Here is a 57,671-nt window from a genome sequence, read left to right as displayed (position 1 = left end):
CATCGTGCTGGTGTTGGCCGGCCTGGCCTGGTTCGCGATTGCCAGGATGGCCAAGACGGCGCCCAGCAAGGTTGCCGTCGTGATCGCTTCTCTGGCGACGTTCGTCACCGCGATCGCGGCCATGATCAACGCCTTCGGGCGATGACACCCCGATGAGAGAACGCCGGTCCGCGGGTCCGTCGTTCGGGAAGCTGACGCTCAATCCCCTGTTCGCGTACCTACGCGCGTTGCAGTTCCCGCCACGGGAGTTCCTCGTGGCGGGTAGTGCTCCGCTGATGGTCCACGGGTTCAGGGAGAGCATCGCGGACCTGGACGTCGTGGCACGCGGATCGGCGTGGGTGACCGCCCAGGGGTTGGGCGACGCGCAACCGGCCCCCTACCAGGGATGCCGGTCCGTCAAGCTCTTCGACGGCGCGGTGGAGGTCCTGGATCGTTGGTTTCCCGAGCAGTACTCGCTGGACGAGGTCTTCGCGCGTGCGGAGAACATCGACGGCTTCAACTTCATGACCGTCGCGGAGACACTCACGTGGAAACGCCAACTGCGACGGCCCAAGGACCTCGCCGACGTGGACCTCGCACTCGCCAAGCGGCCGCACAGCCCCGGTCCGGGGATCAAAGCACAGCACCTGGCGGCGTGAACCACTTCCGCAAGGCTCGCCCGAACACCACCACCGACTCGCGACCGGCTCAGAACAGCCGGAACTCGTCGGGCTCGATGCCGCGCAGCGCGTCGTAGTCCAGCACCAGGCACCGGATTCCCCGGTCCTCCGCCAGCGTGCGCGCCTGCGGCTTGATCTGCTGCGCCGCGAACACCCCCCGCACCGGCGCCAGCAGCGGGTCGCGGTTGAGCAGCTCCAGGTACCTGGTCAGCTGCTCCACCCCGTCGATCTCGCCGCGCCGCTTGATCTCCACCGCCACCGACCCGCCGGACGCGTCGCGGCACATCAGGTCGACCGGGCCGATCGGGGTCGGGAACTCGCGGCGGACCAGGGTCCAGCCCTCGCCGAGGGTCGTCACGTGCTCCGCGAGCAGCTTCTGGAGGTCGGCCTCGACGCCGTCCTTGACCAGGCCCGGCTCGGGGCCCAGCTCGTGCTTGGAGTCGTGCAGCACCTCGGCCAGGGTGATGACCAGCTTCTCCCCCGCCTTGTTCTGCACCACCCACAGGTCCGGTTCCTCGATGAGCCAGCACGGCGGGCTCATCCAGTTCAGCGGCTTGTACGCCCGGTCGTCGGAGTGGATCGACACCGAGCCGTCCGCCTTGATCAGCAGCAGCCTCTGCGCCACGGGCAGGTGGGCGGTGAGGCGTCCGACGTAGTCGACCTGGCAGCGAGCGATGACGAGGCGCACGGCCGACAGGCTACGGGGTGCGAGCGCCGGACCACCGGCAGGTACCGTCGGCCGACGTGTCCCCACCGCACCGGCTCCTGCGCACCAAGCCCGTCGACCGGATGACCGAGGAGGGCGCGGGCACCCCGCTGAGCCGCGGCCTCGGGCTGGTGCCGCTGATCTCGCTGAGCGTCGGCGCCACGCTGGGCACCGGCATCTTCGTCGTGCTCGGCCAGGCCGCGCCGGAGGCCGGTCCCGCGGTCGCGGTGTCGTTCGCCGTGGCGGCGCTGGCCGCGCTGTTCTCCGCGCTGTCCTACTCCGAGCTGGCGGGCGCGGTGCCGGTGTCCGGGTCCGCCTACTCCTACACCTACGCCACGCTGGGCGAGCTGGTCGCGTGGGTCTGCGGCTGGTGCCTGCTGCTGGAGTACGGCGTGTCGGTGGCCGCGGTCGCGGTGGGGTGGAGCGGGTACCTCGACGCGTTCCTGGACGCCACGCTCGGCGTGCGGCTGCCGGACGCGCTGACCGGCGGCGTGGTGGACCTGCCCGCGGCGGTGGTGGTGCTGCTGGCCACGGTCGTGCTGCTGGGCGGGGTGCGGCAGAGCGGCGCGGTCACCACCGTCACCACCGCGCTCAAGGTGGCGGTGCTGGTGTTCTTCGTGGTGGTCGCGGTGTTCGGGTTCCGGGCCGAGAACCTGGCGCCGTTCGCGCCGGCCGGGGTCGCGGGCATCACGGGCGCCGCGTCGCTGGTGTTCTTCTCCTTCATCGGCTTCGACGCCGCCTCCACGGCCGGCGAGGAGGCGCGGAACCCGCAGCGGGACCTGCCGCGCGCCATCGTCGTCTCGCTGGCCCTGGTCACCGTGGTCTACGTGCTGGTGGCGCTGACCGCCGTGGGCGCGGTCGGGGTGGACGTGCTGGCCGGCTCGGACGCCTCGCTGGCCGTGGTGCTCCAGCAGGTCACCGGTTCGGGCTGGCCCGCGACCGTGCTGGCGGCGGGCGCGGTGGTGGCGATCGCCTCGGTGGTGCTGACCGTCCTCTACGGACAGACGCGGGTGCTGGTCGCCATGTCCCGCGACGGGTTGGTGCCGCCGCTGTTCGCCCGGGTGGGCGCGCGGCGCGTGCCGACGGCCAACACGCTGGTGGTCGGCTCGGTGGTGGCGGTGCTGGCCGCGCTGGTGCCGCTGGGGCAGCTGGCGGAGGCCACGAGCATCGGCACGCTGGTGGCGTTCGGCCTGGTCAACATCGGGGTGGTGGTGCTGCGGCGCACCCGGCCGGACCTGCCGCGCTCCTTCCGCGTCCCGTGGGTGCCGGTGGTGCCGCTGCTGGGGCTGGGCATGTGCGCGCTGCTGGTGACGGGTCTGTCGTCGGCCACCTGGTTGGCCTTCGGCGTGTGGTCGGCGGTGGGCCTGGTGGTGTACTTCGCCTACGGTCGGCACCGGTCGAAGTTGGCACAGGGAGAGTGATCGTGGAGACCCTCGGCACCCGCGAGGTGTACGCGAACCCGTGGATGGTGGTCCGGGAGGACGCCGTCGAGCGGGCGGACGGGACCACCGGCATCTACGGCGTGGTGGACAAGCCGCACTACGCGCTGGTGATACCCATGGACGGCGAGCGGCTGCGCCTGGTCGAGCAGTACCGCTACCCGCTGGGCATGAGGCGGTGGGAGTTCCCGCAGGGCACCGCGCCGGAACTGGCCGACGCGGACCCGGCGGCGCTGGCCGAGCGCGAGCTGCGCGAGGAGACCGGGCTGCGCGCCGGACGGATGGTCGAGCTGGGCCTGCTGGACGTCGCGCCGGGCCTGTCGAGCCAGCGCGGGCGGGTGTTCCTGGCCACCGAGCTGGTCGAGGGCTTCCACGAGCGGGAGCACGAGGAGCAGGACATGCGCTCGGCGTGGTTCCCGCGCGCGGAGTTCGAGGCGATGATCACCCGCGGCGAGATCACCGACGCCCAGTCGATCGCCGCCTACACCCTGCTCCTGCTGCACGAGCACGCGCAGCCGTGAGGGCGGGGGGCGAGGGGCCGGCGACACCGTTCCACCGGCGGGTCCACGCCTGACGCAACCGTGTGCGGCGGGCGGCCCGGGACCGCCCGCCGTGCCCGGGGCCCGCGGTCAGTCCGTCCACACCGCCGGGCGCTTCTCCAGGAACGCGGCCATGCCCTCCCTGGCCGCGTCGGTCTGCGACGCCGCCGCCATCACCTCCAGCGCGATCGCGTAAGCGTCGGCTTCGGGCCGGTCGAGCTGGGCGTAGATGGTCTGCTTGCCCAGCGCCTTGCCCGCCCGGCTGCCGCGCGTGGCCCGGCCCAGCAGGTCGGCCACCGCCTCGTCCAGCTCGGCCGCCGGCACCACGCGGTTCACCAGGCCCCACCGCTCGGCGGTCCGCGCGTCCACCGCGTCACCGGTCAGCGCCAGCTCCATCAGCCGCTTGCGGCCGATCGACCGCGCCACCGGCACGGCCGGCGTGTGGCAGAACCAGCCGCCCTTGCCGCCGGGCAGCGCGAACGCCGCCTCCTCCGCCGCGACCGCCAGGTCGCACGAGGCGACCAGCTGGCAGCCCGCCGCGGTGGCCAGGCCGTGCACGCGGGCGATCACCACCTGCGGCACGGACTCGATGGCGCGCATCAGGTCCGTGCAGAGGGTCAGCAGCTCGCGCACGCCCTCCAGGTCGCGCGCCGCCACGTCGGCGAAGTCGTGCCCGGCGCAGAACACCGGCCCCTCGCCCGCGAGCACGACACCCACCGCGTCCGAGGCGGCGATCTCGCGGAACGCGGTCAGCAGCTCGGCCAGGTGCTCGCCGGACAGCGAGTTGCGCCGCTCGGCGCGGTCCATGGTGATGCGCACGACGTCGTCGGTGCGCTCGACGCGGAGGTGCTGGTGCTCGGCCATGGGTGGACCGTATCCGGCGGGGCAACACCGGCGACGCCGGTCCTACAGGCCCCGCGCCCCGCGCACCACCGACACGATCTCGTCCATGATCTGCGTCAGCTCGTAGTCCTTGGGCGTGAACACCCGCGCCACCCCGCGCTCGCGCAGCTCCTCCGCGTCGTCGGGCGGCACGATCCCGCCGACCACCACCGGCACGTCGCCCGCGCCCGCCTCGCGCAGGCCGTCGACCACGGCGGGCACGACCTCCAGGTGCGAGCCGGACAGGACGGACAGGCCCACCACGTGCACGTCCTCCTGCACCGCGGCCGCCACGATCTGGGCCGGGGTCAGCCGGATGCCCTGGTAGACCACCTCGAAGCCGACGTCGCGCGCCCGCACGGCGACCTGCTCGGCGCCGTTGGAGTGACCGTCCAGGCCGGGCTTGCCGACGAGGATGCGCAGGCGCTCGCCCAGCTCCTCGCCGGTGGCCCGGACCCGCTCGCGGACCCGCCCGATCCCGTCCCCCGCCTCACCGGGGGCCGAGGCGGCGGACACGCCCGTGGGCGCCCGGTACTCGCCGAACACCTCGCGCAGCGCGGACGCCCACTCGCCGGTGGTGACGCCGGCCCGCGCGCACGCCAGCGTGGGCTCCACGAGGTTCCGGTCCGTCTTGGCCGCCGCCCGCAGCTCGTCGAGCGTGGACCGGACCAGCTCGTCGTCCCGCCCGGCGCGCCACGCGCGCACCGCCTCGACCGCCCGCGCCTCCACGGCCGGGTCGATCTGCTCGATCGCGTTCGCGCCCTCGGCCTGCAACGGCGACGGCTCGGTGGTGGCGAACCTGTTCACGCCCACCACGACGTCCTCACCGGACTCGACCCGGCGGCGCCGCTCGGCCAGCGAGGACACCAGCGCGGACTTCATGTACCCGGACTCGACCGCCGCGACCGCGCCGCCCATCGCCCGCACCCGGTCGATCTCGGCCCGCGCGCCCGAGACCAGCTCGTCGACCTTCGCCTCCACCACGTGCGAGCCCGCGAACAGGTCCCCGTACTCCAGCAGGTCCGTCTCGTAGGCCAGCACCTGCTGCATCCGCAGCGCCCACTGCTGGTCCCACGGCCGGGGCAGGCCCAGGGCCTCGTTCCACGCGGGCAGCTGGATGGCGCGGGCGCGGGCGTCGCGCGACAGCGTCACGGCCAGCGTCTCCAGCACGATCCGCTGCACGTTGTTCTCCGGCTGCGCCTCGGTCAGGCCCAGCGAGTTGACCTGCACGCCGTAGCGGAAGCGGCGGTGCCTGGGGTCGGTGATGCCGTACCGGTCGCGGGTGATCTCGTCCCAGAGCCGGACGAACGCCCGCATCTTGCACATCTCCTCGACGAACCGCACGCCGGCGTTGACGAAGAACGACATGCGCGCGACCACCTCGCCGCGCCGCTCCTCGGGCACCTGCCCGGAGTCGAACACCGAGTCCAGCACCGAGATCGCGGTGGACAGGGAGTAGGCGATCTCCTGCACGGGCGTCGCGCCCGCCTCCTGGAGGTGGTAGGAGCAGATGTTGATCGGGTTCCACCTCGGCACGTTCGCCACGGTCCACGCGACCACGTCGGTGATCAGGCGCAGGCTCGGCCCCGGCGGGAACACGTACGTGCCCCGGGACAGGTACTCCTTGATGATGTCGTTCTGCGTGGTGCCGGCGAGGGCCGCTCGGTCCGCGCCCTGCTCCTCGGCCACGACGGTGTACAGCGCGAGCAGCCACATGGCGGTCGCGTTGATGGTCATGGAGGTGTTGGCCCCGGCCAGCGGGATCCGGTCGAACAGCTGCCGCATGTCGCCGACGTGGCTGATCGGCACGCCGACCTTGCCGACCTCGCCGCGCGCCAACTCGTCGTCGGGGTCGTAGCCGGTCTGGGTGGGCAGGTCGAAGGCCACCGACAGGCCGGTCTGCCCCTTGTCCAGGTTGCGGCGGTACAGCGCGTTGGAGGCGGCGGCGCTGGAGTGGCCCGCGTAGGTCCGCATCACCCAGGGGCGGTCGCGTTCGCGGTCTGCCGGGTACGGCACCAGCCACCTCCTGCGTCGTCGTTGCCCGTAGCGTACTGACGGGTAACTCACGCACGGCGTGCCGTTGCTCACTGAATCGAAGTCGGAGGACCATGGCGGACGTGACCGCGCTCACGCTGACCCTGCTGCCGCTGTTCGTGCTGGCCGTGCTCGCCCTGGTGCTCTACTGGGCGTTCGGCAACGACCGCCGCGGGGTGCCCGACCACACCGGGAGCGACTTCGGGCTGCTGGTCGAGGTGGCCGCGGCGCCCACGGCGGAGGCGGCGGACGTGCTGACCGCGCGGCTGCGCCGGGCCGGGATCAAGGTGACCGCGGTCCGGCGCGGCGGGGTCCACCTGCTGCTGGTGTTCCCCGCCGACGCGCCGGACGCCAAACTCCTGCTGACGACCTGACGACCTGACGCGGCCGCCGGGCCGGCCGGGCCGTTCAGGCGCCGACCCGCTCCACCGTCGCGCCGAGCTTGCGCAGGTTCTCCACGAAGCCCGGGTAGCCGCGCTCGATGTGGAAGATCTCGTACACCTCGGTCCCGCCGTCCGCGCACAGCCCCGCGAGCACCAGCCCCGCGCCCGCGCGGATGTCCGAGGCCCACACGGGCGCGCTGGACAGCCGCTCCACGCCCCGCACCACCGCGTGGTGGCCGTCGGTGCGCGCGTCCGCGCCCAGCCGCACCATCTCCTCGATGAACCGGAACCGCGCCTCGAACAGGTTCTCGGTGATCATCGACGTGCCCTCGGACACGGTGGACAGCGCGATCGCGAACGGCTGGAGGTCGGTGGCGAACCCCGGGTAGGGCAGCGTCACGAAGTCCACCGACCGGGGCCGGTCGTGCTGCACCACGCGGAACGCGCGGTCGCCGTCCAGGGTCACCTCGGCGCCCGCCGTGCGCAGCTTCTCCAGCACCAGGTCGAGGTGGTGCGGGTCCACGCCGCGCACGGTGATGTCGCCGCGGGTCATGACGGCGGCGAACGCCCAGGTCGCGCCGACGATGCGGTCACCGATCACCCGGTGCTCGGTCGGCCGCAGCGACTCCACCCCGTGCACGGTCAGCGTGGACGTGCCCGCGCCCTCGATCCTGGCGCCCATCTGCTGGAGCATCACGCAGATGTCCACGATCTCCGGCTCGCGGGCGGCGTTGTCGATGACCGTGGTGCCGTTGGCCAGCACCGCCGCCATCAGGATGTTCTCGGTGGCGCCGACGCTGGGGAAGTCGAGCCAGATCTGCGCGCCGTGCAGGTTCTCCGCCTCGGCCACCACGCAGCCGTGCTCGATCTCGCTGTGCGCGCCGAGCTTGCGCAGGCCGTTCTGGTGCATGTCCAGCGGGCGCGAGCCGATCGCGTCGCCGCCCGGCAGCGCCACCACGGCCCGCCGGCAGCGGCCCACCAGCGGGCCCAGCACGCAGACCGACGCGCGCAGCTTGCCCATCGCCTCGGAGTCGGCCCGGTGGTTGAGCTCCGCCGGCGTCGTGATGGTGGCGACGTCGCCGGACAGGACGACCTCGCAGCCCAGGCTGCGCAGGACGTCCGCCATCAGCGGGACGTCCAGGATCTCCGGGCAGTTGGTGATCGTGGTGGTGCCCTCCGCCAGCAGCGCCGCCGCCATCAGCTTCAGCACGCTGTTCTTGGCGCCCACGACGTCGACCTCGCCGACCAGGCGCGCACCGCCCTGGACCCGGAAGTGCTCGCTCACGTAAGGAACTCCTCGCTCGTCGTGCCGCAATCCTACGGAGGTACTTGATCGAGCCCGTTCGCGGTGGCGGGTTCGGGCTCGCGCACGTGTCTAGAGTGCAACCATGGCCGTGCACCTGACGAAGATCTACACCCGCGTCGGCGACGACGGGACCACCGGGCTGGGCGACTTCTCCCGGGTGCCCAAGACCTCGCCGCGCATCGCCGCCTACGCGGACGTCGACGAGACCGGGGCCGTCCTGGGCGTCGCGCTGGCCCTGGGGAACCTCGCCCCCGACGTCACCGAGGTGGTGCGGCGGGTGCAGAACGACCTGTTCGACGTGGGCGCGGACCTGTCCACGCCGATCACGCCCGACCCGGAGCACCCGCCCCTGCGGGTCACCCAGGGCTACGTGGACCGGCTGGAGTCCTGGTGCGACGAGTTCAACGCCCGGCTGGGCAAGCTGGACTCGTTCATCCTCTCCGGCGGCACGCCCGGCGCCGCCCTGCTGCACCAGGCCCGCACCGTGTCCCGGCGCGCCGAGCGCGCCACGTGGACGCTGCTGGAGGCCGAGCCGGAGACCACGAGCCCGCTCACGGCCAAGTACCTGAACCGGCTGTCGGACCTGCTGTTCATCCTGGCGCGGGTGGCGAACCCGGACGGCGACGTGCTCTGGCGGCCGGGCGGCGGCGCCTGACCCCACGCGGGGCACCCGGTGGTCGGGCCGCGGCGCCCGGCCCCGGGAGGGGTCAGGAGGCCCAGGGGATCGAGCGGCCCGGGGGCGCGGACTCCAGCCAGGACAGGAACCCGGTCAGCGCGTCCGGGCCCATCGCGATCTCGACCTCGCCCCGGGAGCCGCTGCACCGCAGCACCACCGCGCCCGCCGGCATGGCGTACGCCTCGGCGGGCGTGGGCTCGCGCCGGTCGTCGATCTCGAAGCCCTCGCGCGAGATCAGCACGTCCGGGCCGGAGCGCAGGCTCAGCGCGCGGAACCAGGTGAACTCGTCACCCCGGTAGTGGCCGACACCCAGGTGCCAACCCCGGCCGGAGGACTCCAGCCGGGACCTGAGCGCCACGTGCACGCCACCGGCGCGCAGAACGCGGACGCGGCGCCACACGACGTACGCGAGCACCACCACCGCGGCGAACAGGACCACCCCGACGACTTCGGCGATCCCCACGGCGTTCGTCCGCTCGTCCGCGTCAGGCCGTGTGCCCCGCGGCGCGGAGCCGCGCGTTCGCCCTGGCCTTCTCCGCGTCATCGCCGCTGGAGACGTTCGCCCGGGCCCGCTCGACGTCGATCTCGCCGGACAGCTCGGCGGTCTCGGCGAGGATGCTCACGCCCTCGCCGGTCACCGAGAGGAAGCCACCGTGGACGGCGGCCGTGACGACCTCGCCGTCGGTGGTGCGGACGCGGACCACGCCGCCCTCGACGAGCTGGCCCAGCACGGGCTCGTGGCCCGGCAGGATGCCGATCTCGCCCTCGAGCGTCTGGGCGACCACGGACGTGGCCGTGCCCGTCCACAGGCGGCGTTCCACGGCGACCAACTGGACGGTCATCTCGGCCACGCGCATCTCCCTCGTCGACTGGAGTCGAGGAGCAGTCTAAACGGTGGCCACCGGGCAGTGCCGCACCAGGCCGCACCACGCGCGCTCTACGTGAGGTACCACCCTCCCGGTGGTCGCTCCAACAGCGGTGATCCCGACCGCGACCTGCGGACCTGGTGCCCCACCGGCCCGGCGGGTTGCCCGAGCGGCGGGCGGGAGGTGAGACAGGTCACGGGCACCCGGTGAGGCCCTCCCCCGCCGGTGGGACACTGCACCGGGTGACGACGCCGAAGTCCGTGCTGGAGCGGGCGTTCGCGCTGCTGGCGGTGTTCACCGCGGACCGGTCGGCGATGACGCTGTCGGAGCTCAGCCGCCGCTCCGGGCTGCCCCTGAGCACCACCCACCGGCTGGTGGCCGCGCTGGTGGAGCTGCGCGCCCTGACCCGCGACGCGAGGGGCCGCTACTCGGTCGGCCTGCGGCTGCTGGAGCTGGGCGCGCTGTCGCCGAGCAGCCTGGACCTGCGCGACCGGGCGCTGCCGTTCCTGGAGGACCTGTACGAGGTGACGCGGCACAACGTGCAGCTGGCCGTGCGGGACGGGCTGGACGTGGTCTACGTCGAGCGGATCTCGGCGCGGGACGCGGTGAACGTGGTGACGCGGGTGGGCAGCCGGATGCCGCTGCACTGCACGGGCGTCGGGCTGGTGCTGCTGGCCGCCGCGCCCGCGCGGGTGCAGGAGGAGGTGCTGGCGGGGCCGCTGCGGCGGTTCACGCCCAGGACGGTGGTGCGGCCGCGGGACCTGCGGGCGGCGCTGGCGCGGGTGCGCCGCGACGGTTACGCGATCAGCGACCGGCAGATCGAGATGATCACCTGCTCGGTGGCCGCGCCGGTGCGCGACGCGAGCGGGGAGGTGGTGGCGGCGGTGTCCGTCGTGGTGCCAGCGAGCACGAGCCGGGACACCGTGGTGCCGGCGGTGCGGGCGTGCGGGCTGACGATCTCGCGCGTGCTGGGGTGGGGCGTGGAGCCCTGACGCCCAGGGCCCGGCACACGTCGGCCCCGGCACGGGTCGGCCCTGGCACGCGTGGAGCCCGGCACGCGCGGAGCCCTGAGACGCCGGGCCGGCACCCGTCCGCCCCCGCACCCGTCGAGCCCCGCAACGCGTCAACCCCGAAAAGCCCGGGAGGGCCGCTCCCCAGCGGGGAACGGCCCTCCCGGGGCACGGCTCACTTGCCGGCGAGCTTCTTCGCGTTGGCCTCGACGTCGTCGAGCCCGCCGCAGGAGAAGAACGCCTGCTCCGGGTAGTGGTCGAACTCGCCCTTGCAGACGCGGTCGAACGCCTCGATCGTGTCCTTGATCGGCACGAACGAGCCCGGCTGGCCGGTGAACTTCTCGGCCACGATGAAGTTCTGGCCCAGGAAGCGCTCCAGGCGACGGGCCCGACCGACGAGGACCTTGTCCTCCTCGGAGAGCTCGTCCATGCCCAGGATCGCGATGATGTCCTGGAGCTCCTTGTACTTCTGGAGGATGCGCTTGACCTCCTGCGCCACCCGGTAGTGCTCCTCGCCGACGATGGTCGGCTCCAGGATCCGGGAGGACGAGGACAGCGGGTCCACCGCCGGGTAGATGCCCTTCTGGGAGATCGGACGGGAGAGCTCCGTCGTCGCGTCCAGGTGGGCGAAGGTGGTGGCGGGCGCCGGGTCGGTGTAGTCGTCCGCGGGCACGTAGATCGCCTGGAGCGAGGTGATCGACTTGCCCCGGGTCGAGGTGATCCGCTCCTGGAGCTCGCCCATCTCGTCCGCCAGCGTCGGCTGGTAGCCCACGGCGGACGGCATCCGGCCCAGCAGGGTCGACACCTCGGAGCCCGCCTGGGTGAAGCGGAAGATGTTGTCGATGAACAGCAGCACGTCCTGGTTCTGGACGTCGCGGAAGTACTCGGCCATGGTCAGCGCCGAGAGCGCGACGCGCATGCGCGTGCCGGGCGGCTCGTCCATCTGACCGAACACCAGGGCGGTGTCGCCGAGCACGCCCATCTCCTCCATCTCCAGGAGGAGGTCCGTGCCCTCACGGGTGCGCTCGCCGACGCCGGCGAACACCGACGTGCCGGAGAACTCGCGGGCGATACGGGTGATCATCTCCTGGATGAGCACCGTCTTGCCCACGCCCGCGCCGCCGAACAGGCCGATCTTGCCGCCCTTGACGTACGGGGTCAGCAGGTCGATGACCTTGATGCCCGTTTCCAGGATCTCGGTCTTGCCCTCAAGCTGGTCGAAGGCCGGCGCCTTGCGGTGGATGCCCCACTGCTCGCCGTCGCGGCCCAGGCCCGGCTGGTCGAGGCAGTCGCCCAGGGCGTTGAACACGTGCCCCTTGACGACGTCGCCGACCGGCACGCTGATCGCGGCGCCGGTGTCGCTCACGGCCGCGCCGCGCACCAGGCCGTCGGTGGGCTGCATGGAGATGCAGCGGACCAGGTTGTCACCCAGGTGCTGGGCGACCTCCAGGGTCAGCGTCTTGGCCACCGCTTCGTAGGTGATCTCGGAGTGCAGGGCGTTGAACAGCTCCGGCACCGCGCCGCGCGGGAACTCCACGTCGACGACGGCACCGATGACCCGGACCACACGGCCGGTGCGGGTGGTGGTGGGAGTAGCAATTGCGGTCATGTCACTCGTCACTTCCTGCGCCACCGGTAAGCGCGGAGGCGCCACCGACGATCTCGCTGATCTCCTGGGTGATCTGGGCCTGACGGGCCGCGTTCGCCTGGCGGCTGAGCGTGCGGACCAGCTCGGTGGCGTTGTCCGTCGCCGCCTTCATCGCGGTCCGCCGCGCCGCCGACTCCGAGGCCGCCGCGTCCAGCAGCGCCGAGAAGAGCCGGGTCTTGACGTACTTCGGCAGCATCGCGCCCAGCAACGTCTCGGCACTCGGCTCGAACGAGTACACCGACTGGAGCTTCTGCGGCTCCGGGTCGTAGTCGACGACCATCGGCGCGATGCGCTTGGCCACCGGCTGCTGGCTCAGCATGGACTTGAACTCGGTGTAGACCACGTGCAGCTCGTCCACGCCCAGGACGCCGTCGGGCCCCGGGTCGCCGCCCTCGTCGTCGCTGCCCGCGACGAACGCCTCGACCAGCGCGTCACCGGCCTCGGAGGCGTTGACGTACTGCGGGAGCTGGGAGAACCCGGTCCAGTCGCCCGCGATCTCCCGCCGGCGGAACCGGTAGTAGCCCACGCCCTTGCGGCCGACGACGTAGAGCACGGGCTCCTTGCCCTCGGACCGCAGCAGCGAGAACAGCTCCTCGGCCGCCTTGAGCACGTTGGCGTTGTAGCCGCCGCACATGCCCTTGTCGCTGGTGATGACCAGCACGCCGGCCCGCTTGGGGTTCTTGCGCTCGGTCAGCAGCGGGTGGTCGAGGTTCGACGACGCCGTGGCCAGGGAGGAGAGCACACCCGTGATCTCCTGCGCGTAGGGCCGCGACGCCTCGACCCGTCCCTGGGCCTTGGCCAACCGCGACGTGGCGATGAGCTCGTACGCCTTGGTGATCTTCTTGGTCGAGTTGACCGTTCGGATCCGCTGGCGCAGCTCTCGGATCTGTGCCGCCATGCCTACGTCACTTCTCGGTCGGAGCCGGTCGGTTGACCTTCACCGACTCCTGCCCGACCTTGTCGGCGTCCATGGCGGTGGCCGGCGCGTCGTTGACCGCCGGGGTGCCGCCGGACGGGGTGAACTGCTGCTTGAACGACTCGACCGCGTTGACGATGCCCTTCTCGGCGTCGTCCGAGAGCACCTTGGACTCGCGGATGCCGGAGAGGATGGCCTCGTGGTTGCGGCGCACGTGCTCCAGGAACTCCGCCTCGAACCGGCGGATGTCGCCGACCGGGACCGAGTCGAGGTGGCCCTTGGTGCCGAGGTAGATCGAGACGACCTGCTCCTCGACCGGGACCGGCGCGTACTGGCCCTGCTTGAGCAGCTCGACCAGGCGGGCGCCGCGGTCCAGCTGGGCGCGCGAGGCGGCGTCCAGGTCGGACGCGAAGGCGGAGAACGCCTCCAGCTCGCGGAACTGCGACAGGTCGAGGCGCAGCGAGCCGGAGACCGTCTTCATCGCCTTGATCTGCGCGGCGCCACCCACGCGGGACACCGAGATGCCCACGTTGACGGCCGGGCGCACACCGGCGTTGAACAGGTCCGACTCCAGGAAGCACTGGCCGTCGGTGATCGAGATGACGTTGGTCGGGATGTACGCCGACACGTCGTTGGCCTTGGTCTCGATGATCGGCAGACCGGTCATCGAGCCGCCGCCCATGTCGTCGGACAGCTTCGCGCAGCGCTCCAGCAGGCGCGAGTGCAAGTAGAAGACGTCGCCCGGGTACGCCTCGCGGCCCGGCGGGCGGCGCAGCAGCAGCGAGATGGCGCGGTACGCCTCCGCCTGCTTGGTCAGGTCGTCGAAGATGATCAGGACGTGCTTGCCCTGGTACATCCAGTGCTGGCCGATGGCGGAACCGGTGTACGGGGCCAGCCACTTGAAGCCCGCGGAGTCCGACGCCGGGGCCGCGACGATGGTGGTGTACTCCAGCGCGCCCGCCTCCTCCAGCGCGGTCTTGACGCCCGCGATGGTGGAGCCCTTCTGGCCGATGGCGACGTAGACGCAGCGGACCTGCTGCTGCGGGTCGCCGCTCTGCCACGCCTTCTTCTGGTTGATGATCGTGTCGATGCAGACCGCGGTCTTGCCGGTCTTGCGGTCGCCGATCACCAGCTGGCGCTGGCCGCGGCCGATGGGGGTCATCGAGTCGATGGCCTTGATGCCGGTCTGCATCGGCTCGCCCACCGGCTGGCGCTGGAGCACCGAGGCGGCCTGGAGCTCCAGGGCGCGGTTGTCGTCGGCGACGATGTCGCCGAGACCGTCGATCGGCTGACCGAGCGGGTTCACCACGCGACCCAGGAAGCCGTCGCCGACCGGCACGGAGAGCACCTGGCCGGTCCGCTTGACCTCCTGGCCCTCCTCGATCTTGTCGAAGTCACCCAGGATGACGGCGCCGATCTCGCGCACTTCCAGGTTCAGGGCGACACCGAGCACGCCGCCGGGGAACTCCAGCAGCTCGTTAATCATGGTGCCGGGCAGACCCTCGACGATGGCGATGCCGTCGTAGGTCTCCGCGACGACGCCGACCTCTTCCCGGCTGACTTCCGGGGAGTAGGTCGAGACGTACTTCTCGATCGCACTGCGGATCTCGTCCGACGAGATCGTCAGCTCCGCCATGTCGTTCCTGCTCTCACTTCGTTCTGGGAAAGGGGCTTGTGGGCCGCGGTTCCGGTCGGTCAGCCGGCGAGGTCGCGGCGCAGTGCCGCGAGCCGACCCGCCACGCTGCCGTCGATGACCTCGTCACCGATCTTGATCAGCAGGCCGCCGCGCAGGGCGGGGTCGACCTCCACGTGGAGGGCGATGGGTCGGGAGTAGATCCGGGTCAGCGTGGCTTCGAGGCGGTCACGCTGCGTCGCGTCCAGGTCAACAGCAGAACGGACGTGGGCGACGGATCGTTCCCGGCGCTTGGCCGCGAGCGCCGCGAGGTCGACCAGACCGGCGACGATGCCGCGCCCCCGGGGCTCCCGGACGAGCTGGTCCACCAGGGACCGGGTGGTGGCGTCGACCTTGCCCGCGATGAGCCCGTCGACCAGCGCCACCTTGGCCGCCGGCTCGGCCGCCGGGTCCGACAGCGCCAGCTCCAGCTCGTGGTTGCCCGCGATGATGCGGCCGAACCGGAACAGCTCGTCCTCGACCGCGTCGAGCCGGCCGTCGCGCTCCGCCCGCACCAGCAGCGTGGTGCGGGCCAGGGACTCGACGCCGTCCACCAGCTCCCGCGGGCTGGACCAGCGGCTGGTCACGACCGTGGCCAGCACCTGGAGGGTCGGGTCGGTGACCTTCGCCCCGAGCAGGCCGCGGAGCAGCTGCTCGCGCCCCGCGGGCTCGGCGGCGTTGTCGGCCAGCGCGCGGCGCAGCGCGGGCTGGCCGGACAGCAGGCCGACGACCGCGAACAGCTCGTCGCCCAGCTCGCCCAGGGCCGCGCTGTTCTTCGTGGCGTCGACGACCTCCAGCAGCCGCAGTTCGGCGGCGGCCAGGGCGTCTCGGCTAGCGGCGTGCAGCGTCATCGGCGTTCCCTCACTTGACGGCCGGGGCCGACGTGCCGTCGAGGTCGGCCAGGAAGCGGTCGACGGTGCCCCGACGGCGCACCTCGTCCTCCAGCGACTCGCCGACCACGCGGTCCGCGAGGTCGATGGCCAGCCTGCCCAGCTCGCCGCGCAGCTCCGCGACGATCTGCGCCCGCTGCGTCTCCAGCTGGGTCTGCCCCTGCGCGACGATCCGCGCCGATTCCTCCTGGGCCTTGACCCGCAGCTCGCTGATGATCTGCTCGCCCTCGATGCGGGCGTCGTCGCGGATGCGGGCCGCCTCGGCACGCGCCTCGGCCAGCTGAGCCCGGTAGTCCGCCAGCAGCTTCTGCGCCTCGACCTGCGCCTGCTCGGCCTTCTCGATGCCACCCTCGATCTTGGCGGCACGCTCCGCGTACAACGCCTCGAATCGCGGTGCCACGAACTTCTTCATGACGAAGAGCAGCAGCAGGAACGCGACCAGCCCGAGGATGATCTCGGACGTGTGCGGGATGACGGGGTTGATCTCGTCTCCCGCGGCCAGGATGAGGGTAGTCATCTAGGACCTCTTCTCCTCTGTAGCGGTGAGCGGAGGATCAGCCGGCGGCGAGGAAGTAGACGACGAAGCCGAGCAGCGCGAGGACCTCGACGATGGCGAAGGTGGTCCACGCCAGGCCCAGCAGCACACCGCGGGCCTCGGGCTGGCGGGCGGTGCCGCTGATGACCGAGGAGAAGATCAGGCCCACGCCGATGCCCGGACCGATTGCCGCGAGGCCGTAGCCGATCGCCGCGAGGCCGGCGTTGGTGACACCACTGGTGGCGGCTTCCTGGGCAAGAACGATAGCGCTCACTTGTGCTGTTCCCTTTCACTTCGGTCCGCGGAACACCCGCGGATCGGAGGCTTTGAGTGGTTTCTCAGTGCTCTTCGGCCAGCGCCGCGCCGATGTAGTTGGCGGACAGCAGCGCGAAGATGTACGCCTGGAGGACCATGATCAGCGCTTCCAGGAAGGTCAGCGCGATGGCGAAGGCGAAGGCGATCGGCGCGACCACCACGGTGACGCCGCCGGCGAAGAGGAGGTACTCACCCGCCAAGGTGAACACCAACAGGAGCAGGTGACCCGCGAACATGGCCGCGAACACTCGGATCGCGAGCGTGAGCGGGTTCAGGACGAACTTCTGGAAGAACTCGATCGGGATCAGCAGGATGAGCACGTACCACGGCGCGCCGGGCGGCATGGTCTGGTGCTTCAAGTAGCCGAGGAAACCGTGGCGGCGGAACCCGACGAAGTGGTAGACCGGGTAGACGACCAGGAGGGAGACGGCCAGCGGGAACCCGATGTGCGACATCGTGGGGAACTGGATCAGCGGAACGAGGCCGAAGAGGTTGTTCACCAGGATGAAGCTGAAGATCGTGAGGATCAGCGGCACGAAGGGCATGAAGTCCTTGGCGCCGATCTGCTCACGGGCGATCGAGTTGCGACCGAGGTCGTAGGCCGATTCCCCGAGGAACTGGAACTTGCCCGGGACGAGCTTGAGGTTGCGCGTGGCGGCGAGGAAGAACGCGCCGATGATCACGACCGACAGCACCAGCAGCACCATGGGCTTGGTGACGTCGCCGAAGATCGCCGGCGGGAAGAAGTCCTTCGTGCCGGGAGCGACGAACTCATCGCCCGCGGCCAGCACCGTCATGGTCACTGTGTTCCTTCCGGTTCTCCCGGCCGGCGTTCACTCCGCCGGGGGAATCGTCACGATCGGGACTTAACGTACCTTACGGACCGCAAGCGCCCGCGAGAGGCACCCCTCCTACCTGGGTGTCCCGTCTGCGCGCACCGTATACCAGCCGGTAGCTCAGGTGTTGCCGGGGGTGGGCACCACCATCTGACTGCGACTGCGCTTGGAAGCGCGCACCTCCATGAAGGTGGCCACCACGATGGTCGCGACCATGGTGAGCGCCAGCGCGTCGTCGTGCAGCACCGGGAACCGGCGCACGAGCAGCATGACCACCACCAGCAGGACCAGCTTGCCGAGGAAGCCGGCGAACGCGGCGATCATGATGAACTGGAGCGGCAGCGCGGCGGTCTTGCGCATCACGAGCAGCGTCGCGACCGACGACAGGCAGGCGAGCGCGCCGCCGATGAGGGAGCTGACCAGGCCGGGGACCCCCGCCAGCACGGTCCACACCACCGCCGCGACGGCGATCGTCCCGAGCGCCGCCCACAGGGCTCCGCGGAACATCTCGCCCGCGAGGCGCTGCACGACCTTCTCATGCGTCCACTCCGTGGTGGTCGCAGTGTCGTCCTGGCTCATGTCACCCCTTCCCACCGGTCGGGACCGAGTGTAAAAGGCGGGTGATCCTCACCCCACGATCGGGGGTCAGGAACGGCGCACTTCCCGAAGTCTGGGCACCAGCGAGACCAGCAGCGCGAGGAGCAGGGCGATCGCCAGGCACCAGACCACGACCACCACGTCGAACAGGGTGAGCGCCACCGCGCCGAACGCCAGCACGCCCGCCCACAGGTAGATCAGCAGCACGGCGCGGCGCTGGGAGTGGCCGATCTCCAGCAGCCGGTGGTGCAGGTGCATCTTGTCCGCCGAGAACGGGCTCTCGCCGCGCCGGGTGCGCCGCACGATGGCCATCAGCAGGTCCAGCATCGGCACGAACATCACCGCGGCGACCACGACCAGCGGCGAGAGCAGGCCGAGCACGTCGGTGGCGCGCACCGACTCGTAGTTGATCTTGCCCGAGGCCGAGATGGTGGCCGCCGACAGCATCAGGCCGATCAGCATCGACCCGGAGTCGCCCATGAAGATGCGCGCCGGGTTGAAGTTGTGCGGCAGGAAGCCCAGGCACGCGCCGGCGAGCGTGGCGGCGATCAGCGCGGGCGGGTACGCGCCCACATCGCCGCCGTTGTTGCCCAGCAGGCCGATGGAGAACACGCAGGTGGCGGCGGCGGCGATGAGGCCGATGCCGGCCGCCAGCCCGTCAAGGCCGTCCACGAAGTTCATCGCGTTGATCATGGTCACGGCCAGCAGCACGCTCAGGATGGCGCCCTGGTTCTGGTCCAGCGACAGCAGCGAGCCGGTGCCCTCGCCGTCGTCGCCCCACGGCACCCAGAACAGCAGCCACTGGAGCCCGAAGAGCACCAGGATGCCCGCCGAGGTGACCTGGCCGGCGAGTTTGGTCAGGGAGTCGAGCTCGAACCGGTCGTCGAGCACGCCCACCAGGACGATCACGCCACCGCCCACGATGACCGCGTACGGGTCGTTGGAGAAGTCGAAGGCCGACCGCAGCACCGGAAGCTGGTGCGCCAGCAACATGCCGCCGAGCACGCCGCCGTACATGGCCAGCCCGCCCATCCGGGGCATGGGCTTGACGTGCACGTCGCGCGTCCGGGGATGGGCGACCGCGCCGATCCGGTACGCCAGCGCGCGGACCAGCCCCACGAGCAGGAAGGTCACGACGGCGGCGGTCAACGCGACGAGCAGGTACTCCCGGACGGGGAGGACGTTGGACACGGCAGGCAACTGGCCCACGGCAAACTAGCCCCTCGGGGACTGGGTGTCGGGCGGAGTGGGCACCACGCTACTCCGGTCGGGAAGATCCACTAGCGGGCGACCTCGACTTCCGCGCCCAGCACCTCGGACACCTCGGCCAGCGGGACCGCGCCCTCGCGCAGCACCACCGGGTCGGGGCCGGTCAGGTCGACGATGGTGGAGGCGACGTTCTCGGTCGCCGGGCCGCCGTCGAGGTAGACCCCGACGTCCTCGCCGAGCTGGTCCCACGCCTCCTGCGCGGTGCCCGCGGGCGGGAAGCCGGACTTGTTGGCGCTGGACACGGCCATCGGGCCGACGTCGCGCAGCAGCTCCAGGGCCACCGGGTGCAGCGGCATCCGCAGCATCACCGTGCCGCGGGTGTGCCCGAGGTCCCAGGACAGCGAGGGCGCGTGCTGGAGGACCAGCGACAGGCCGCCGGGCCAGAACGCCTCGATCAGCGCGCGGGCCTGCCGGGGCACGCTCAGCACCAGGCCGTCGACGGTGGTCCACGAACCGACCAGGACCGGCACCGGCATGTCCGGGCCCCGTCCCTTGGCCTCCAGCAGGTAGCGGACGGCGGTCGCGTCGAACGCGTCGCAGCCGATGCCGTACACGGTGTCGGTGGGGAGGACCACGAGGCGCCCGGAGCGCACCGCGCCCGCGGCGGCGGAGAGACCCGCGGCGCGGTCGTCCTGGACGCTGCAGTCGTAGATCGTGCTCACCCGGACGATCCAAGCACAGCGCGGGGAAGCGCTGCGGCGGAGGTCACGGACCGGGCCGCCGGAGCGGCCGGCGGGCGTCCGCGGCCCACCGCCGCCTGCGGTGCGCCAGCACCCACCCGAACACGAGCGCGGCGCCCACGCCGACGCCGCCCGCGGTCACCGCGGGGTCGCCGACCGCGGCGCCCACGAAGGGCAGCACCAGCACCGCCAGCGCCACGACCGCCGCGCCGAGGACGGAGTCCGGGGCGACCCAGCGCCACCGCTCGGCGCGCTCCAGCCGGTCGAGCAGGTCCGCGGCGAACGCGGCCAGGTCGGGGTGCGGGCGCAGGTCCAGGACCTCCCGCGCGAGCACGCGGCAGGCGTCGAGCTGCCCGCGGTCGGTGATCACCAGCGCGCCGTCCTCGGCCACGTCGCGCACCTCGGTGCTGCGGGCGGCCAGGGCGATGGCCAGGTGGTCGCGCAGCACCGGCGTCGGGCCGGTCCGGCCCAGCTCGCGGCGCACCCGCTCCACCGCCGTCGCCGCCCGGCCCGGCACGAACGCGTCGGCGAGCGCGGCCCGGGAGCGGGCGGCGGCGTCGTCGGCGGGGTCGGTGGGGCGCGCGGCGAGCGCGGCGAGGCGTTCGCGCAGCTCCTCGCGCTCACCGGGCACCCGTTCGCCGGGCGCCCGTTCGATCGGGCCGTTGACGGGCACCGCCGACCCTCCGGTTTACTGCTGCGGACTGGGACCACCAGGTTATCCGCAGGGGGAGGACCACCATGGCGAGGCGTTCCGGAGGCGCCCGCGCCGGCCGCCTCGGCGCGCTCCCGCTGGCCTTCGCGATCACCGCCGCGTACGTCGTGGTGGGCGGCGCCGCCGGCGTGCTGGCCCTGCGCGCGGGCACGTCCGCGTCCGGGCCGCCGGTGGCAGCCCCGGCGAGCACGACGCCGCGGTTACCGGTCATCACCACGCCCTCCGCCGCTTCCCCGTCGTCCGAGGCCGCGCCGTCGTCCGAGCCCGCGCCGTCGTCCGGGCCCACCGCGAGCACCACCCCCGCGCCGCCGCCGGGCTTCCGGCGCGTGGAGGCCCCCGGCGGCCTGGTCACGGTCGTGCCGTCGGACTGGGCGGTCGCGCCGGGCACGGTGCCCACGACCCTGGTCGCCACCGACCCGGGCGGGCGGCGGGAGGCCCGGTTCGGCGGCGCGCCGGTCACCGACCCCGGTCGGACGCTGCTGGAGCGCATCACCGCGGCGGCCGCGGAGCGGGGGCGGGAACCCGGCCACGAGCGGCTGGCGCTGGCGGAGACCTCGATCCGGGGTTTCCCGGCCGTGCGGTGGGAGTTCGCGGAGCCCGCCGGGCGGACCGCGGTCGCGTACTGGGAGACCGGCGGGGTCGAGTACGTGGTCTACGCGTCCGGGCCGCCCGAGTCGTGGCCGGACACGCAGGCGCTGCTGACCGCGATGGTCGACGCGGCCCGTCCCTGACGCGCATTCCCCCCGAACGCACCACCGCCGGGCCGCAATCGTGCGGACGGGTTCGCCGCTGTCGGGTCGATCATGGTGGGTACCGAGGGGTGAGGTGGTGCGCGGGGCCGGGACCCGGCCCCGCGCACCGAGGGGGCAAGGCGCTGGGCAACTCCGGCGACGACGACGCCGTCGCGCTGCGCGGGTTCGGCGGGGAGTGCGGCGCGGAGGACAACACGACGCGGCTGGTCGACTTCGGCAAGGGCAACCGCGACGAGATCGGGAACGCGGTGCGCGCGGCGTCGCCGTCCGGGCGGGCGACGCTGCTGCGCGGGGTGGTGGAGGCCATCGCCGACTTCTCGGAGCCGTTCTCGCAGGACGCCAAGCAGGTCAACCGCATCGTCGTGGTGACCCGCAACGGCGTGGACGCCTGCGACGACGACCGGGGCTTCGTCGAGGAGGAGGTGCGGGACCGGGTCGCCGCCCCCGGGCTGGCGATCGAGTTCCGGTTCGTGGGCTACCAGCTCGACGACGACCACCGGGACAACCTGGCGAGGCCGGCCACCGGCGCGGACGCCCCGGAGCCGCTGCTGCCCGACTCCCCCGACGAGCTGCGCGCCGCGCTGGAGTGGGTGACCAACGTCGAGCCGGTCCTGCGGTCCGCGCCAGGTCATCGACGTCTTCGACCCCACCGTGGCCGACCTGAACGGGGCGGTCCGGGCGATCGTGGAGGGCCGCCTGGACGTCGCCGACCGCACGATCGACGACGTCGTCCCGATCACCGCGGACGCCGAGTTCGAGAACCTGCGCAGCCGGGCGCGAACACCCGCCGCGGTGGACCTGCACGCGAAGACCGTCCAGCTGCGCGACCGGCAGGGGCGCGTGATCGAGGCGGCGTGGCAACTGCTCGACGCGGCGCGGTCCGGCACACCCTTCGGCGAGCGCTTCGAGGCGTTCCAGCGGGCGGCGGAGGACTACAACGCCCAGGTGGACGCGGTCAACGAGGTCCTCGCCGCGCCGCGCGCCACGAGCCCGGGGGTGACGCGGAAGCTGGTCGTCCTCGACCTGGGCGAGCCGGGCGCCGAGCCCGCCGTGGCGCTGGCGCTGCCCGAACGGCGGGTGGCGGACCCGGAGTTCGACTTCGTGGTCCTCCCGCCCAAGGCGGTGGCCGGCGGCGAGGGGGTCGTGCTCGTCGCCTCACCGGACCAGCCGTCGTTCTACGGCGGCCCGGACCTCCTCTACCTGGTCGACCTCGACGGACCGGTGCGCGACCTGGGGGTGACCGGCCAACATCGGCCTCGGCACCGGCACCGCCGTCCTCGCGCCCGACGGCCGGACCGTCGCGTACGCGGGGACCTGGCACAGCGGGGCCTGCCAGGAGGCGACGTCCGTGATCGAGGTGGACGCCGCGACCGGCACGCCCCGGACCAGCCCCGTGGGCGAGCTGCCCGAGGGCGGCGGCTCGATCACCCGGGACCTCTGGTACGACCGCGGGGGCAGGCTGAACGCGGTCTACGCCGACTGGGCGTGCACGGCGTCCGGCGGCAACTCGACCCCGGTCCGGCCCGCGAGCCACTGGCGGTTGGAGGGCGGCCGGTGGGTGCTGGTGGACCCGGGTCCCTGCTGGCCTCGCGCCCGGTCGGGGACGACGCGCGCGTGGTGGTCGCCGGGCTCGACGAGTACCTGCGGGTCGGGACGCTCTACGTGGAGACCGGCGGCCGGCGGACCGAGGTGGCCGCCGGGGTGACCGCGATCGCGGTGGCGGACTGAGCCCGGACCTCACACCCGGCGGGCGGTGGCGAAGCGGGGCCGGCCGGCCAGGTCGACGTGGTCGGCCACGTCGGTGAGCACGCGCCGGGCGGCGAGCAGCGCGGGCACGGACCCGCCCTGCGTGTCGTCGTGCTCGATCACCACGTGCCCGCCCGGCCGCAGCAGGCGCGCGGCGGCGGTGACCACGTGCCGGATCACGGCCAGCCCGTCCGGGCCGCCGAACACGGCCTGGTGCGGGTCGTGCTCGGCCACCTCGGGCGGCACCTCGGTGCTCTCCGGCACGTAGGGCGGGTTGCACAGCACCAGGTCCACCCGGCCGTTGAGGTCGGCCAGCAGGCCGGGGTCGGTGACGTCGCCCGAGTGCAGGGTGATCGGGGTGTCGCCGGCGTCGGCGCGGGTGTCGGCGTTGCGGCGCGCCCAGGCCAGCGCGGTGACGTCGCGCTCGACCGCGTGCACGCGGGCCGCCGGCAGGTGGTGCGCCGCGGCCAGCGCCAGCGCGCCGGAACCGGTGCACAGGTCGACCACGAGCGGGTCCTCGCCCTCCAGCGCGGCCAGCGCCCAGGCGAGCAGCAGCTCGGTCTCCGGGCGCGGGATGAACACGCCGGGACCGACGTCGAGGTCGACGCCGCCGAGGTGGGCCCAGCCGGTGATGTGCTGGAGCGGGATGCGCTCCACCCGCCGCAGCACGACCTTGTGCAGGGCGTCCACCACCGGCGGGTCGACCAGCGGGATCAGCGGCAGCCGCGAGCGCTCGACGCCGAGCACGTGCGCGGCGAGCAGCTCGGCGTCGGCCCGGGGGCTGTCGACACCCGCGGCGGCCAGCATGCGCTCGGCTTCGAGGATGGCCAGTCGCAGCGGGTGTCGGGTCATGCGCGCAAGGGTAGGGCTCTCAGAAGTTGATCATGTGTCCGGCCAGGCCGTGCACGGCCTCCTTGACGGCCTCGCTGAGCGTGGGGTGCGCGTGCACGTTGCGGGCGACCTCGTGCACGGTCAGGTCCCACTGCTGCGCCAGGGTCAGCTCGGGCAGCAGCTCGGTCACGTCCGGGCCGATCATGTGCCCGCCCAGCAGCTCGCCGTACTTGGCGTCGCTGATGAGCTTGACGAAACCGGTGGAGTCGCCCAGGCCGTGCGCCTTGCCGTTGGCGGTGAAGGGGAACTTCGCCACCTGGACGTCGAAGCCCTTCTCGCGGGCCTGCGCCTCGGTGTAGCCGAACGAGGCGATCTGCGGCTGGCAGTAGGTCGCCCGCGGGATCATCACGAAGTCCAGCTCCGCGGTCTCCGCGCCGGCGATGGTCTCGGCGGCGATGATGCCCATGGCCTCGGCGGTGTGGGCGAGCATCAGCTTCGCCGTCACGTCCCCGATCGCGTAGATGTTCGACACGTTCGTGCGTCCCCGGCCGTCCACCGCGATGGCGCCGCGCTCGGTCAGCTCGACCCCGGTGTGCTCCAGGCCGTAGCCCTCGACGCGCGGCTGGAAGCCGATGGCCTGCATGACCTTGTCGGCCTCCAGGACCTCCTCCCGACCGTCCTTGGACACGGTCACGCGCACCTTGTCGCCGCTGTCGTCGATGGACTCGACCCGGGTGGAGGTGCGCACCTCGATGCCCAGCCGCTTGTAGCGCTTGGCCAGCTCGGTGGAGACCTCGACGTCCTCCAGCGGCACCACTCGGTCGAGGAACTCCACGATCGTGACCTTGACGCCGTAGTTGTGGAGCACGTAGGCGAACTCCACGCCGATGGCGCCGGCGCCGGCGATGACGATGCTGCCGGGCAGCTCCCTGGTCAGGATCTGCTCCTCGTAGGTCACCACCCGGTCGGACAGCTCCGTGCCCGGCAGGAGGCGGGTGGTCGCGCCGGCGGCGATGATCGCGTGATCGAACGTGACCGTGTCGTCACCCACCCGGACGGTGTTCGCGTCGACGAAGGTCGCCCACCCGTTGATCTCGGTGATGCCGTTCTTCTTCATCAGGAAGTGCACGCCCTTGACGCGCCCGTCCGCGACCTTGCGGCTGCGGTCGAACGCCGCGCCGAAGTCGAACTTCACCGAGCCGTCGACCTGGATACCGTAGGTCTTCTGCTCGTGGGTGAAGATGTGGGCCAGCTCGGCGTTGCGCAGGAGGGCCTTCGACGGGATGCAGCCCACGTTGAGGCAGACCCCGCCCCAGTAACGCTCCTCGATGACAGCGGTCTTCAGGCCCAGCTGGGCCGCGCGGATCGCGGCGACGTACCCGCCTGGCCCCGCACCGAGGACCACGACGTCGAAGTGTGCGCTCATGGCCCCAACACTAGGCGCGGAGCTGGTCCGACAAGAACTCGACGGTGCGCCGCCACGCGTCGGCGCGGGCCGCGGCCGTGGCGGCGGGCGTGCCACCGGTGAGGAACCGCACACCGGGGCCGGGCACCACCACGTCCGCGGTCGACCGGTGCGGCGGGCCCGCGATCAGGTGCCCCGCGCCGGGGTACACCACGTGCTCGTACCGGAACGGGTGGGAGTGGGCCTTGAGCCGCCGGTGGGCGACCTCGCCCAGCTCCGCGCTCGGCCACGACCGGTCGTCACCGGCGGAGAGGAGCAGCACACCGCCGTTGATCCGCTCGACGGGGATCTCGGTGTCCTCGGGGACGCCGTCGGTGAGGTCGAACGCGAGCCCCAGCGGCACCGGTTCGCCGTCGACCACCGCCGCCCGCAGCTCCGCCGGGACCGAGTACGGCAGGTACGGCAGCGGGCGGCCGGCGAGCGTCCAGGACGCGGCCTCGTGCACCAGCTTCTGGAGCAACCGGTGGCCGGGCCCGACGCACTGCGTCACCACCCCGCTGCCCACCACGCTCACCACGGCCTTGACCTGCGGGAACGTCGCACCGAGCAGCAGCGCCAGCTCACCGCCGCACGACCCGCCGACCAGGCCGACGCGGTCGCCCAGCAGGTCCAGGGCCGGGGCGAAGTGCTCCAGGGGGATCTCGACCAGGTCCGCGGGCACGCCCTCGACGCCGAAGTAGGCCAGGGCCAGCGCGGTGAACCCGTGCCCGGCGAGCAGGGCGGCGTCCAGCTCGTGCAGACCGCCCCCGGAGCCGCCGAGCACCACCACGCCGGGGTGCGGGCCCTCGTCGCCGGGCTCGAACAGCACGCCGACCAGGCCGTCCTCGCGCACCTCGGTGCGCTTGACGCCCGTCGGCACGGTGAGGCGCTCGACCTCCACCCGGCCCACGCCGTCGACCTCCACGACCGCGGTGCCGGGGGGTTCCGCGCCGGTCGGCGCCATCGACCAGAACAACCCCATCGGGTCCACGCCGGAGTAGTCGCCGGAGACCGGGGCATGCCGGGTGAGGTCGACCACACCGCGCTCGTCGGCCCGGAACACCGCCTCGGCGGCGCGGTCGCCCTCGCGGGCCCGCACGGTCACGACCCGGTCCGGTTCGAGGCCCTCCACGCGCACGTCCAGCGCGGTGTCGAGCGGGGCGCCGATCGGGTCCACCAGGATCTCGGCCATCGCGCGCCCCTCTCGTCGGTCACCCGCCGGCGAGCCGCTCCGCCCGGTCGGCCGCCGCGAGGGCGTCGAGCACCGCGTCGAGGTCGCCGTCCAGCACCTGGTCCAGGTTATGGGCTTTGTACCCCACCCGGTGGTCGGAGATGCGCGATTCCGGGAAGTTGTAGGTGCGGACCCGCTCGGAGCGGTCCACGGTGCGGATCTGCGAGCGGCGGGCGTCCGACGCCTCCTGCTGCTGCTTCTCCTCGGCCAGCGCGGTCAACCGGGCCCGGAGCACCTGCATGGCGCGGGCCTTGTTCTGGAGCTGGCTGCGCTCGTTCTGGCAGGACACCACGATGCCGGTCGGCAGGTGCGTGATGCGCACGGCCGAGTCCGTGGTGTTGACGCTCTGGCCGCCCTTGCCCGACGAGCGGAAGACGTCGACGCGCAGGTCGTTCTCGTCGACCTCGACCTCCACGTCCTCGGTCTCGGGGAAGATCAGGACGCCCGCGGCGGAGGTGTGGATGCGCCCCTGCGACTCGGTGACGGGCACGCGCTGCACGCGGTGCACGCCGCCCTCCCACTTCAGCCGGGCCCAGACGCCGTCCGGGTCGTCGCCGCGGCTCTTGATGGCGACCGTGACGTCCTTGAAGCCGCCCAGGTCGGAGTCGGTGCCGTCGAGGACCTCGGTCTTCCAGCCGTGGCGCTCGGCGTACCGGACGTACATGCGCAGCAGGTCGCCCGCGAACAGGGCCGACTCCTCGCCGCCCTCGCCGGACTTGATCTCCATGACCACGTCGGCGCCGTCGTGCGGGTCGCGCGGGAGCAGCAGCTCGGTGAGGCGGCCCTCCAGGGCGGGGATGCTGCCGGCCAGCTGCTCGGCCTCCGCCGCGAACGTCGGGTCCTCGGCCGCGAACTCCCGGGCCGTCTCCAGGTCGGACCGCACCCGCTCCAGCTCGCGGGCGGTTCGCACGATCGGGGTCAGCTCGGCGTAGCGCTTGCCGAGCCTGCGCGCCCCCGCCTGGTCGGCGTGCACCGAGGGATCGGCGAGCATGACCTCCAGCTCGGCGTGCTCGGCCAGCAGGGCGTCCAGCGTCACGGTCGGTGCTCCGGTGTCTCGGGGGTGTCTCTCGGGGTGTCTCTCAGGGCCGTCTCCCGAGGGGGAAGACGACAGCGGTGTCCGGAGACGACAACGGCGCCCACCCGCGTGCCGGGGTGGACGCCGTTCTGGCAGCTACTTGGCGCGCTTGCCGTATCGGGCCTCGAAGCGCGCGACCCGACCACCGGTGTCGAGGATCTTCTGCTTGCCCGTGTAGAACGGGTGGCAGTTCGAGCAGACCTCGACGTGGATGGCGCCGGACGACTTGGTGCTGCGGGTGGTGAAGGTGTTGCCGCAACCGCAGGTGACCTCGGTCGTCACGTACTCGGGGTGAATGCCGGTCTTCAACGTCTCGTCCCTTTCCTCGATGGCCGCCGGGTCCTCGTGGTTCTCGTCGTTCTTCGAGGTGAACCGGAGCCGGACTCGACCCGACAGTGTGCCAGATCGGCTGACGTCCACTGCAACGCGTGCCCGGGTGCGGATGTTCCCGTGGCCGGGGTCACTACCGTTTGCCGATGGCCGCCGACCTTTCGGCGCAGCGGGTGACCGCTGGTCTACGGGGCGTGGGTGTCGCGTTGCCGGAACGCCACACTTGGGCCCGTGCTGTGCGCTGCCGGACGCCCCCTGCGGTTGACCACGTGGCTGGCCGTGCCGTTCCTGTTCAGCGGTGCCGTCCTCGGCCTCACCGGCCTGGGTGGGCTGCTGGTCGGCTCCTCCGCCCCCGTGGCCCTGTCGAGCCCGCTGTTCGGCGCGGGTGTCGCCGTGGCCGTGGTCGCCTCCGGCTCGGTCTCCTGGACCGCCCCGTGGCAGCGCACCTGGCTGCGCTGGCCCTACCTGACGGGCGTGATGTGCCTGGGCACCGCCACCGACGGCTTACCCGTGCCGATCCTCCCCGCCCTGGCCATCGGCCTCCCGACCACGACCCTCCTGGTCACCCAGTACTTCCGCGAACGCCGCCGCACCGCGGCCCTGTCCAAAGCCGGCCACCCCCCGACCACCCCCTGCTGACCCCGCGCGAGTCGTACGTACAGACCTCGCGAGTCGTACGTACAGACCTCGCGAGTCGTACGTACAGGACCCCCGAATTCAGTGTTCAGAACGGGGCGGAGGCCCCGATGGGGTGACGCGAACGCTGAATTCGGGGGGCGCGAACGTACGACACGATGGGTCTGGACGTACGACTCGCGGATGTGGGTAGGCCCGCCCGGTGGGGCCGGGCGGGCCTGTGAGCTGGTGGTGCTGGGTCAGTCGCTGTCCCCGCCCGGGGTGGTCTTGGCCACCTGCATCAGGAACTCGATGTTGGTGCGGGACTTGCGCAGGCGGTCCAGCAGCAGGTCGATGGCCTGCTGGCCGTCGAGGGCGTGGAGCACCCGGCGCAGCTTGTGCATGACCGCCAGCTCGTCGGGCGAGAGCAGCAGGTCTTCCTTGCGGGTGCCGGACGAGTCGACGTCCACCGCCGGGAAGGTGCGCTTGTCCGCGATCTTGCGGTCGAGCTTCAGCTCCGCGTTGCCGGTGCCCTTGAACTCCTCGAAGATCACGCTGTCGCCAGCCGAACCCGTCTCGACCAGCGCCGTGGCGATGACCGTGAGGCTGCCGCCGCCCTCGATGTTGCGGGCCGCGCCGAGGAACCGCTTCGGCGGGTACAGCGCCGTCGAGTCGACACCACCGGACAGGATGCGGCCGGACGCCGGCGCCGCCAGGTTGTAGGCACGACCCAGGCGGGTGATGGAGTCCAGCAGCACGACCACGTCGTGACCCATCTCGACCAGGCGCTTGGCCCGCTCGATGGCCAGCTCCGAGATCGTGGTGTGGTCCGACGGCGGGCGGTCGAAGGTGGAGGCGATGACCTCGCCCTTCACCGACCGCTGCATGTCGGTGACCTCTTCCGGGCGCTCGTCCACCAGCACCACCATCAGGTGGCACTCGGGGTTGTTCGTCGTGATCGCGTTGGCGATCGACTGGAGCACCGAGGTCTTGCCCGCCTTCGGCGGCGACACGACCAGGGCCCGCTGGCCCTTGCCGATCGGCATCACCAGGTCGATGACGCGCGTGGTGAGGATGTGCGGTTCGGTCTCCAGGCGCAGCCGCTCGTTCGGGTAGAGCGGCGTCAGCTTGGTGAAGTCCGGCCGGTTGCGCGACTCCTCCGGGTCCAGGCCGTTGATCTTGTCGACCCGGACCAGGGGGTTGAACTTCTGCCGCTGCTGCTCGCCGTCGCGGGGCTGGCGCACCGCGCCGATGAGCGCGTCACCGCGCCGCAGGCCGTACTTGCGGACCAGCGACAGCGAGACGTAGACGTCGTTCGGCCCGGCCAGGTAGCCCGACGTGCGGACGAACGCGTAGTTCTCCAGCACGTCCAGGATGCCCGCCACGGGCAGCAGGACGTCGTCGTCGCGCACCTCGGTGTCGGTGGTGCCGCCACCGGTCTCGGTCCGGCCACCGCGGCGGCGGCGGTCGCGGAAGCGACGACCCCTGCGGCCGCCCTCGTCGTCACCGTCGTCGTCGGGGACGTTCGAGCGGTTGCGGTCCTCGCGGTCCCGATCGCGATCGCGGTCACGGCCGCGATCACGGTCCCGGTCGCGGTCGCCACGACCACTGCGGTCGCCTCGATCGCCGCGGTCACCCCGCTCGCCGCGGTCCTGGCGGCCACCGCGGTCGCCCCGGTCACCGCGCTCGCCGCGGTCCTGGCGCTGTTCGCGCTGCTCGCCACGGTCGCCGCGCTCGGGCCGGTCCTGCTGGGGACGCTCGACCGCGGGCGCCGACTGCTGCGGCTGGGCCTCGGCCGGCGCGGCGGCAGCGGCGGGGGCGACGGGCGCCTCCGGGCTGCCGGCGGGCCGGTTGGCGGAGCGGCGGCGACGGTTGCCCCGGCGACCGCCCTCCTCCTCGCCCTGCCGGTCGACCACGTCGAGCTGCTGCTGGGTGGGCTTCTCCACGGGCTTCTCGGCGGGCGCGGGCGCCTCGGCGGCCCTCTCCGCGACCGGCGCCTTGGCGGCGGCGGGCGTCGAGGCGGCCTTCTTCTCGGCCTTGGGCGGCGTCGCGGCGCTGCCCCGACCGGAGGTGCCGCCCTGCCGTTCCTTGATGGCCGCGATCAGGTCGCCCTTGCGCAGCCCGGCGGTGCCGGTGATGCCGAGCTGACCCGCGAGCTCACGGAGCTCGGCCAGCACCATGCCGGAGAGTCCGGCGCGCTTGCGCGGCGGGGCGCTGCCGTTCGTAGGGGTGGTCAGAGCGTTCTCCTCGGCTCCGGAACTGGCGGTGTTGGGAGCAGCAGGAGCTTCGCTGCTCAGCACATCGGTGTTGCTCACACATGTCCTTCCTGACCGGACCGCGCCTCCTACGCGGCCCAGCGGACCTGCCGTCCGACGGAACGCGGACCGGCAGTTTCGCCCCGGCGCGGTCGGACTTCGTCGGCGCGGAACGCGCGCGAACGGCGGAGCCCTCCGGTACGGGACTTTCGGTCACACGGCGAGCGGGTGCCTCCCAGCGCCAACCCCGTCCATCCGGCACCGGGCCAAGTCACTGGAGGAATGCGATCCGGAACGAACGTCCGGGCACCACACCGGCGCCCGTGCGCGCGGTGACTGATGGCCCCGAGGGTAGACGCCGGTCCGGCCGGGTGCAACAACCGACGCGCGGCGCGTCGCGTCACTCAGCCGAGTGGCGCAACGCACACCCCGCCCAGGTCAACCGGGACCCGGTGCGCCTCGAACCCCTCCAGGTCCACCCCCGCCGGCAGCTCGCCGCCCACCGGCAGGGCCAGGACCGAGGGTCCCGCCCCGGACACCGCCGCCGCCACCCCGGCCGCGCGCAGCGCCCGGACCAGCCGGGAGGTCGCGGGCCAGGCCGGCTCCCGGTACGGCTCGTGCAGCCGGTCGTCCAGCGCGTTGACCAGCAGTGACGGATCGGTGGAGAGCGCGTGCACGGCCAGCGCCGACCGGGCCGCGGCGAACGCCGCGTCGCCGTGCGGCACTTCCCGCGGCAGCAGGCCGCGGGTCGTGTGCGTGGAGGACTCCTCCGCGGGCACCAGCACCACCGGCGACACGCCCGGGTGCGGGTCCACGCGCACCGCGAGGTAGCGGTCACCCTCCGTCCAGGCGATCACCACGCCGCCGAACATGCTGGCCGCGGCGTTGTCGGCGTGGCCCTCGAACTCCGCGGCGAGTTGCAACGCGCTCGTGTCCAACTCGCGACCGGCCAGCCCGTAGGCCGCCGCCACGCCCGCCACGACCGCCGCCGCCGACGAGCCCAGGCCGCGGGCGTGCGGGATGGCGTTGCGGCACCTCAGCCGCAGGCCGGGCACCTCCAGCCCGAGGTGGGCGCCCGCCGCGCGGAAGGCCCGCACGACCAGGTGACGCTCGTCCGTGGGCACGCCCACCGCGCCCTCGCCGCCGACCTCGACCACCAGCCCGTCCGGGACGACCTCGAAGTCCAGCTCGTCGTGCAGGCCCAGGGCCAGGCCCAGGGTGTCGAAGCCGGAGCCGAGGTTCGCCGTGGAGGCGGGCACCCGCACCCGGACGCCCGTGACGCCGGCCACGTCCGCCACGTCCGCCGGAACCTCCGCGGTGGCGGACCCCGGGCCCGTCACGCCAGCTCCAGGCGGGTCGCCACCGCGCCCGGGTCCACCGGCACCGGCTCGACCTCGACCATGTCGAGCAGCGCCGAGCCGGGGTCCTTGAGGCCGTGGCCGGTGACCGTGCACACGACCGTGGAGCCCTTCGGCAGCCGACCGTCGGCGGCGGTGGCCAGCAGGCCGGCCACGCTGGTCGCGGACGCGGGCTCGACGAAGATGCCCTCGGTGGCGGCGAGCAGCCGGTACGCCTCCATGATCTTCTCGTCGGTCACCGCCTCGAACAGCCCGCCGGACTCCTCCTTGGCCGTGACCGCGCCGGTCCACGACGCGGGGCTGCCCACCCGGATGGCGGTCGCGATGGTCTCGGGGTCGGCCACCGGCTCGCCCCGCACCAGCGGCGCGGCGCCCGCGGCCTGGAACCCGAACATGCGGGGAGCCGAAGCCACCACGCCGTCCCGGAGGTAGTCGGAGTAGCCGCGCCAGTACGCGGTGATGTTGCCCGCGTTGCCGACTGGCAGGCAGTGCACGTCCGGCGCGCGGCCGAGCACGTCGCAGATCTCCCACGCGGCGGTCTTCTGCCCGACCAACCGCACCGGGTTGACCGAGTTGACCAGCGTGATCGGGTACTCGCTCGCGGTCTTGGCCGCCAGTTCGAGGCAGTCGTCGAAGTTGCCGTCGATCTGGAGGATGCGCGCGCCGTGCGCCACGGCCTGCGCCAGCTTGCCCAGCGCGATCTTGCCGCGCGGGACGAGCACCGCCGCCCGCAGGCCCGCCTTGGCCGCGTAGGCCGCCGCGGACGCCGACGTGTTGCCGGTCGACGCGCAGATGACCGCCTGCACGCCGCCGGCCAGCGCGTGCGTCATGGCCACGGTCATGCCGCGGTCCTTGAACGAGCCGGTCGGGTTCGCGCCCTCGACCTTGACGTGCACCTCGCAGCCGGTGACCTCCGACAGGTGCTCGGCGAGCACCAGGGGGGTGCCGCCCTCGTGCAGGGTGATCACGCGCGCGCCCGCGGGCAGCTGGATGCGGTCCGCGTAGGCGTGGATGATGCCGGGCCACCCCGCCCGCACCGCTGTCCGGTTCCCGGCTCCGCCGGGGGCAGCCTGGGTCGTCATGTCTCTTCGCCTTCCACGCGCATCACGCTGACCACTTCCCTGACCACGGGCAGCCCGCCGATTTTGTCCACGGTCGACCGCAGTGCCGCGTCGGTCGCGGCGTGGGTGACGACCACCAGGCTGGCGTCGTCGACCCGCCCCTCCTGCCGGACCGCGGCGATGCTCACGTCGTGCTCCGCGAACACCGCCGCGACCTGCGACAACACGCCCGCCCGGTCGGCGACGTCGAGGCTGATGTGATAACGCGTGGGGGTTTGCCCCATGGGTCGCGCGGGCAGGCCCGCGTAGGCCGACTCGCGCGGGCCGCGCCCGCCCTGGACCAGGTTGCGGGCCACCGCGACGAGGTCGCCGAGCACCGCGCTGGCGGTGGGCGCGCCACCGGCGCCCTGGCCGTAGAACATCATCTCGCCGGCCGCGTCGGCCTCGACGAACACGGCGTTGAACGCCCCGTTCACCCCGGCCAGCGGGTGCGACCGGGGGATCATCGCCGGGTGCACGCGCACCGACACCGACTCCTGGTCGCCCTCGGTCACGCGCTCGCAGATGGCCAGCAGCTTGACCGTGCGGCCCAGCGCCCTGGCGGCCGCGATGTCGGCCGCGCTGACCGAGGCGATGCCCTCGCGGTGCACGTCGGAGGCGGTGACCCGGGTGTGGAACGCCAGCGACGCCAGGATCGCGGCCTTGGACGCGGCGTCGAACCCGTCCACGTCGGCGGTCGGGTCGGCCTCGGCGTAGCCCAGCCGGGTGGCCTCCTCCAGCGTCTCGCCGTAGCTCGCGCCGGTGGAGTCCATGCCGGAGAGGATGAAGTTGGTGGTGCCGTTGACGATGCCCATCACCCGGGTGATGCGGTCGCCCGCCAGCGATTCGCGCAGCGGCCTGAGCAGCGGGATCGCGCCCGCCACGGCCGCCTCGAAGTACAGGTCGGCGCCCGAGCCGTCGGCGGCCGCGGACAGCTCGGCCGAGTGCTCGGCCAGCAGCGCCTTGTTGGCCGTCACCACGGACTTGCCCGCGCGCAGGGCGTCGAGCAGCAGCGTCCGGGCGGGCTCGATGCCGCCGATGACCTCCACCACCACGTCGACGTCCGAGGCGACCAGCGCCGCCGCGTCGGTGGTGAGCAGGTCGGCGGGCACCTCGCGGTGCTTGTTCGGCTTGCGCACCGCGATGCCGGCCAGCTCCACCGGCGCGCCGACGCGGGCGGCCAGGTCGGCCGCCTGGCCGGTGAGCAGCCGCACCACCTCGGTGCCGACGGTGCCGCAGCCCAGCAACGCGACCCTGATCGGCTTTTGGCTTGGCACGTCATACCTCCAGGCGGAACAGGTCTTCCTCGGTCTCCCGGCGCAGCAGCAGCCGGGGTTCCCCGTCCAGTACGGCGGCGAGCGCGGGCCGCGGCAGCCGGTTGTAGCCGCTGGCCATCGAGTAGCAGTAGGCGCCGGTCGCGGCGACCGCGAGCAGGTCGCCGGGCGCGAGGTCGTCGGGCAGCCAGCAGTCGCGCACCACCACGTCGCCGGACTCGCAGTGCTTGCCGACCACGCGGCACAGCACCGACCGGGCGTCCTCGGGCGCGCCCCGGGAGACCAGCCGGCAGTCGTAGACCGCGTCGTAGAGGGCGGTGCGGATGTTGTCGCTCATGCCGCCGTCGACGCTGACGTAGCGGCGGACCGCGCCCGCGTCGAGCTGGACGTCCTTGATGGTGCCCACCTCGTACAGCGTCACCGTGCCGGGGCCCACGATCGCCCGGCCCGGCTCGACCGCGATCCTCGGCACCGGCAGGCCGGCGTGCTCGCACTCCTTGGACACGATGTTGTGCAGCTGCCGCGCCAGCTCGGCGGGCGGCGGCGGGTCGTCGTCCCGGGTGTAGGCGATGCCGAGGCCGCCGCCGAGGTCGATGGTGTCGACGTGCTCCAGGACGCCGTCGCCGTGCTCGTCGCGCAGCTCGGCCAGCAGCGCGACGACCCGCCGGGCGGCCACCTCGAAGCCGCTGGCGTCGAAGATCTGCGAGCCGATGTGGCTGTGCAGGCCGATCAGCCGCAGGCCCTGGGCCTTGAGCACCCGGCGGGCGGCCTCGGCGGCGTCGCCGGAGGACAGCGAGAAGCCGAACTTCTGGTCCTCGTGGGCGGTGGCGATGAACTCGTGGGTGTGCGCCTCGACGCCCACGGTGACCCGGATCATCACCGGCTGCACGCGGCCGCGCTCGCGGGCGAGGTGGTCGAGCCTGGCGATCTCGTGGAACGAGTCGAGCACGACCGCGCCCACGCCCGCCTCGACCGCGGCGGCCAGCTCGGCCGCGGACTTGTTGTTGCCGTGCAGCGCGATGCGCTCGGGCGGGAAGTCCGCGCGCAGCGCGACGGCCAGTTCGCCGCCGCTGCACACGTCGATGCTCAGGCCCTCCTCGGCGACCCACCGGGCGATCGCCACGGACAGGAACGCCTTGGACGCGTAGTGCACCAGGGTCGGGTCGCCGAACGCCTTCGCGTGGTCGCGGCAGCGCGAGCGGAAGTCGGCCTCGTCCATCACGAACAGCGGGGTGCCGTGCTCCTCGACGAGCCGCCGCACGTCCACGCCGCCCAGGCTGACCACGCCGTCGGCGCCGCGCCCGGCGTGCCGCGGCCACACGTTCGGGTGAAGTTGGTCGAGTTCCCCGGGCGTGGTCGGGCGCTGGCCCGCCGTGCTGCCGGGGAGCAGGACGTCGGCGTGCCGGGGACCGGCCGGGTGCGCGCGCATCACATCCGCTCCGGGGCGGTCACGCCGAGCAGGCCCAGGCCGTTGGCGAACACCTGGCGCGTGGCCGCGACCAGCCGGAGCCGGGCGCGGTGCAGGTCGGTGGTCTCCTCGTCGCCGCGCGGCAGCACCCGGCACGCCTCGTGGAACCGGTGGTAGGTGCCCGCCAGCTCCTCCAGGTAGCGCGCGACGCGGTGCGGTTCGCGCAGCTCGCCGGCCGTGGCCACGACGCGCGGGAACTCGCCGAGGGTGCGGATCAGGTCGCCCTCGCGCTCGTGGGTGAGCAGGTCGAGCGCGTCGCCGGGGGTCACGCCGAGCTCGGCGGCGTTGCGCAGCACCGACGACAGCCGCGCGTGCGCGTACTGGACGTAGAACACCGGGTTGTCGTTGCTGCGCTTGCGCAGCAGGTCCAGGTCGATGTCCAGGGACGAGTCGACCGAGGAGCGGCTCATCGCGTACCGGGCCGCGTCCACGCCCACCGCGTCCACCAGGTCCTGCATGGTGATGACGGTGCCCGCGCGCTTGCTCATCCGGACCGGCTTGCCGTCGCTGACCAGGTTCACCAGCTGGCCGATCAGCACCTCGACCGCGTCGGGGTCGTCGCCCAGCGCCGCGGCGGCGGCCTTGAGCCGGCCGACGTAGCCGTGGTGGTCCGCGCCGAGCATGTAGATGCACAGGTCGAAGCCGCGCGACCGCTTGTCCACCAGGTAGGCGATGTCGCCCGCGATGTAGGCCGGGTCGCCGTCGCTCTTGATGACCACGCGGTCCTTGTCGTCGCCGAACTCGGTGGACCGCAGCCACCACGCGCCGTTGTCGAAGTACAGCGCGCCGGAGGACTTCAGCTGCTCGACGGCCTTGGTCACGGCGCCGGACTCGTGCAGCGAGTTCTCGTGGAAGAAGACGTCGAAGTCGGTGCCGAAGTCGTGGAGATCCTGCTTGATCTCCTCGAACATCAGGTTCACGCCGATCCGGCGGAACACCTCGGACGAGTCCGCCGAGGTCAGCGCGCCGGGCTCCTGCCGGAGCACCTCGGCGGCGATGTCGCCGATGTAGCCGCCCGCGTAGCCGTCCTCGGGGGCCGGGGCGCCCTGGGCGGCGGCGATCAGGGACCGCACGAACCGGTCGATCTGCGCGCCCGCGTCGTTGAAGTAGTACTCGCGGGTCACCTCGCCGCCGTTGAACGCCAGCACGCGGCCCAGCGCGTCGCCGACCGCGGCCCAGCGGGTGCCGCCCAGGTGGATCGGGCCGGTCGGGTTCGCCGAGACGAACTCCAGGTTGATCTTCCTCCCGGCCAGGGCGGCGCCGCGCCCGTAGTCCGCGCCGGCCGCGACCACGTCCCGCACGATCGCGCCCCGCGCGTCGGCGGCCAGGCGCAGGTTGAGGAAGCCGGGGCCAGCCACCTCGACCGAGGAGATGGCGTCGGTCGAGGTCAGCGCCTCGGCGAGCCAGCCGGCGAAGTCGCGGGGGGTGACGCCCGCCTTCTTCGCGGTCTGGAGGGCCACGTTGGTCGCGTAGTCGCCGTGCTCGGGGTTGCGGGGGCGTTCGATCGTGACCGCTGTCGGCAGGGCGGCGGGGTCGAGGCCGCGGGTGGACATCACGTCCAGGGCCGTCGCCCGGACCAGTTCGGCTAGCGCAGCGGGAGTCACCCGGCAAGTCTAGGGAAGCGTTCCCGCTGGTCTCGACTGGGATGCTCGTCCCGATCAGTGAGAAGGGCAACTGTGAACGGCAACCCTCGGTGACGGGGAGTTGACGGTGATCCGACACCGGGTCCCTACACTGGCCCGCGGCATGGGCGTATGACGAGACTGAGGCGGACATGACCAGCGGCAAGAAGAACAAGGCCGCGCGCTCCAGCGTTGCGGCGGCGCGCTCCTCGGTGGTGGCGAAGAAGCCGAAGCCGTGGGGGACCATCCTGGCGGTGGTCGCCGTCCTGGGCCTGGCGGCGGGTGTGTTCGGGTACGCGTACGCGCGGATCGACGAGAAGAACGACCGCGAGGCGGCCCTGGCCCGGTGGAACCCCTCCGAGGAGAACAAGGACCCCTCGGACGGCATCCAGGGCGTGCTCAAGAAGGAGTACGAGGCCGGCAAGCACGTCACCGCCGACCAGCGGGTCGCCTACGACATGTCGCCGCCCATCGGCGGGCCGCACGACGGCGTCTGGGCGGTGTGCTCGGGCGTGGTCTACGAGACCGCGGTGCGCACCGAGAACATGGTCCACGGCCTGGAGCACGGCGCCGTGTGGATCGCCTACAACCCGGACCAGGTGACCGGTGAGGCGCTCGACAAGCTGAAGGCCAAGGTCGACGGCCAGCAGTTCACCATGATGTCGCCGTACCCGGGTCTGGACAAGGCGATCTCGCTCCAGTCGTGGGGCCACCAGCTCAAGCTGGACAGCGCCGACGACGAGCGCATCGACCAGTTCGTCCAGTCGCTGCGCCGCAACCCGAACACCTACCCCGAGGTCGGCGCGACCTGCGACTCCAGCACGTTCGACGTGAGCAACCCGCCGGCGTTCGTGGCCGAGGCCCCGGGCCCGGACGCGGTGCCGATGGACGGTGGCACGACCGACCCCGCCGAGACGGGCGGCACCGAGGGCGCGCCCACCGGCGCCCCGGCGACCGACGCCCCCGCCACCGACGCCCCGGCCGGCTCGGAGACCGCGAGCACCACCCCGTCCAGCTGATGACCGAACCCGAGCAGCGGCACGGCGGCACCGCGACCCGCGTGGTCGTCCTCTCGATCGCGGTGGTCGCCGTGCTGCTGCTCGGTGCGGCCGTCGGGCTGCTGATCCAGCTGCCCGGCCGGGATGGCACGTCGGTCCCGGCCGCCGACTCGGTCGACGTCGGCTTCGCGCAGGACATGGCCGTGCACCACCTCCAGGGCGTGACGATGGCCAACCTGGCGCGGGACAAGACGGCGGACCCGGCCGTCCGCCAGCTCGCCTTCGACATCCAGTCCACGCAGCTGGAGCAGGTGGGGCGGATGAAGGGCTGGCTGACCTTCTGGGGCTACCCCGAGCAGTCGGTCGACGGCAGGTACATGAGGTGGATGAGCGGGTCGGGCCACGGGCACGGCGGCGATCCCGGGTCCGCCGGCACCACCGGCCCGATGCCCGGCATGGCGACCTCCGAGGAGCTGAACCGGCTGCGCCGGCTGTCCGGGCCCGAGTTCGACGTGTACTTCCTCCAGCTCATGCTGCGCCACCACCAGGGCGGGGCCCCGATGGCCCGGTTCGGGGCCGAGAACGCCGGTCAGCCGGTCGTGCGCACGCTCGCGGACAACATGCTGCGGTCGCAGGCGAGCGAGAGCGAGCTGATGAGGACGATGATCACCGAGCGCGGCGCGGCCCCGCTGGAGGGCTGACCTCCCCGGGGGCGGTGCGTCCCGGGAGTCCTCCCGCGCACGGCGTCCCGGGAGTCCTCCCGCGCACGGGGCAGGTGTTTGGCACAGCGCGGCACCTGCCCCGTGCGGCACGGTCGGGAAGGGACCACGTCCCCCGTACTCCCTTCCCGACTCCCCTGTGCCACATCGGAAGGACACATACCCTCCAGGAGGAGGTGGGGTAACGCTACGTCATTACTGGCGGGTTAACACTTACGCCAATTGAGTGAATCCGCAGGTGAGGACCCTTCACGTACCGTCGGAGCGTGATCATGTCGACGGTCATCGGCGACGCATCGCCACGGTCGCCCACAACGGTCACCCGTGCCGGTCGTCCCGGCGGTCGAACACCAGGTCCCGCGCCGACCGCAGGCCCATCGCCACGGCCCCGCTGAGCACCGCGCCGTCACCCAGCTCCCCCGCCACGACCCGCGGCACGAACGGCGTCAGCCGGCGCAGCGCCGCCTCCATCGGCTCCCGGAGCAGGGCGGCGCTGCCGCCGATGCCGCCGCCCAGCACCACCAGCTCCGGGTCGATCACCGCCACCACCGAGGCCACCACGAACGCCAGCCGCCCGGCCTCGTCGCGCACCGCCGCCAGCGCGCGCTCGTCCCCGGCCCCTGCCGCGGCGAACACGTCCCGCGCCGAGGGCGCGACCAGCCCGTGCTCCGCCGCCAGCGCCACCACCGACCCCGCCGCCGCGAACGCCTCCACGTGCCCGCCGCCGGGCGACCAGGGCAGGTAGCCGATCTCGCCCGCCGCGCCGTGCGCGCCCCGGAACAGCCGGCCGTCGACCACGATGCCCATGCCGATCCCGGTGCCGACGGAGACGCACACGAACACCTCGGCGCCGCGCGCCGCGCCCTGCGCCTGCTCGCCCACCGCGGCCAGGTTCGCGTCGTTCTCCACCACCAGCCCGGCGCCCAGCGCGGCCTCCAGGTCCTCCAGCAGGCCGGGCCGCTCCAGGCCGGGCACGTTCGGCGCGTGCCGCAGCGTGCGACCGCGCGGATCGGGCACGCCGGGCAGGCCGACCACCTTCACCAGCAGGTCGTCGAGCGACAGCCCGGCGTCGGCCGCGGCTCGCGAGGCCACCTCCCGGACCGCCTTGACCAGCGCGGACGCCGAGCGGCACCGGTTGCGCTCGTCCACCCGCGCGATCACCCGGCCGGCCAGGTCCGCCACCGCGGCCCGGATGCGCTGCCGCCCCACGTCCACGCCGAGCACGTGCCCGGCCGCCGGGTTCGGCTCGTAGACCACGGCCGACCGGCCGGGGCCCGCCGTGGTGCGGCCGATGGCGCGGACCAGGCCGTGCTGCTCCAGGTCGAGCAGCGCCTGGCCCACGGTCGGCTTGGACAGGCCGGTCTCCCGGGCGATCTGCGGCCTGGTGGCCGGGCCGCCCGCGCGCAGCCGGTCGAGCACCGCGCGCTGGTTGAGCACGCGCATCCCGGCCGGGGTGCCCACCGGTGGTTTGTCGACCGTCACAGGGAGTGAGTCTAGATCGGTTGGAGCAGTGGCCGGACAGGCTTGCGGACAAGTTGGCGAACCGGGCTTGACAACGATGTCACACACCTATTCGCTTCGCTGAAGATCGGTCTTGAGGCGAGAGGCGTGCGCAATGGGGCTCATGCGGGCAAGGAGATCGCTGGCGGTCGTCACGACCGCCGCGCTGGCGCTGGGCGGCGTGGCAGGCTGGTCCACAGCCACCGCCGCACCGGAACCCGGGAGGCCAGCCGTGAGCGAGACCCTGTTCGCCACGTCGTTCGAGGACGGGCAGCCGCAGCCGACCTGGCTCAGCGAGGTCGAGACGGGTCCCGACGGCGCGCCGAAGACCTCCGGCGTCAACGGCTCCGACTCCACCGGCCTGCCCGGCAACGTCACCGACCGCGTGGTCGACGTCGCGGCCAACTCCGAGTTCGCGGACGCGGGCGAGGTCAAGGAGAACCTGGTCGACGGCAACGTGTCGTCGAAGTGGCTGGCCTTCGCCAAGGCGGGCTGGGCCCGGTTCACCTTCGCCGAGCCGGTGGCGGTCAAGCGGTACGCGCTGTCCTCGGCCAACGACGAACCCGGCCGCGACCCGAGGGACTGGACGCTGCGCGGCTCCGCCGACGGCACCACGTGGACCGCGCTGGACACCCGCGCGGGCGAGGTGTTCGCCGAGCGCCACCAGACCAAGGTCTACGACCTGGACAACACCGGGGCGTTCCGCTTCTACCAGCTCGACATCACCGCCAACGGCGGCGCGGACGCCCTCCAGCTCGCCGAGGTCCAGTTCTCCGACGGCTCCACCACCCCGCCCGCGCGGCACATGCGCACCACCGTGGGCAAGGGCGCGAACGGCGGCTACAACGCCAAGGCGGGCGCGGGCTTCACCGGCGTGCGGGCCCTGCGCTACCAGGGGACGCACACGGCCGAGGGCCGCGGCTACTCCTACAACAAGGTCGTCGAGGTCGACATCCCCGTCACCGCGACCACCGAGCTGTCCTACCTGATCTTCCCGTCGTTCACCACCGACGACCTGAACTACCCGGCCACCTTCGCCGCGGTGGACCTCGCCTTCTCCGACGGCACCTACCTCAGCGAGCTCGGCGCGCGCGACCAGCACGGCTTCGGGCTGTCCCCGCGCGGGCAGGGCGAGGCCAAGTCGCTCTACACCAACCAGTGGAACCGCGTCGCCGCCGTCGTCGGCCCGGTGGCCGCGGGCAAGACGATCAAGCGCATCCTGGTCGCCTACGACAACCCGAGGGGCCCGGCCGCGTTCAACGGCTGGATCGACGACATCGCGGTCAGGTCCGCGCCCGCCGTCGTCGAGCGCGCCCGCCCGTCCGACCGGGTGCTGACCACCCGCGGCACCAACTCCAGCGGCTCGTTCTCCCGGGGCAACAACTTCCCGGCCACCGCGGTGCCGCACGGCTTCAACTTCTGGTCGCCCATGACCAACGCGGGCTCGACCAGCTGGCTCTACGAGTACGCCAAGAACAACAACCGGGACAACCTGCCCACGCTCCAGGCGTTCACCGCCAGCCACGAGCCCAGCCCGTGGATGGGCGACCGGCAGACGTTCCAGGTGATGCCGTCCACCGGCACGCCCACCGCCGACCGGGCCGTGCGCGCGCTGCCGTTCCGGCACGAGAACGAGGTGGCGCGGGCGCACTACTACGGCGTGGCGTTCGAGAACGGCATGAAGACCGAGATCGCGCCGACCGACCACGCGGCGCTGTTCCGGTTCACCTTCACCGGGGGCTCCTCGAACCTGGTGTTCGACAACGTCAACAACAACGGCGGGCTCACCCTCGACCCGGCCTCCGGCGTGGTGACCGGCTTCTCCGACGTCAGGAGCGGCCTGTCGGTCGGCGCGACGCGGCTGTTCGTCTACGGGACCGTGGACCGGCCGGTGACCGGCAGCGGCCGGCTGACCGGCGCGGGCCGCGACAACGTGGCGGGCTACTTCTCGTTCGACACCTCGGCCGACCGGGCGGTGACGATGCGGCTGGCCACCTCGCTGATCAGCGTGGACCAGGCGCGGCGCAACCTCGACCAGGAGATCTCGGCCTCCGACACCCTGGAGTCGGTGCGCGAGCGCGCCCAGGCCGCCTGGGACGACGTGCTGGGCGTGGTCGAGGTCGAGGGCGCGTCCGAAGACCAGCTGACCACGCTGTACTCGAACCTCTACCGGCTCTACCTCTACCCGAACTCCGGTTACGAGAACACCGGCACCGCCGAGGCGCCCCGGCACCGGTACGCCTCCCCCGTGCAGGCCGCCGGGCCGTCCACTCCCACGCAGACCGGCGCGAAGGTCGTGGACGGGAAGGTCTACGTCAACAACGGGTTCTGGGACACCTACCGCACCACGTGGCCCGCGTACTCGCTGCTGACGCCCCGCCGCGCGGCCGGGCTGGTCGACGGCTTCGTGCAGCAGTACCGCGACGGCGGTTGGATCTCCCGCTGGTCCTCCCCCGGCTACGCCGACCTGATGACCGGCACCAGCTCCGACGTGGCGTTCGCCGACGCGTTCGTCAAGGGCGTCGAGCTGCCGGACGCCGTGGCGGCCTACGAGGCGGCGGTGCGGAACGCGACCGTGGCGCCGCCCAGCCCGGGGGTGGGCCGCAAGGGCCTGGACACCTCGATCTTCACCGGCTGGACCTCCACCGCCACCCACGAGGGCATGTCGTGGGCGATCGAGGGCTACGTCAACGACCACGGCATCGCCAACATGGCGCGCGCGCTGCACGAGCGCACCGGTGACCCGCAGTACCTGGCGTCCTCCGAGTACTTCGCCAACCGGGCGCAGAACTACGTGCACATGTTCGACCCGGAGACCGGGTTCTTCCAGGGCCGCAAGCCCGACGGCACGCGCCGCGCCGCGCCCGACGAGTACGACCCGCGCGTGTGGGGTTACGACTACACCGAGACCGACGGCTGGAACATGGCGTTCTCGGTGCCCCACGACGGCCAGGGCCTGGCCAACCTCTACGGCGGCCGCGACGGCCTGGCGTCCAAGCTGGACGAGTTCTTCGCCACGCCGGAGACCGCGAAGTTCCCCGGGTCCTACGGCGGGGTGATCCACGAGATGACCGAGGCCCGCGACGTGCGGATGGGGCAGCTCGGCCACTCCAACCAGGTGTCGCACCACATCACCTACATGTACGACTACGCCGGTCAGCCGTGGAAGACGCAGGAGAAGGTGCGCGAGATCCTGTCCCGGCTGTACCTGGGCAGCGAGATCGGCCAGGGCTACCCCGGTGACGAGGACAACGGCGAGCAGTCGGCGTGGTGGCTGTTCAGCGCGATGGGCTTCTACCCGTTGCAGATGGGCAACGCGACCTACGCGATCGGCTCCCCGCTGTTCACCAGGATGACCGTGCGCCTGGACAACGGCCGCGCGCTGACCATCAACGCGCCCCGCAACAGCGCGCGGAACATCTACGTGCAGTCCCTCAAGGTCAACGGGAAGAACTGGGACAGGTCGTACCTGCCGCACGCGGAGATCGCCCAGGGCGGCACGCTCGACTTCGAGATGGGCGCGGAGCCCTCCCGCTGGGCCACCGGTCCCGACGCCGCGCCGCCGTCGCCGACGACGGGTTCGGAGCCGCCCGCGCCGCTGCGCGACGTGACCCCCCGCGCCGCGGTCACCGGCGCGCCCGCGGCCGTGCTGGACGACACCTCCCAGACGTCCGGCTCGCTGTCCTGGCTCCAGGCGTCGTTGCCGGACAACAGGGAGACCGCCACCTTCTACACGCTCACGTCCGGCAAGGCCGGGGGCGACCCGACCTCGTGGGAGCTGAAGGCGTCCTACGACGGCACCACCTGGGTGACGGTGGACAAGCGGACCGACGAGGCGTTCCGGTGGCGCCAGCAGACCCGCGCGTTCAAGGTCGCCGCACCCGGCCACTACCGGCACTACCGCCTGGAGTTCCCGGCCGCGGCCACCCTGGCGGAGTTCGAGCTGCTGGCCAAGCCGCACGTCACGTGCGGCACCACGGTCACCGGCGAGCACCGCGGCCCCCTGGTCGTGCGCACCGGCGTGACCTGCGTCCAGGGCGCGACCGTCACCGGCCCGGTCACCGTGTCCGCCGGCGCGTCCCTGCACGTCTTCGGCAGCGAGCTGCGCGGCGCCCTCTCCGCCACGGGGGCCGCGGCCGTCACCGTGGTCGACAGCAGCGTCGGCGGCCCGGTCAGCATCACCCGCGCCACCGGCCCGGTGTCACTCGAACAAGCGACGATCTCCGGTCCGGTGAACTTGGTCGGCAACCGCGGCGGCACCGTCCTGGCCGCCAACGACGTCACCGGCCCGATGTCGTGCGTCATCAGCGACCCGGCCCCGGTGAACAACGGCTGGGCGAACCAGGTGAGGGGGCCCCGAACCGGCCAGTGCGGCCGGCTCTAGGGCTTGTCACCAGGAGATCTCGCGGCACCTCTGCGCGCAGTCGCTCGGCTCCACCTGGAGCGTGGCGTGCTCGATGTGGTAGCGCCCGGAGAGCAGGTCCTGAGCGGCCCTCAGGACCTGCGCCGGGTCCACGTCCGGGTGGGTGGTGAGGTGGGCGGAGGCGACCTCCATGCCGGAGGTGAGCGTCCAGACGTGCAGGTCGTGGGCCTCCGCCACCCCCGGCAGGCGCCCCAGGTCGGCCTGCACCTCGGCGACGTCCAGGCGCTCGGGGGCGTGCTGGAACAGGATGCGCAGGGCACTGGCGGCCAGCCGGTAGGTCCGCGGCAGCACGAACAAGCCGATCGCCACCCCCATCACCGGGTCCGCGTACCGCCACCCGAAGACCAGCGTCACCACCCCGCTGACCAGCACCCCGACCGACCCGATGAGGTCCGCGAGCACCTCCAGGTACGCGCCGCGGACGTTGATGCTCTCCTTCGCCCCGTCCCGCAGCACGAAGAACGACACGAGGTTCGCCACCAACCCGGCCGTCGCCGCGAGCACCACGGGCAACCCCGGCACCGCCGGCGGGTCGTCGAACCGCCGCACGGCCTCGAACACGACGTACCCCGCCACCCCGAACAGCAGCACGGCGTTGGCCAGCGCCGCCAGCACCTCGGCCCGGTAGAGCCCGAACGTGCGACTCCCCTTGGCCCCGGCGCGGCGCGCGAGCAGGATGGCGGCCAGGGCCATGCCGACGCCCAGGACGTCGGTGAGCATGTGGGCGGCGTCGGAGATGAGGGCCAACGAGCCGGTCGTGAGGCCGACCGCGAACTCGATGACCATGAAGGCGGCGCCGATGGCGAAGGCGACCCACAGGCGGTTGAGGTGCTTGGCACCGGTGCCTGCCGTTCCGTGGCCGTGTCCGTGACCCATGGGTGCGAACATATAGTCATATGCGCATGAGTACAACTCGCGTGTTGGGTGGGGGCGGGGTCTTCGGGGGTTGGGTTGGAGGGCGGGGAACCGCAGGTCGTGGGCTTGGGGTGACCGGTGGGGGGGTGGGGTGAAAACCGTCTCGCGGGGTGCGCTAAGCTTCTCCCCGTAGCTGCGGCCCCCGTAGCTCAGGGGATAGAGCACCGCCCTCCGGAGGCGGGAGCGCAGGTTCGAATCCTGCCGGGGGCACATCAAGGGTGGGACCAGGGATCACTTCCTGGTCCTTCTTCCGTTTCAGGGCCTGGTCGGCCGCTCGTCGGGCGGCGTCGACGGTCTGTCCCGCCAGCGTGACCTTGCAGGTCGCCGTGTTGGTGTCGCGGTTGTAGTGGATCTCCAATCTGAGGGATTCGAACATCCGGCGGGCCAGTTCCTCGGGCAGTTCGTCGACCCGGAACTTGGCTACCGGCAGCGCGTCGAGCAGGTCGGGGTTGGGCACCTGACGGACGCGGTCCTCGGCTTCGGCCAGTTCGGCTTCCAGGCGTTGCCTCTGGGCGCGCAGCTCGACGCGGCGCTGGTTGATGTCGCGGATGAGGTCCCGGTCGGGGTTGTCGATCAGTTCGAGGTTGCGCAGGGTCCGCCGGATGCGGGCGTCGGTGTCGGTGATGGCGTGGCGCAGGGCCTTGACGCGCTCCTCCCGGTCCTGCTGGGCCGATTTGTCGACATTGCGGGCGTCGGCGTCGAGCAGGGCACGGCGGTAGGGGCCGAAGACGTGGTCGTTGAGGAAGGCGTTGAGGCGGTCGAGCAGGGCGTCTTCGCGGACGAAGAACGTGCCGGAGCCGTGGTCGCCAGGTGGGACGTAGCCCTTCTTCGGGGCGCAGACGTAGTAGGCGTTGCCGTGGCGGGTCTTGCCGTACATGCGCCGCCCGCAGAGCCGGCAGAACAGGTACGTGCGCAGCAGGTAGGACCGCTTGGTCTGCGGGTGACGCGAAGGCCCGTGGGCGCTGCGGGAACCGAACCGGTGAGAGGCGATCTGCTGAATCAGGACGAAGGTGTCCAGGTCGACGAGTGCCTCGTGAGTCGGTTCGGGTGACCAGACCCACTCGGTTACGGAGTTGAGCCGGGCGTTGGCGCTCTTGCGGGCGCGCCGGTTCCAGACCATGTAGCCGGTGTACTTGGGGTTGGTCAGGACGTGGCGCACGCTGGAGGCGCTCCAGCAGCCAGCCGCCCGATCCGGGTCGACGGGCACCGGTGGCGGGTTGGCGGTCAGGTCGAGGTTCAGGCGGTCGGCGATGACCTGGTAGCCCGCCCGCTCCTCCAGCCGCCACCGGAAGATCCGCTTCACCACCGGAGCCTGCCTCGGGTCGGGCTCCAGGAACGCCTTCTTCTGCCCCTTGGCCCGCTTGGCCGGCACCGGGTGCGGCACGCGCTTGGCCTGGTAGCCGTAGCAGGGCTTGCCGATGTTGAAGCCGCTCTCGGTGTGCACGGCGAACCCGTCCCACGCCTTCTCCAGCATCTCCACGACGTAGTACTCGGAGATGCCCTGCTTCACCCGTCGGGTGAGGAGTTGGGTGGCGACCTTGGCCTTGCGCCCGCTGCCCGCGGTGAGCTGGAACGGCTCGTCCGCAGCCAGCAGCCGGACGCCGGCGCGCTCCAGGCGGTGTTCGATCTCGGTTCCGATGTAGGTGCGGCGGGCGATGCGGTCGATGGACTCGCAGATCACGTAGTCGAAGCGGCGGTCAGGTCGCTCGGCCTCGGCCAGCAGGTCCTGGATGCCGCCGTCGCGCGGGATGGGGATGGTGAACTGCTCGTGCGCCCCGCTCTTGCCCCGGGCGGCGAGCTCCTTGCGCCCGGACTCGATGTCGTAGAAGTGGGCGACGATGAGCGCGTCCTCGGGCAGCACGAGCTGCGAGGCCCGCAACTGCCGGGGCAGGGACAGCGTCGGGTCCTGCTGGTCGTAGGTCGACGTGCGCCCGACCCAGGCCACCCGAACCAGCGACGGCACCGGCTCGGCGGTGCCCGGCTCCTCATGCCGGTAAGGGCTGCGCAGGCGCCCTACGCGGCCCGCTCCCGCCCATGCTCGGACCTGTTCCGGACCAGCCACTCGGTCACCTCCCGCAGCACCCGCGCCTGCCGCCGGACGAGTTCGTCCCCTGCTGGGCCGTCCACGAAGCGGATCTCCACCACCATCTCCACCTCACCCGCCCGCCGCCCGGGAACGGGCCCTTCGCCGCAGCCGGCCGAAGACATCATCGGCGGCCACTTCCCTTGTAGCACTTGATATCTGGATCGTCGCAATCGAATTCGCACGGACACATCCACGCTCCGTACGGCCCGCAGGTCAAGCCGGGGGCACGCGAGCCTTTGCCTGCCCGCGTGCCGCCCGCGGCACGCTCGCCGGGTGTCCGTGCCCGGCGGTGACCGACACAGGCCGTAGCGACGCCGTCAGCGGCCGGCACCACATCGGGCAGGACCGGTAGGTGAGCCATCGAAGTCCTCCAGGGCACCGAGGAGGCACGTTGCACTCCTGCACCCCTGAACTCCGAAAATCAGCCTCTCGGGGGACACGCAGCCCCCGACTTTTGCGCCGCCGCCCGATCCGATGTTCCTCATGGGCATGTACGCCTATGAGTCTGGGATACCAGCGGATCCCCCTACAGCCCTACTGAGCTGCTCTTACCTCCGCCGCAGGGGGTGGCGTTCTAACAGGATCCCCAACCTGATCCCCAGCCGATAACATCCCTGTGACATCCCGGGAAGAGCCCTTGCCTGATACAGGTCTTGAATATTCTCTTCCATATCTATTGAGTCAAAAGTGATCGGTTGCCCGCAGGCTGACTGGGTGGTCGAGGTCGAGGGTGCGTACCGGTTGTCGCCTGCCGAGCGTGAGGTACTGCGGTTGCGGGTGGTGGCGGCGTTGGAGTCCGGGCAGGTCGAGGGTTATCGGCAGGCCGCGGAGGTGTTCGGGGTCTCCGAACACTCGGTGGACACCTGGTGGCGTGCCTACCGACGGGACGGTCGCGACGGCCTGACGACCTACAAGGGACGCCCCGGCCCTGCCGAAATGAAGCGAGATGCTCACTGTCGTCTACGGCGCGTCTTGCCATTGAACACAGGTAGGACGTGCTCCGTTTGACTTCAAGAATTCTTTTACAGCCTGCCGGATAACGTCGATCGACACTTCCGAGTTGGAAGGAAACTCGCGCCCGTGACCCATGTAGAAGTACGAACGCGATTCGCCGTCTACTGGCCCCTCGCCGGCGCTGACGACACCGCGCGGCCATTCCCGTCCCGAGTATCGAATCACGCCGTGATCAACCGCAATGCCGACGTCCAACCCTTGCGCATACGGATCGCCGGACAGGTGAACGTCCATCAGGATGGGCGCTGCCGGCGGAGATTCGGCGCGAACACGGTCGACCAAGTCGTCCACTTCGTCCACTGTGGACACAGTAACGGGAGTGTCGCCATGCTCGTACAGGTAGTACACGTCTAGGGCACCCACTTCGAGGTCCCGCCTCCCTTGTATTCCTGCCTGAACCCGTCAGGACCATAGACCGTCATCGTGAAACCGGGCGGGAGAACCACCGGAACCAGCGCGTCACACCCCATCGGACCGCGACAGGGGAAGTTGTTCAACACCAGCGTGGCCGACTGAATCCCGTTCTTCCGCATGTGTGCCGCAAGCTTGATCTCCACGTCCACCACCGTGACCGGGATACGGCGTGACTTGATCTCCTCCTCGAAAAACCGGAGAGCTTCCTCCGACTTCTCATCCTTACCGCTTACTTCCTCGTGAACCCTGCCGCTCGGATCGATCCACCGCCCGTGTGTCTTCTGCCCAACGCCCGACACCACCGAGGGCGGCAGTTCCCGCCGTAGTTCCTCGATCCGCCCGGGTGTCACGGGAACCGGGACGGTCGGAGGTGCCCCGGACGACGGCGACCGGCCCCCCTGCGAACTTGTAACGCCCGCCGTGGGACCGGTCGCGGTCGAGTCGCCCGCCAGCGTCGCCCGGTAGGCCCGTATGGCGTCCTCAGCGGCTTTCAGCGCCGCGAACGGGGACCGAATGCCCTGTTGCGCTTCCCCGAACCACGCCAACGCCTGTAGCGCGTCAGGGTCGGCCGTGCCGGACACGGCCGACCCCAGCAGCGTGGTTGCGTCGTCGATCAAGTCCGCCGCCACGTTCAGCGACTCCCGCGCGGCGTCGATCTTGTCCAACACCGCGTCAAGTCGCGCGGCCACGTCCTTGATCGACACCCCGTCATCGTACGGCGACGATCAGCAACCACCTCCGCCACCACGACCGCGACGCACAACGCCCACCGTCGCCGAAATCCGCAGTTCACGACGGCCACGGGTTCGTGTGGATGCTGTACGAGTCGCCTGGAGGCGCTCCAACTGCCAGATCCGGGTCGACCGGCACCGGTGGCCTGCTGGTGGCCGGATCCAGGTTCAGCCGGTCGACGATGCCCCGACGGCCCGCTCGGCCTGGCAGCCATAGCAGGACCTACCGGCGCTATCGCACCCATCACCGGCCGCCTCTCAAATACCATTCAATTGGCGCGACGTGGCCAGTTGGACATCCAGAACAAAAGCAGCATTGGAATCCCATCTCACCAGTTGGCCGAAAATCGGATCACGAGAGAAAGATCATCGCATTTGATACCTATGCACCGAAGTGTCACTTCCGCAGGTGATCGCAATGACGAAACCAAGTCAACGGGCATCTTTTCTGGTACCGTACGGCCGTTACACAAGGCAGTTGCCTCGTAGACCCGCACAGCTCCCGGCAAGGGCACTCACACGTCCTTGCCGCGCACATCAGCAGGGTTCAGAGACGCTGTGGCGAACGAAGGGTGGAACTCGTGACAGGGGCACGAACAGCACGGCGCAGACGGAGGAAGTTAACCGTCGAAGGGCTCCCCGCAGAGGGCGACTTAGTCGAGGTGCGTGGGCAGAACTGGATCGTCTCCCACGTCGCCCCCGCATGGGAGTCCGACGAACCCCCTGCAACGAGTGGACCGATCGAGCCTGGCACGATCGCCCCCGCTGCCACCATCGTCCACCTCCAGTCCGTCGCCGATGGGCGCTATGGTGAAACCCTCAGCGTCGCGTGGGAGGTCGAACCCGGCCGACGCGTCCTGCCCGCCAGCTCCCTCCCCGATGTTTCCGCCGGGAAGTACGATCCACCCGAGCGTCTCGCCGCCTTCCTCGACGCCATCCGCTGGTCCGCCGTCGCCTCCGCTGATGTCAAGAACCTCCAGGCACCCTTCCGCTCCGGCATCGCTATCGAGCCTTATCAACTGGAGCCGGTTTCCCGGGCCGTTGGAGCCCCTCGCGTCAATCTATTACTGGCCGATGATGTCGGACTCGGCAAAACCGTTGAGGCAGGGCTCGTCGCCCAAGAACTCCTGTTGCGCGGACGCGCCCACCGAATCATGGTGGTTTCCCCGGCCGGACTCACCATCAAATGGCGCGACGAGCTCGCCGAGAAGTTCGGTCTGGACTTCACCGTCGTCGATTCCGCCCGTTGCGCCGAACTGCGCCGTACCCACGGCACCACGGCCAACCCCTTCCGGGTCCACCCGCTCACCATCGTCTCGCTGCCCTGGCTGCGCGGTGCCAAGGCCCAACGGCTGCTCGACGAGGTCATCCCGTCCGTGGAGGCGACCGGCGACCAGGTGCCCGGACGTTTCTTCGACCTGCTGATCCTCGACGAAGCCCACCACGTGGCCCCGTCCGCTCCCAAACAGGTCTACGCCGTCGACAGTCAGCAGACCAAGCTCATCCGCCGCATGGTTCCCCACTTCGAACACCGACTGTTCCTGTCGGCCACCCCGCACAACGGCTATCGCGAGTCCTATACCGCGCTGCTCGAACTCATCGACAACCAGCGCTTCGCGCGCGGCGTCAACCCGGATGAACAGGCGGTCAAGGAAACCGTCGTACGCCGTCTCAAGAGCAGCATCACCCGCCCCGACGGCACACCGTACTTCCGCCGCCGCGAAACTCGTGAGATGCCTGTCCGGTATACGGACGAAGAACGTCGCATCCACGAACTGCTCACCGCGTACGCCGATCTGCGCCGCGAGCGGATGGCTCCCGGCGCAAAGGGTGGGCGCAAGGCCACCGACCTCGTCGTCCTGCTGCTCAAGAAACGGCTATTCTCCTCACCGGCAGCCTTCGGTCGCACTGTTCAGGTCTACCTGGAGAACATCGCCGCGGCATCCAAGACCGTCCGGCCGCGCACTGCCGCAGCAGACGTCCCCGATTGGCTGAACGACTTCGCCGACGAAATCGCCGACCTCGACGACGTCGACCTGGCCGAAGCCGAGGACGATGCGCTCGGCCGCACCACGCGCCTGACCCCGGGTCCCACCGAAGACGAGTCCGACCTGCTCGGCGAGATGCTGCGCTGGGCCGAGACGCACGAGGCACGAGCCGACTCCAAGGCTGCCGCGCTGACCAGTTATCTCAAGGCCGTCACCCACACAGATGGCAGACACTGGTCCAACGAACGCGTAGTGGTCTTCACCGAGTACCGCGATACCCAAGATTGGCTGCTTGGTTTGCTGCGCCAGGAGGGCATGGCCGAAAAAGGCCGTATCGAACTCCTGCACGGCGGCCTGAGCGTCGACGAGCGCGAACGCATTCGCCTCGGATTCCAGGCGCACCCCGCCGAAGCCGAGGGAGCGGTGCGCGTGCTCATCGCCACCGACGCAGCCAGTGAGGGAATCGACCTGCAAAAGCACTGTCACCGACTCGTCAACTACGACATCCCCTTCAATCCCAACAAGCTTGAGCAGCGGATCGGCCGCATCGACCGCTGGGGTCAGCGTCACGATCCCGAGGTCCGCCACTTCGTCGGGGAGGACTGGCAGAAAGCCAAAGCAGGGTCCTTCGAAGCCGACCTCGAATTCCTCTCCAGGATCGCCAAGAAGGTCGCCCTCATGGAGGAGGACCTCGGCGAGGTCAACGCCGTACTCGCCGATGCCGTCCTGCGCCGCATGTCCGGCGACCAGCGCCACGTCGACATCGAGAACGCCAAAGCCAGGAAGATCAACGGCCGGAACACCGGCGGCACGGTCGAAGCCGAGCAGAACGTCACCGATCAGGTCAGGCGGCTCAGCGCCGGTCATGACCGCACCGTTGACGAGCTCGGCATTACCCCGGGGAACATCGCCCGAGTGGTCACCACCGCCCTGGCACTCGACCGCCAGCAACCGCTGCGCCCTGTGCGCGACCTGCACCACCTGCACAGCGGTACGGGGGACGAGCTCCGTGACGTCGACCTCGACAACTCCTTCTTCGAGGTACCCCAGCTGGGCGATTACTGGGAGCGGGCAACTCGCGGTCTCGCCCACAAGCTTCGCCCGCGGGACCGGCGCCCCGTCACCTTTGATCCGCGCGTAGCCGGTCTTGGGCGAGACGACATCGTCCTCGCCCACCTCAAGCACCCGCTTGTCGACCTCTCCACCCGGCTGTTGCGTGCCGCCGCCTGGAACGCCGAGCAGATTGATCTGCACCGCGTCAGTGCCGTTGTGAGCGACGATCCGCACCTTGAGACCACGCTTGTCAGCGCATACGCCCGATACGTCCTCATCGGCGCTGACGGAGTACGCCTCCACGAGGAGGTGCTGCACGCCGGCGGGTGGCTCAACGACGCCGGCTGGCTCCGCCGCTGGGACAGCGTCAACACCCAGCGCGAAACCCTGGGCAACGCCCTCAACCACGGCGTCGCCGCGGCCGAGCACTTGCGCACCCGACTCACCAGGAGTTGGCCAAGGGTTCAGGACCGACTCATGGCCTCGCTCGAAGCACGGGCCAAGGAACGCCGCGAATCCTTGGACAGGGCCCTGCGCCAGCGCCGCGAGGAGGAGGAGCACCGGATCAACGCCAACCTGGACCGCTTCGAGTCCACGCTGCGCGCCAAGGTCGACGAGAACGCCGCCGAAGGCGACGAGCAACTCGTCCTCTGGGAGGCCGGCCGGATGACCCCCGCTGAACGACGGCAGTACCAACTCGACCGCGAACACCTGCAACGGCGCCTGGACGTCCTCGGTGTTGAGCGTCGCCGCGAGCTCGCCGCCATCGACGCCCGCTACAGCGACCTCACGTCACACCTCTTCCCCGCAGCCGTTGTCTTCGTCATCCCCCGGAAAGAGGCTGTTCGATGAGCCCCGCCTCCCGCAGCACCGCTTCCCGTCGCGGCATGAACGCCGGACAGGCCGCCGCGCTCGCCCGCGCCACCGATGGCAGGCGCCAGCACAAGGACTGGCTCAACCTCGTCGAGATCACCGGCCCGTTCCTCACCCTGCCCGTCCTCCTCGAAACCTGGCCCACCCTCGACCCACTCGAGAAAGACCAGCGCGCACCTTTACGCCTCCACCACGGCTTATGGTCCGGCGATCCGTCCGCCGGTCGTGACGAGTGGATCGCCTACCTGCTCCATGACCTCCTGGAGTGGGACGACGCACTGCACCTGCCCACCAGCGGCGCGGACCCCCTCCTCGATCGACTCGCCTTACCCGTCCTCGAGCACGACATCACGCTGCGCCCCGACTTCCTCCTCATCGAGCCGGACAGCGATCCGGCCCACGACTCCGGCGCCATCACCAAGAGCATCCCGCTGCTCGGCATAACCATCCCGGCAGGCAGCCCTCCCACCTCTCGTCTCCGAGACGGTGACGGCTGGGCCGCGACTCCCGCCGATCGGATGGCACGCCTGCTCCGCCACCACCACATCGAACTCGGTCTCGTCACCGACGGTCGCTGGTGGTGCCTCGTCTGGGCCCCGACGGGCGGCGTCACCGCCACGGTGCAGTTCGACACCGTGGGCTGGAACGAAGCCGCTGAACGCGAGGTCGTTCGCGCGTTCATCTCCCTGCTTCGCCGGTTCCGCTTCTTCAGTGTCCTCGACGACCAGACCCTGCCGCAGCTGCTGCGCAAGAGCCTCGGCAAGCAGGAGGACGTCACCGAAGCCCTCGGCGTTCAGGTCCGCCAGGCCGTCGAACTGCTCGTCGACGCCATCGGCAGGGCCGACACCCGTGCCGTGGAACGCGGCGAACCGGGCCTCGACGCCCAGGGCGTCCACGCCTCGCAGGTCTACCGGGGTGCGGTCGCGGTCATGATGCGCGTGGTCTTCCTGCTCTTCGCCGAGGAACGCGGCCTGCTCCCGGCGGACAACGAGGTCTACGCCAAGGCGTACTCGGCGGGCGGCCTGTGCGCCGAACTCGAAGCCCGAGCGGCGATGGGCACCACCGCGGAACTGGAGCAGAGCACGGCGGCCTGGCACCGGCTGATCGCCCTCTTCCACGCGGTGTACGGAGGCGTGGCCCACCCGGAGTTCGAGCTGCACGCCTACGACGGCTCGATCTTCGACCCGAAGACCTACTGGTGGCTCGAAGGGCTACCCGCACCGGGTGCGCGGGAGGGGCTGACCGGCCACACGCCGCTTCTGCCCATCAACGACCTGACAGTGCTCCACATGCTCCAAGCCGTTCAGCACGTCACCATCGGCACCGGCAAGAACGCCGAGCGCCGAACGCTCACCTTCCGCACTCTCGACGTCGAGCAGATCGGCTACGTCTACGAAGGTCTGCTCTCGTACGACGGCCGACGTGCCGAAGACACCGTGGTCGGACTCGTCGGCAGGAGCGGCCTGGAGGACGAGGTCCTGCTGACCTACCTCGAACAGCTCGCCGGTCCGTACGGGATCGGCGCGCGGGCCGGCGGCTCGGTGGACGTGAAAGGTCTCGCGAAACGGCTCGCCGAAGCGCACAAGGACTCCGGCATCGGCTCGGCAGCCGCCCTGGAGAAGAAGCTCGCACCGCTGTCCGAGGTTGACAAGGTGGAAGCCGAGCGGCTGCTCCACGTGGTTACCGGGGACACGGCGCTGGTCCGCAGGTTGCTGCCGTTCTTCTCGCTCATCCGCCGTGACCTGCGCGATCTCCCACTGGTCATCGGGGCGGGCTCGCTGTACGTCACGGACTCCTCCACGCGCAAGAACACCGGTACCCACTACACGCCGCGCTTCCTCGCGGAGAAGGTGGTGAAAGGCGCCCTGCAGCCGCTGGTCTACGCGCCAGGGCCGCTGGAGACGGCCGACGAGGCTGCCTGGGTGCTGCGTTCCGCGAAGGAAATCCTGTCGCTGAAGGTGACGGACATCGCCATGGGCTCGGCGGCGTTCCTCGTCGCGGCCTGCCGCTACCTCGCGGAGAAATTGATCGACGCATGGGTGAAGGAAGGCCACAAGGGTGCTACCGCCTTCCGCGCAGGCCCCCTCAAGGCAGTATCCGGGGTGGAGGTCGACGCCGACCCGGTGGTGATCGAGGCCAAGCGCCAGATCATCGAGCACTGCCTGTACGGGGTGGACATCAACCCGATGGCGGTGGAGATGGCCAAGCTCTCGCTGTGGCTGGTCTCCATGGACCCGCACCGGCCGTTCACCTTCCTCGACGATCGACTGGTGGTGGGTGACTCGCTGCTGGGCGTCACCTCGTTGAACCAGGTGGAGGTCGTCCACCTGGATGAGAAGGCCGGTCGCAAGCTGCACAGGGACCGTCTCTGGGACTGGACGTCCGGTGTGCGCGCCCGGGTGGGGGACGTCGCGGGAGAGAGGCGGGCCATCACGAAGATCGAGGGGGCCGACCTCGCGAGCCTGGATCGCAAGCGCCAACTGCTGGACACAGCGCGCGAGCACATGGGGCGGTTGACCCTCGTTGGCGACCTGGCGGCCGGCGCGGCGCTGGTCACGGCCGGGACGTCCCGCGACGCCGAGCACGAAGAAGCCGCTTTGTTGGCGGAGAAGGTCGCCTCGCCACGCACCGCTGATGACGCGGAGGTCGTGCACAAGGCTCGCCTTCGTGCGATGGAGTGGCTGGCCAAGGACCGACCGGACGACGGCTTGGTCCGCGAGCCGGTGCACTGGCCGCTCGTGTTCCCGGAGGTGTTCGATCAGGGCGGATTCGACGCGATCGTGGGCAACCCGCCGTTCCTGGGAGGTCAGAAGCTGACGGGAACCCTGGGCCAGGCGTACCGCGAGTACCTCGTACTGGCGCTCGGGCGCGGTCGGCGAGGTAGCGCGGACCTGGTGGCGTACTTCGCGTTGCGCGCGCATCAGCTGCTGAACGCACGAGGACAAACGGGGCTCATCGCGACCAACACCCTGGCCCAGGGCGACACCAGGGAGGTCGGACTCGATCAGCTCACAGCGGACGGCATCGAGATCCGCGGAGCGGTGAAGAGCGCCCCGTGGCCGTCCAAGTCCGCGACGCTGGAGTACTGCGCCGTGTGGTCCAGCGCTGCTCCGGTCGCTCCGGAGGCGTCGCGGGTACTGGACGACGTGGTGGTGCGTGGTATCACGCCCTCACTGGACGCGAAGTCGCGAGTCTCGGGTAAGCCGTACCGCCTGGTATCCAATCGAGGACGCTCCTACATCGGTTCGTATGTACTCGGCAAGGGCTTCGTCCTCACCCCCGACCA

At 71.5% G+C, this 57,671-nt stretch carries 50 protein-coding genes, 1 tRNA gene and 1 pseudogene (1 of these 52 running past the window's edge); 17 read left to right on the top strand and 35 right to left on the bottom strand.

Annotation, left to right across the window (positions count from 1 at the left end; genetic code table 11):
* Positions 1-145, top strand: partial view of a hypothetical protein gene (locus ACFP3R_RS29070; protein ID WP_380640453.1) — the 3' portion only. 38 nt of this gene lie to the left of the window's left edge; only the last 145 of its 183 coding nucleotides appear in the window; the start codon falls outside the window, past its left edge; it ends in the stop codon at positions 143-145.
* Positions 146-152: 7 nt separating this feature from the next.
* Positions 153-638 carry a hypothetical protein gene (locus tag ACFP3R_RS29065; protein ID WP_380640451.1) on the top strand — a complete coding sequence of 162 codons (486 nt, stop codon included), beginning with the start codon at positions 153-155 and terminating at the stop codon, positions 636-638.
* Between the two features lie 49 nt (positions 639-687).
* Here ACFP3R_RS29065 and nucS read toward each other — a convergent pair whose 3' ends face one another.
* Positions 688-1,347, bottom strand: coding sequence for an endonuclease NucS (gene nucS / locus ACFP3R_RS29060; RefSeq protein ID WP_380640449.1), 660 nt, complete (start codon positions 1,345-1,347; stop codon positions 688-690).
* A gap of 101 nt (positions 1,348-1,448) precedes the next feature.
* Here nucS and ACFP3R_RS29055 point away from each other — a divergent pair, with 101 nt between their 5' ends.
* Together ACFP3R_RS29055 and ACFP3R_RS29050 are read left to right on the top strand one after the other, a co-directional pair.
* Entirely contained in the window at positions 1,449-2,786 is a 1,338-nt protein-coding gene (locus ACFP3R_RS29055) for an amino acid permease (protein WP_380640492.1), read from the top strand.
* 2 nt (positions 2,787-2,788) lie between these two features.
* Positions 2,789-3,325 (top strand): NUDIX domain-containing protein, encoded by a 537-nt coding sequence (locus ACFP3R_RS29050; protein WP_380640447.1) that lies wholly within the window; start codon positions 2,789-2,791, stop codon positions 3,323-3,325.
* Between the two features lie 108 nt (positions 3,326-3,433).
* Here ACFP3R_RS29050 and ACFP3R_RS29045 read toward each other — a convergent pair whose 3' ends face one another.
* Both ACFP3R_RS29045 and ACFP3R_RS29040 read right to left on the bottom strand, forming a co-directional pair.
* Positions 3,434-4,207, bottom strand: a complete 774-nt coding sequence (locus ACFP3R_RS29045; RefSeq protein WP_380640445.1) for an enoyl-CoA hydratase-related protein — start codon at positions 4,205-4,207, stop codon at positions 3,434-3,436.
* Between the two features lie 42 nt (positions 4,208-4,249).
* Positions 4,250-6,241 carry a protein meaA gene (locus ACFP3R_RS29040; protein ID WP_380640443.1) on the bottom strand — a complete coding sequence of 664 codons (1,992 nt, stop codon included), beginning with the start codon at positions 6,239-6,241 and terminating at the stop codon, positions 4,250-4,252.
* A gap of 92 nt (positions 6,242-6,333) precedes the next feature.
* On the opposite strand from ACFP3R_RS29040, the gene ACFP3R_RS29035 reads away from it, so the two are divergent.
* Positions 6,334-6,633 carry a hypothetical protein gene (locus ACFP3R_RS29035; RefSeq protein WP_380640441.1) on the top strand — a complete coding sequence of 100 codons (300 nt, stop codon included), beginning with the start codon at positions 6,334-6,336 and terminating at the stop codon, positions 6,631-6,633.
* A gap of 34 nt (positions 6,634-6,667) precedes the next feature.
* Here ACFP3R_RS29035 and murA read toward each other — a convergent pair whose 3' ends face one another.
* Positions 6,668-7,927 (bottom strand): UDP-N-acetylglucosamine 1-carboxyvinyltransferase, encoded by a 1,260-nt coding sequence (gene murA, locus ACFP3R_RS29030; protein WP_380640439.1) that lies wholly within the window; start codon positions 7,925-7,927, stop codon positions 6,668-6,670.
* Between the two features lie 103 nt (positions 7,928-8,030).
* Between murA and ACFP3R_RS29025 the strand changes: the two genes are divergently transcribed.
* Positions 8,031-8,603 carry a cob(I)yrinic acid a,c-diamide adenosyltransferase gene (locus ACFP3R_RS29025; protein WP_380640437.1) on the top strand — a complete coding sequence of 191 codons (573 nt, stop codon included), beginning with the start codon at positions 8,031-8,033 and terminating at the stop codon, positions 8,601-8,603.
* 52 nt (positions 8,604-8,655) lie between these two features.
* Here the strand turns inward: ACFP3R_RS29025 and ACFP3R_RS29020 are convergent, their stop codons facing one another.
* Both ACFP3R_RS29020 and ACFP3R_RS29015 read right to left on the bottom strand, forming a co-directional pair.
* Positions 8,656-9,087 carry a DUF2550 domain-containing protein gene (locus ACFP3R_RS29020; protein WP_380640435.1) on the bottom strand — a complete coding sequence of 144 codons (432 nt, stop codon included), beginning with the start codon at positions 9,085-9,087 and terminating at the stop codon, positions 8,656-8,658.
* Between the two features lie 22 nt (positions 9,088-9,109).
* A complete protein-coding gene (locus ACFP3R_RS29015) occupies positions 9,110-9,466 on the bottom strand; it encodes a F0F1 ATP synthase subunit epsilon (protein WP_380640490.1) in 357 nt (118 codons plus the stop codon).
* Positions 9,467-9,732: 266 nt separating this feature from the next.
* Between ACFP3R_RS29015 and ACFP3R_RS29010 the strand changes: the two genes are divergently transcribed.
* Positions 9,733-10,482 carry an IclR family transcriptional regulator gene (locus ACFP3R_RS29010; RefSeq protein ID WP_380640433.1) on the top strand — a complete coding sequence of 250 codons (750 nt, stop codon included), beginning with the start codon at positions 9,733-9,735 and terminating at the stop codon, positions 10,480-10,482.
* A 193-nt stretch (positions 10,483-10,675) separates the two neighbouring features.
* On the opposite strand, the gene atpD is transcribed toward ACFP3R_RS29010, so the two are convergent.
* The 11 genes from atpD to ACFP3R_RS28955 form a co-directional block, all read right to left on the bottom strand.
* Entirely contained in the window at positions 10,676-12,109 is a 1,434-nt protein-coding gene (gene atpD, locus ACFP3R_RS29005) for a F0F1 ATP synthase subunit beta (protein WP_380640431.1), read from the bottom strand.
* A gap of 1 nt (position 12,110) precedes the next feature.
* The gene (locus ACFP3R_RS29000; RefSeq protein WP_380640429.1) at positions 12,111-13,046 is read right to left on the bottom strand and encodes a F0F1 ATP synthase subunit gamma; all 936 of its coding nucleotides are present in this window, start codon (positions 13,044-13,046) and stop codon (positions 12,111-12,113) included.
* A gap of 7 nt (positions 13,047-13,053) precedes the next feature.
* Positions 13,054-14,700, bottom strand: a complete 1,647-nt coding sequence (gene atpA / locus ACFP3R_RS28995; RefSeq protein WP_380640427.1) for a F0F1 ATP synthase subunit alpha — start codon at positions 14,698-14,700, stop codon at positions 13,054-13,056.
* Positions 14,701-14,759: 59 nt separating this feature from the next.
* On the bottom strand, positions 14,760-15,587 hold the full coding sequence (locus ACFP3R_RS28990) for a F0F1 ATP synthase subunit delta (RefSeq protein ID WP_380640426.1): 828 nt from the start codon (positions 15,585-15,587) through the stop codon (positions 14,760-14,762).
* A gap of 10 nt (positions 15,588-15,597) precedes the next feature.
* Complete coding sequence (locus tag ACFP3R_RS28985) at positions 15,598-16,143, bottom strand: F0F1 ATP synthase subunit B (RefSeq protein WP_380640425.1); 546 nt, start codon at positions 16,141-16,143, stop codon at positions 15,598-15,600.
* A gap of 37 nt (positions 16,144-16,180) precedes the next feature.
* Positions 16,181-16,435: an ATP synthase subunit c family protein gene (locus ACFP3R_RS28980; protein WP_380640423.1), complete on the bottom strand. Its 255-nt coding sequence runs from the start codon at positions 16,433-16,435 to the stop codon at positions 16,181-16,183.
* A 64-nt stretch (positions 16,436-16,499) separates the two neighbouring features.
* Positions 16,500-17,279 (bottom strand): F0F1 ATP synthase subunit A, encoded by a 780-nt coding sequence (gene atpB, locus ACFP3R_RS28975; protein ID WP_380640421.1) that lies wholly within the window; start codon positions 17,277-17,279, stop codon positions 16,500-16,502.
* A 153-nt stretch (positions 17,280-17,432) separates the two neighbouring features.
* Positions 17,433-17,891, bottom strand: coding sequence for a hypothetical protein (locus tag ACFP3R_RS28970; protein ID WP_380640419.1), 459 nt, complete (start codon positions 17,889-17,891; stop codon positions 17,433-17,435).
* Between the two features lie 66 nt (positions 17,892-17,957).
* A complete protein-coding gene (locus ACFP3R_RS28965; RefSeq protein WP_380640417.1) occupies positions 17,958-19,118 on the bottom strand; it encodes a glycosyltransferase family 4 protein in 1,161 nt (386 codons plus the stop codon).
* A gap of 71 nt (positions 19,119-19,189) precedes the next feature.
* Positions 19,190-19,840, bottom strand: coding sequence for an L-threonylcarbamoyladenylate synthase (locus ACFP3R_RS28960; RefSeq protein ID WP_380640415.1), 651 nt, complete (start codon positions 19,838-19,840; stop codon positions 19,190-19,192).
* 43 nt (positions 19,841-19,883) lie between these two features.
* Positions 19,884-20,531: a hypothetical protein gene (locus ACFP3R_RS28955; protein WP_380640413.1), complete on the bottom strand. Its 648-nt coding sequence runs from the start codon at positions 20,529-20,531 to the stop codon at positions 19,884-19,886.
* A 65-nt stretch (positions 20,532-20,596) separates the two neighbouring features.
* Between ACFP3R_RS28955 and ACFP3R_RS28950 the strand changes: the two genes are divergently transcribed.
* Positions 20,597-21,301: a hypothetical protein gene (locus ACFP3R_RS28950; RefSeq protein WP_380640411.1), complete on the top strand. Its 705-nt coding sequence runs from the start codon at positions 20,597-20,599 to the stop codon at positions 21,299-21,301.
* Here ACFP3R_RS28950 and ACFP3R_RS28945 read toward each other — a convergent pair.
* Positions 21,223-21,819 (bottom strand): hypothetical protein, encoded by a 597-nt coding sequence (locus ACFP3R_RS28945; protein WP_380640409.1) that lies wholly within the window; start codon positions 21,817-21,819, stop codon positions 21,223-21,225. The genes ACFP3R_RS28950 and ACFP3R_RS28945 overlap by 79 nt on opposite strands.
* Positions 21,820-21,973: 154 nt before the next feature.
* On the opposite strand from ACFP3R_RS28945, the gene ACFP3R_RS28940 reads away from it, so the two are divergent.
* Positions 21,974-23,050, top strand: coding sequence for a hypothetical protein (locus tag ACFP3R_RS28940; protein WP_380640407.1), 1,077 nt, complete (start codon positions 21,974-21,976; stop codon positions 23,048-23,050).
* A 9-nt stretch (positions 23,051-23,059) separates the two neighbouring features.
* On the opposite strand, the gene prmC is transcribed toward ACFP3R_RS28940, so the two are convergent.
* From prmC to rpmE, 5 genes are all read right to left on the bottom strand, one after another.
* Complete coding sequence (gene prmC, locus ACFP3R_RS28935) at positions 23,060-23,920, bottom strand: peptide chain release factor N(5)-glutamine methyltransferase (RefSeq protein WP_380640404.1); 861 nt, start codon at positions 23,918-23,920, stop codon at positions 23,060-23,062.
* A 19-nt stretch (positions 23,921-23,939) separates the two neighbouring features.
* The gene (gene lpdA / locus ACFP3R_RS28930) at positions 23,940-25,325 is read right to left on the bottom strand and encodes a dihydrolipoyl dehydrogenase (protein WP_380640402.1); all 1,386 of its coding nucleotides are present in this window, start codon (positions 25,323-25,325) and stop codon (positions 23,940-23,942) included.
* Between the two features lie 10 nt (positions 25,326-25,335).
* Positions 25,336-26,535: an acyl-CoA thioesterase/bile acid-CoA:amino acid N-acyltransferase family protein gene (locus ACFP3R_RS28925; protein ID WP_380640400.1), complete on the bottom strand. Its 1,200-nt coding sequence runs from the start codon at positions 26,533-26,535 to the stop codon at positions 25,336-25,338.
* Between the two features lie 19 nt (positions 26,536-26,554).
* Positions 26,555-27,610, bottom strand: coding sequence for a peptide chain release factor 1 (gene prfA, locus ACFP3R_RS28920; protein WP_380640398.1), 1,056 nt, complete (start codon positions 27,608-27,610; stop codon positions 26,555-26,557).
* A 135-nt stretch (positions 27,611-27,745) separates the two neighbouring features.
* Positions 27,746-27,958, bottom strand: a complete 213-nt coding sequence (gene rpmE / locus ACFP3R_RS28915) for a 50S ribosomal protein L31 (RefSeq protein ID WP_306747265.1) — start codon at positions 27,956-27,958, stop codon at positions 27,746-27,748.
* Positions 27,959-28,210: 252 nt separating this feature from the next.
* Here rpmE and ACFP3R_RS28910 point away from each other — a divergent pair, with 252 nt between their 5' ends.
* Complete coding sequence (locus tag ACFP3R_RS28910; protein WP_380640396.1) at positions 28,211-28,618, top strand: hypothetical protein; 408 nt, start codon at positions 28,211-28,213, stop codon at positions 28,616-28,618.
* 236 nt (positions 28,619-28,854) lie between these two features.
* Here the strand turns inward: ACFP3R_RS28910 and rho are convergent, their stop codons facing one another.
* The 6 genes from rho to argS form a co-directional block, all read right to left on the bottom strand.
* Positions 28,855-30,909 (bottom strand): transcription termination factor Rho, encoded by a 2,055-nt coding sequence (gene rho, locus ACFP3R_RS28905; RefSeq protein WP_380640394.1) that lies wholly within the window; start codon positions 30,907-30,909, stop codon positions 28,855-28,857.
* Positions 30,910-31,253: 344 nt separating this feature from the next.
* Positions 31,254-32,138 carry a homoserine kinase gene (thrB, locus tag ACFP3R_RS28900; RefSeq protein WP_380640488.1) on the bottom strand — a complete coding sequence of 295 codons (885 nt, stop codon included), beginning with the start codon at positions 32,136-32,138 and terminating at the stop codon, positions 31,254-31,256.
* A 47-nt stretch (positions 32,139-32,185) separates the two neighbouring features.
* Positions 32,186-33,289 (bottom strand): threonine synthase, encoded by a 1,104-nt coding sequence (gene thrC, locus ACFP3R_RS28895; protein ID WP_380640392.1) that lies wholly within the window; start codon positions 33,287-33,289, stop codon positions 32,186-32,188.
* Positions 33,286-34,584: a homoserine dehydrogenase gene (locus tag ACFP3R_RS28890; RefSeq protein WP_380640390.1), complete on the bottom strand. Its 1,299-nt coding sequence runs from the start codon at positions 34,582-34,584 to the stop codon at positions 33,286-33,288. Before ACFP3R_RS28890 ends, thrC begins: the two co-directional genes overlap by 4 nt.
* A 1-nt stretch (position 34,585) precedes the next feature.
* The gene (lysA, locus tag ACFP3R_RS28885; RefSeq protein WP_380640388.1) at positions 34,586-36,010 is read right to left on the bottom strand and encodes a diaminopimelate decarboxylase; all 1,425 of its coding nucleotides are present in this window, start codon (positions 36,008-36,010) and stop codon (positions 34,586-34,588) included.
* On the bottom strand, positions 36,010-37,653 hold the full coding sequence (argS, locus tag ACFP3R_RS28880; protein WP_380640386.1) for an arginine--tRNA ligase: 1,644 nt from the start codon (positions 37,651-37,653) through the stop codon (positions 36,010-36,012). Before argS ends, lysA begins: the two co-directional genes overlap by 1 nt.
* 170 nt (positions 37,654-37,823) lie before the next feature.
* On the opposite strand from argS, the gene ACFP3R_RS28875 reads away from it, so the two are divergent.
* Together ACFP3R_RS28875 and ACFP3R_RS28870 are read left to right on the top strand one after the other, a co-directional pair.
* Entirely contained in the window at positions 37,824-38,690 is an 867-nt protein-coding gene (locus ACFP3R_RS28875) for a DUF3105 domain-containing protein (protein WP_380640384.1), read from the top strand.
* Positions 38,690-39,370, top strand: a complete 681-nt coding sequence (locus ACFP3R_RS28870; protein ID WP_380640382.1) for a DUF305 domain-containing protein — start codon at positions 38,690-38,692, stop codon at positions 39,368-39,370. Before ACFP3R_RS28875 ends, ACFP3R_RS28870 begins: the two co-directional genes overlap by 1 nt.
* Before the next feature lie 336 nt (positions 39,371-39,706).
* Here ACFP3R_RS28870 and ACFP3R_RS28865 read toward each other — a convergent pair whose 3' ends face one another.
* On the bottom strand, positions 39,707-40,831 hold the full coding sequence (locus ACFP3R_RS28865) for an ROK family transcriptional regulator (RefSeq protein WP_380640486.1): 1,125 nt from the start codon (positions 40,829-40,831) through the stop codon (positions 39,707-39,709).
* Between the two features lie 172 nt (positions 40,832-41,003).
* Between ACFP3R_RS28865 and ACFP3R_RS28860 the strand changes: the two genes are divergently transcribed.
* Positions 41,004-45,272 carry a GH92 family glycosyl hydrolase gene (locus ACFP3R_RS28860; protein ID WP_380640380.1) on the top strand — a complete coding sequence of 1,423 codons (4,269 nt, stop codon included), beginning with the start codon at positions 41,004-41,006 and terminating at the stop codon, positions 45,270-45,272.
* Between the two features lie 6 nt (positions 45,273-45,278).
* Here ACFP3R_RS28860 and ACFP3R_RS28855 read toward each other — a convergent pair whose 3' ends face one another.
* On the bottom strand, positions 45,279-46,187 hold the full coding sequence (locus tag ACFP3R_RS28855) for a cation diffusion facilitator family transporter (protein WP_380640377.1): 909 nt from the start codon (positions 46,185-46,187) through the stop codon (positions 45,279-45,281).
* A 177-nt stretch (positions 46,188-46,364) separates the two neighbouring features.
* On the opposite strand from ACFP3R_RS28855, the gene ACFP3R_RS28850 reads away from it, so the two are divergent.
* A tRNA-Arg gene (locus ACFP3R_RS28850) sits at positions 46,365-46,436 on the top strand.
* A 655-nt stretch (positions 46,437-47,091) separates the two neighbouring features.
* Here ACFP3R_RS28850 and ACFP3R_RS28845 read toward each other — a convergent pair.
* Both ACFP3R_RS28845 and ACFP3R_RS28840 read right to left on the bottom strand, forming a co-directional pair.
* Positions 47,092-48,171, bottom strand: a pseudogene (locus ACFP3R_RS28845) (recombinase family protein); the annotation flags it as partial.
* Positions 48,172-48,239: 68 nt separating this feature from the next.
* Positions 48,240-48,437 carry a hypothetical protein gene (locus tag ACFP3R_RS28840; protein WP_380640375.1) on the bottom strand — a complete coding sequence of 66 codons (198 nt, stop codon included), beginning with the start codon at positions 48,435-48,437 and terminating at the stop codon, positions 48,240-48,242.
* 562 nt (positions 48,438-48,999) lie between these two features.
* Here ACFP3R_RS28840 and ACFP3R_RS28835 point away from each other — a divergent pair.
* Positions 49,000-49,320, top strand: a complete 321-nt coding sequence (locus tag ACFP3R_RS28835) for a helix-turn-helix domain-containing protein (RefSeq protein ID WP_380640373.1) — start codon at positions 49,000-49,002, stop codon at positions 49,318-49,320.
* Here ACFP3R_RS28835 and ACFP3R_RS28830 read toward each other — a convergent pair.
* Complete coding sequence (locus ACFP3R_RS28830; protein WP_380640371.1) at positions 49,273-49,674, bottom strand: Imm1 family immunity protein; 402 nt, start codon at positions 49,672-49,674, stop codon at positions 49,273-49,275. The genes ACFP3R_RS28835 and ACFP3R_RS28830 overlap by 48 nt on opposite strands.
* Positions 49,675-49,676: 2 nt before the next feature.
* Positions 49,677-50,444 carry a DddA-like double-stranded DNA deaminase toxin gene (locus ACFP3R_RS28825; protein WP_380640369.1) on the bottom strand — a complete coding sequence of 256 codons (768 nt, stop codon included), beginning with the start codon at positions 50,442-50,444 and terminating at the stop codon, positions 49,677-49,679.
* Between the two features lie 599 nt (positions 50,445-51,043).
* On the opposite strand from ACFP3R_RS28825, the gene drmD reads away from it, so the two are divergent.
* Entirely contained in the window at positions 51,044-54,364 is a 3,321-nt protein-coding gene (gene drmD / locus ACFP3R_RS28820; protein WP_380640367.1) for a DISARM system SNF2-like helicase DrmD, read from the top strand.
* 35 nt (positions 54,365-54,399) lie between these two features.
* A partial coding sequence (locus ACFP3R_RS28815) for an Eco57I restriction-modification methylase domain-containing protein (RefSeq protein ID WP_380640365.1) occupies positions 54,400-57,671 on the top strand: 3,272 nt, incomplete at its 3' end.

The sequence above is a fragment of the Saccharothrix lopnurensis genome (genome assembly GCF_042658445.1).
In the GTDB taxonomy this organism is placed as follows: Bacteria; Actinomycetota; Actinomycetes; order Mycobacteriales; family Pseudonocardiaceae; genus Actinosynnema; species Actinosynnema lopnurensis.
Note: the sequence above shows the minus strand (reverse complement) of the source record. Positions and strands in the feature narration are given on the sequence as shown.

What these genes read in the sequence shown, in the direction of transcription:
- atpD (WP_380640431.1), bottom strand. Translation starts at nt 12,109, where the DNA reads ATGACCGCAATTGCTACTCCCACCACCACCCGCACCGGCCGTGTGGTC.
- ACFP3R_RS28855 (WP_380640377.1), bottom strand. Translation starts at nt 46,187, where the DNA reads ATGGGTCACGGACACGGCCACGGAACGGCAGGCACCGGTGCCAAGCAC.
- ACFP3R_RS28970 (WP_380640419.1), bottom strand. Translation starts at nt 17,891, where the DNA reads ATGAGCCAGGACGACACTGCGACCACCACGGAGTGGACGCATGAGAAG.
- ACFP3R_RS29035 (WP_380640441.1), top strand. Translation starts at nt 6,334, where the DNA reads ATGGCGGACGTGACCGCGCTCACGCTGACCCTGCTGCCGCTGTTCGTG.
- thrC (WP_380640392.1), bottom strand. Translation starts at nt 33,289, where the DNA reads ATGACGACCCAGGCTGCCCCCGGCGGAGCCGGGAACCGGACAGCGGTG.
- ACFP3R_RS28925 (WP_380640400.1), bottom strand. Translation starts at nt 26,535, where the DNA reads ATGGCCGAGATCCTGGTGGACCCGATCGGCGCCCCGCTCGACACCGCG.
- ACFP3R_RS28865 (WP_380640486.1), bottom strand. Translation starts at nt 40,831, where the DNA reads ATGCGCGTGCTCAACCAGCGCGCGGTGCTCGACCGGCTGCGCGCGGGC.
- ACFP3R_RS28875 (WP_380640384.1), top strand. Translation starts at nt 37,824, where the DNA reads ATGACCAGCGGCAAGAAGAACAAGGCCGCGCGCTCCAGCGTTGCGGCG.
- ACFP3R_RS28870 (WP_380640382.1), top strand. Translation starts at nt 38,690, where the DNA reads ATGACCGAACCCGAGCAGCGGCACGGCGGCACCGCGACCCGCGTGGTC.
- ACFP3R_RS28840 (WP_380640375.1), bottom strand. Translation starts at nt 48,437, where the DNA reads ATGATGTCTTCGGCCGGCTGCGGCGAAGGGCCCGTTCCCGGGCGGCGG.
- ACFP3R_RS29015 (WP_380640490.1), bottom strand. Translation starts at nt 9,466, where the DNA reads ATGACCGTCCAGTTGGTCGCCGTGGAACGCCGCCTGTGGACGGGCACG.
- lysA (WP_380640388.1), bottom strand. Translation starts at nt 36,010, where the DNA reads ATGCGCGCGCACCCGGCCGGTCCCCGGCACGCCGACGTCCTGCTCCCC.
- ACFP3R_RS28990 (WP_380640426.1), bottom strand. Translation starts at nt 15,587, where the DNA reads ATGACGCTGCACGCCGCTAGCCGAGACGCCCTGGCCGCCGCCGAACTG.
- lpdA (WP_380640402.1), bottom strand. Translation starts at nt 25,325, where the DNA reads ATGAGCGCACACTTCGACGTCGTGGTCCTCGGTGCGGGGCCAGGCGGG.
- atpA (WP_380640427.1), bottom strand. Translation starts at nt 14,700, where the DNA reads ATGGCGGAGCTGACGATCTCGTCGGACGAGATCCGCAGTGCGATCGAG.
- ACFP3R_RS28985 (WP_380640425.1), bottom strand. Translation starts at nt 16,143, where the DNA reads ATGACTACCCTCATCCTGGCCGCGGGAGACGAGATCAACCCCGTCATC.
- ACFP3R_RS29065 (WP_380640451.1), top strand. Translation starts at nt 153, where the DNA reads ATGAGAGAACGCCGGTCCGCGGGTCCGTCGTTCGGGAAGCTGACGCTC.
- ACFP3R_RS29045 (WP_380640445.1), bottom strand. Translation starts at nt 4,207, where the DNA reads ATGGCCGAGCACCAGCACCTCCGCGTCGAGCGCACCGACGACGTCGTG.
- ACFP3R_RS29055 (WP_380640492.1), top strand. Translation starts at nt 1,449, where the DNA reads ATGACCGAGGAGGGCGCGGGCACCCCGCTGAGCCGCGGCCTCGGGCTG.
- ACFP3R_RS28950 (WP_380640411.1), top strand. Translation starts at nt 20,597, where the DNA reads ATGGCGAGGCGTTCCGGAGGCGCCCGCGCCGGCCGCCTCGGCGCGCTC.
- ACFP3R_RS28860 (WP_380640380.1), top strand. Translation starts at nt 41,004, where the DNA reads ATGGGGCTCATGCGGGCAAGGAGATCGCTGGCGGTCGTCACGACCGCC.
- prmC (WP_380640404.1), bottom strand. Translation starts at nt 23,920, where the DNA reads ATGACCCGACACCCGCTGCGACTGGCCATCCTCGAAGCCGAGCGCATG.
- ACFP3R_RS29000 (WP_380640429.1), bottom strand. Translation starts at nt 13,046, where the DNA reads ATGGCGGCACAGATCCGAGAGCTGCGCCAGCGGATCCGAACGGTCAAC.
- ACFP3R_RS29025 (WP_380640437.1), top strand. Translation starts at nt 8,031, where the DNA reads ATGGCCGTGCACCTGACGAAGATCTACACCCGCGTCGGCGACGACGGG.